General features: G+C 38.7%; 36 protein-coding genes, 4 pseudogenes and 1 other annotated feature. Of the genes and pseudogenes, 27 read left to right on the forward strand and 13 right to left on the reverse strand.

Going from position 1 to position 41900, the window contains the following annotated elements:
• Positions 1 to 127 precede the first annotated feature (127 nt).
• The 3 genes from CDG59_RS12810 to CDG59_RS12820 all read right to left on the reverse strand — a co-directional run bounded on the left by CDG59_RS12810 (position 128) and on the right by CDG59_RS12820 (position 2243).
• Positions 128 to 412 carry a putative quinol monooxygenase gene (locus CDG59_RS12810; protein ID WP_087545641.1) on the reverse strand — a complete coding sequence of 95 codons (285 nt, stop codon included), beginning with the start codon at positions 410 to 412 and terminating at the stop codon, positions 128 to 130.
• 20 nt (positions 413 to 432) lie between these two features.
• The gene (locus CDG59_RS12815; protein WP_087545643.1) at positions 433 to 1431 is read right to left on the reverse strand and encodes a zinc-binding alcohol dehydrogenase family protein; all 999 of its coding nucleotides are present in this window, start codon (positions 1429 to 1431) and stop codon (positions 433 to 435) included.
• A 71-nt stretch (positions 1432 to 1502) separates the two neighbouring features.
• The gene (locus CDG59_RS12820; protein ID WP_004915298.1) at positions 1503 to 2243 is read right to left on the reverse strand and encodes an SDR family oxidoreductase; all 741 of its coding nucleotides are present in this window, start codon (positions 2241 to 2243) and stop codon (positions 1503 to 1505) included.
• A gap of 135 nt (positions 2244 to 2378) precedes the next feature.
• Between CDG59_RS12820 and CDG59_RS12825 the strand changes: the two genes are divergently transcribed.
• Positions 2379 to 3278: a LysR family transcriptional regulator gene (locus CDG59_RS12825; protein WP_087545644.1), complete on the forward strand. Its 900-nt coding sequence runs from the start codon at positions 2379 to 2381 to the stop codon at positions 3276 to 3278.
• A 14-nt stretch (positions 3279 to 3292) separates the two neighbouring features.
• On the opposite strand, the gene CDG59_RS12830 is transcribed toward CDG59_RS12825, so the two are convergent.
• Both CDG59_RS12830 and CDG59_RS12835 read right to left on the reverse strand, forming a co-directional pair.
• Positions 3293 to 4309, reverse strand: coding sequence for a zinc-dependent alcohol dehydrogenase family protein (locus CDG59_RS12830; protein WP_087545645.1), 1017 nt, complete (start codon positions 4307 to 4309; stop codon positions 3293 to 3295).
• A complete protein-coding gene (locus tag CDG59_RS12835; protein ID WP_087545646.1) occupies positions 4299 to 5294 on the reverse strand; it encodes a zinc-dependent alcohol dehydrogenase family protein in 996 nt (331 codons plus the stop codon). The genes CDG59_RS12830 and CDG59_RS12835 overlap by 11 nt, the downstream gene beginning before the upstream one ends.
• 470 nt (positions 5295 to 5764) lie before the next feature.
• On the opposite strand from CDG59_RS12835, the gene CDG59_RS12840 reads away from it, so the two are divergent.
• From CDG59_RS12840 to CDG59_RS12855, 4 genes are all read left to right on the forward strand, one after another.
• Positions 5765 to 6040: a metal/formaldehyde-sensitive transcriptional repressor gene (locus tag CDG59_RS12840; RefSeq protein ID WP_001133624.1), complete on the forward strand. Its 276-nt coding sequence runs from the start codon at positions 5765 to 5767 to the stop codon at positions 6038 to 6040.
• Positions 6041 to 6061: 21 nt separating this feature from the next.
• A complete protein-coding gene (locus CDG59_RS12845; protein WP_087545647.1) occupies positions 6062 to 7174 on the forward strand; it encodes an S-(hydroxymethyl)glutathione dehydrogenase/class III alcohol dehydrogenase in 1113 nt (370 codons plus the stop codon).
• Positions 7175 to 7402: 228 nt separating this feature from the next.
• Entirely contained in the window at positions 7403 to 8233 is an 831-nt protein-coding gene (fghA, locus tag CDG59_RS12850) for an S-formylglutathione hydrolase (RefSeq protein ID WP_087545648.1), read from the forward strand.
• A gap of 240 nt (positions 8234 to 8473) precedes the next feature.
• Complete coding sequence (locus tag CDG59_RS12855; RefSeq protein ID WP_019837862.1) at positions 8474 to 8776, forward strand: putative quinol monooxygenase; 303 nt, start codon at positions 8474 to 8476, stop codon at positions 8774 to 8776.
• An 84-nt stretch (positions 8777 to 8860) separates the two neighbouring features.
• On the opposite strand, the pseudogene CDG59_RS15540 reads toward CDG59_RS12855, so the two are convergent.
• Positions 8861 to 9195: pseudogene (locus CDG59_RS15540) on the reverse strand (IS3 family transposase); the annotation flags it as partial.
• 182 nt (positions 9196 to 9377) lie between these two features.
• Between CDG59_RS15540 and CDG59_RS12865 the strand changes: the two are divergent.
• The 3 genes from CDG59_RS12865 (at position 9378) to CDG59_RS12875 (ending at position 12619) form a co-directional block, all read left to right on the forward strand.
• The gene (locus tag CDG59_RS12865) at positions 9378 to 10535 is read left to right on the forward strand and encodes an iron-containing alcohol dehydrogenase (RefSeq protein ID WP_087545649.1); all 1158 of its coding nucleotides are present in this window, start codon (positions 9378 to 9380) and stop codon (positions 10533 to 10535) included.
• A gap of 75 nt (positions 10536 to 10610) precedes the next feature.
• Entirely contained in the window at positions 10611 to 11288 is a 678-nt protein-coding gene (locus CDG59_RS12870) for a type 1 glutamine amidotransferase domain-containing protein (protein WP_087545651.1), read from the forward strand.
• Positions 11289 to 11491: 203 nt separating this feature from the next.
• Positions 11492 to 12619: an alkene reductase gene (locus CDG59_RS12875; protein ID WP_087545652.1), complete on the forward strand. Its 1128-nt coding sequence runs from the start codon at positions 11492 to 11494 to the stop codon at positions 12617 to 12619.
• Between the two features lie 83 nt (positions 12620 to 12702).
• Here the strand turns inward: CDG59_RS12875 and CDG59_RS12880 are convergent, their stop codons facing one another.
• Both CDG59_RS12880 and CDG59_RS12885 read right to left on the reverse strand, forming a co-directional pair.
• Positions 12703 to 12933, reverse strand: a complete 231-nt coding sequence (locus tag CDG59_RS12880) for a hypothetical protein (protein ID WP_087545653.1) — start codon at positions 12931 to 12933, stop codon at positions 12703 to 12705.
• A 111-nt stretch (positions 12934 to 13044) separates the two neighbouring features.
• On the reverse strand, positions 13045 to 13653 hold the full coding sequence (locus tag CDG59_RS12885) for a TetR/AcrR family transcriptional regulator (RefSeq protein ID WP_005160552.1): 609 nt from the start codon (positions 13651 to 13653) through the stop codon (positions 13045 to 13047).
• 143 nt (positions 13654 to 13796) lie between these two features.
• On the opposite strand from CDG59_RS12885, the gene CDG59_RS12890 reads away from it, so the two are divergent.
• Both CDG59_RS12890 and CDG59_RS12895 read left to right on the forward strand, forming a co-directional pair.
• Positions 13797 to 14816: an NADP-dependent oxidoreductase gene (locus tag CDG59_RS12890; RefSeq protein ID WP_087545654.1), complete on the forward strand. Its 1020-nt coding sequence runs from the start codon at positions 13797 to 13799 to the stop codon at positions 14814 to 14816.
• Between the two features lie 15 nt (positions 14817 to 14831).
• Positions 14832 to 15470, forward strand: a complete 639-nt coding sequence (locus CDG59_RS12895) for a glutathione S-transferase family protein (protein WP_087545655.1) — start codon at positions 14832 to 14834, stop codon at positions 15468 to 15470.
• A gap of 414 nt (positions 15471 to 15884) precedes the next feature.
• On the opposite strand, the gene CDG59_RS12900 is transcribed toward CDG59_RS12895, so the two are convergent.
• Both CDG59_RS12900 and CDG59_RS15790 read right to left on the reverse strand, forming a co-directional pair.
• Positions 15885 to 16316 carry a PPC domain-containing protein gene (locus CDG59_RS12900; protein ID WP_087545657.1) on the reverse strand — a complete coding sequence of 144 codons (432 nt, stop codon included), beginning with the start codon at positions 16314 to 16316 and terminating at the stop codon, positions 15885 to 15887.
• Between the two features lie 96 nt (positions 16317 to 16412).
• Positions 16413 to 16609 (reverse strand): annotated as a pseudogene (locus CDG59_RS15790) (IS3 family transposase); the annotation flags it as partial.
• An 80-nt stretch (positions 16610 to 16689) separates the two neighbouring features.
• Between CDG59_RS15790 and CDG59_RS12905 the strand changes: the two are divergent.
• The 8 genes and pseudogenes from CDG59_RS12905 to CDG59_RS12940 all read left to right on the forward strand — a co-directional run.
• Positions 16690 to 17468 (forward strand): annotated as a pseudogene (locus tag CDG59_RS12905) (IS3 family transposase); the annotation flags it as partial.
• Positions 16812 to 16925 (forward strand) — a sequence feature (AL1L pseudoknot). (Overlaps the previous pseudogene by 114 nt.)
• Before the next feature lie 143 nt (positions 17469 to 17611).
• Positions 17612 to 18418: a HesA/MoeB/ThiF family protein gene (locus tag CDG59_RS12910; protein WP_413772674.1), complete on the forward strand. Its 807-nt coding sequence runs from the start codon at positions 17612 to 17614 to the stop codon at positions 18416 to 18418.
• Between the two features lie 57 nt (positions 18419 to 18475).
• Entirely contained in the window at positions 18476 to 19774 is a 1299-nt protein-coding gene (locus CDG59_RS12915) for an ABC1 kinase family protein (RefSeq protein WP_087545658.1), read from the forward strand.
• Between the two features lie 26 nt (positions 19775 to 19800).
• On the forward strand, positions 19801 to 20181 hold the full coding sequence (gene folB, locus CDG59_RS12920; protein ID WP_087545659.1) for a dihydroneopterin aldolase: 381 nt from the start codon (positions 19801 to 19803) through the stop codon (positions 20179 to 20181).
• Complete coding sequence (locus CDG59_RS12925) at positions 20138 to 20572, forward strand: 2-amino-4-hydroxy-6-hydroxymethyldihydropteridine diphosphokinase (RefSeq protein WP_005160519.1); 435 nt, start codon at positions 20138 to 20140, stop codon at positions 20570 to 20572. The genes folB and CDG59_RS12925 overlap by 44 nt, the downstream gene beginning before the upstream one ends.
• Before the next feature lie 26 nt (positions 20573 to 20598).
• Entirely contained in the window at positions 20599 to 21150 is a 552-nt protein-coding gene (locus CDG59_RS12930; protein ID WP_413772675.1) for a DUF2799 domain-containing protein, read from the forward strand.
• A gap of 69 nt (positions 21151 to 21219) precedes the next feature.
• Positions 21220 to 22689: a caspase family protein gene (locus CDG59_RS12935; RefSeq protein WP_087545660.1), complete on the forward strand. Its 1470-nt coding sequence runs from the start codon at positions 21220 to 21222 to the stop codon at positions 22687 to 22689.
• Between the two features lie 65 nt (positions 22690 to 22754).
• The gene (locus CDG59_RS12940) at positions 22755 to 24689 is read left to right on the forward strand and encodes a caspase family protein (RefSeq protein ID WP_227519127.1); all 1935 of its coding nucleotides are present in this window, start codon (positions 22755 to 22757) and stop codon (positions 24687 to 24689) included.
• Positions 24690 to 24737: 48 nt separating this feature from the next.
• Here CDG59_RS12940 and coq7 read toward each other — a convergent pair whose 3' ends face one another.
• Positions 24738 to 25373 (reverse strand): 2-polyprenyl-3-methyl-6-methoxy-1,4-benzoquinone monooxygenase, encoded by a 636-nt coding sequence (coq7, locus tag CDG59_RS12945; RefSeq protein WP_087545662.1) that lies wholly within the window; start codon positions 25371 to 25373, stop codon positions 24738 to 24740.
• A 3-nt stretch (positions 25374 to 25376) separates the two neighbouring features.
• Complete coding sequence (locus tag CDG59_RS12950) at positions 25377 to 26696, reverse strand: MFS transporter (RefSeq protein WP_087545673.1); 1320 nt, start codon at positions 26694 to 26696, stop codon at positions 25377 to 25379.
• Between the two features lie 162 nt (positions 26697 to 26858).
• Between CDG59_RS12950 and CDG59_RS12955 the strand changes: the two genes are divergently transcribed.
• The 9 genes from CDG59_RS12955 (at position 26859) to CDG59_RS12995 (ending at position 41260) form a co-directional block, all read left to right on the forward strand.
• Entirely contained in the window at positions 26859 to 29585 is a 2727-nt protein-coding gene (locus CDG59_RS12955) for an autotransporter assembly complex protein TamA (RefSeq protein ID WP_087545674.1), read from the forward strand.
• A 48-nt stretch (positions 29586 to 29633) separates the two neighbouring features.
• Positions 29634 to 34139 carry a translocation/assembly module TamB domain-containing protein gene (locus tag CDG59_RS12960; protein ID WP_087545663.1) on the forward strand — a complete coding sequence of 1502 codons (4506 nt, stop codon included), beginning with the start codon at positions 29634 to 29636 and terminating at the stop codon, positions 34137 to 34139.
• Positions 34140 to 34270: 131 nt separating this feature from the next.
• A complete protein-coding gene (locus tag CDG59_RS12965; RefSeq protein ID WP_087545664.1) occupies positions 34271 to 34753 on the forward strand; it encodes a DUF4124 domain-containing protein in 483 nt (160 codons plus the stop codon).
• Between the two features lie 104 nt (positions 34754 to 34857).
• The gene (locus CDG59_RS12970) at positions 34858 to 35217 is read left to right on the forward strand and encodes a hypothetical protein (RefSeq protein WP_087545675.1); all 360 of its coding nucleotides are present in this window, start codon (positions 34858 to 34860) and stop codon (positions 35215 to 35217) included.
• A 258-nt stretch (positions 35218 to 35475) separates the two neighbouring features.
• On the forward strand, positions 35476 to 38115 hold the full coding sequence (locus CDG59_RS12975) for a bifunctional aconitate hydratase 2/2-methylisocitrate dehydratase (RefSeq protein ID WP_087545665.1): 2640 nt from the start codon (positions 35476 to 35478) through the stop codon (positions 38113 to 38115).
• A gap of 116 nt (positions 38116 to 38231) precedes the next feature.
• On the forward strand, positions 38232 to 38813 hold the full coding sequence (locus tag CDG59_RS12980; RefSeq protein ID WP_087536171.1) for a hypothetical protein: 582 nt from the start codon (positions 38232 to 38234) through the stop codon (positions 38811 to 38813).
• A 10-nt stretch (positions 38814 to 38823) separates the two neighbouring features.
• Positions 38824 to 39324, forward strand: coding sequence for a hypothetical protein (locus tag CDG59_RS12985; RefSeq protein ID WP_087545666.1), 501 nt, complete (start codon positions 38824 to 38826; stop codon positions 39322 to 39324).
• 231 nt (positions 39325 to 39555) lie between these two features.
• Complete coding sequence (locus CDG59_RS12990; protein WP_087545668.1) at positions 39556 to 40539, forward strand: ion transporter; 984 nt, start codon at positions 39556 to 39558, stop codon at positions 40537 to 40539.
• Positions 40540 to 40639: 100 nt separating this feature from the next.
• Entirely contained in the window at positions 40640 to 41260 is a 621-nt protein-coding gene (locus tag CDG59_RS12995) for a DUF2238 domain-containing protein (protein ID WP_087545669.1), read from the forward strand.
• A gap of 5 nt (positions 41261 to 41265) precedes the next feature.
• Here CDG59_RS12995 and CDG59_RS13000 read toward each other — a convergent pair.
• A pseudogene (locus CDG59_RS13000) lies at positions 41266 to 41823 on the reverse strand (MFS transporter); the annotation flags it as partial.
• Positions 41824 to 41900 lie beyond the last annotated feature (77 nt).

Genomic DNA, 41900 nt, shown 5'->3' on the forward strand with positions numbered 1-41900 from the left:
AAACCTGAATCCTTGTAGTTGAAGTGTTTGTTCGCACTTATATTTTAACTACTTTGGACTCAGGTTTTTTTATTTAACTCTAACTATGTTACTTTGAAGAATACTTCATCATAACGTCCGAATACAGCTATATTTTTTTGATTTCTACAATAGCACTTGATTCAATGAGCGATTGGATATTACCAAATAAACTTTGAATATAATCAGTGGCTAGATGGATATCTAAATCCTCTCTGCTACGCCATTCTTCTAAGAAGAAATATCTACTCGAGTCATTTTCGCTAATATAAAGCTCATATTTCAAGCATCCTTCTTCTTGAAGCGTAGGCTCTATTACACTTTTTAAAAGCGCTTCTAACGTTTCTTTTTGATCTGATTTTGCCTTAATGTTCGCAATTACTGAAATAGTCATTATTTCACCTTGAGTTTGTTTTAGAAGTTTTCTAGTACAATTTTGCCTTTTGACTTACCTGATTCAAGCAACTTATGCGCCTTCTCCAAGTTTGCAGCGTTAATATTGCCTAGATTTTGGTTGAGGGTACTTCTAATTTTTTGCTGGTCAACTAATTGGGCAACCTGTTGCAATAGATCACCTTGCTTTTCAATATCATCGGTTTCATACATTGAACGGGTGAACATCAACTCCCAATGGATAGAAATAGATTTAGTCTTAAACGGCATAATATCAAATGTTTGTGGATCATCGATCAATCCAAGCTTGCCTTGTGGTGCAATCAGAGAAACTATTTGCTTGGTATATGTTTCTGTATGATTTGTAGAGAATACGTATTTTGGTTTTTCAATACCTAGTGCTTCGATTTGTTCGTTTAAATCTTTGCTATGATCAATGACATGGTCGGCACCCAGTGATTCCACCCAAGATTTCGTTTCTTCACGAGAAGCTGTTGCTATAACGGTCAGATTTGTTTTTGCTTTTAGGAGTTGGATAGCGATTGATCCTACACCACCTGCACCACCAATAATTAAAATACTGCCAACTTCTGTTTCTGAAATTTGAAACCGATCAAACAGCATTTCCCATGCGGTGATAGCAGTTAATGGCAATGCTGCGGCTTCTGCATTAGATACTGTAATGGGTTTAAGGCTGATGATGCGCTCATCGACTGCTTGAAACTCAGCATTACTACCATCTCGGGTTAAATCGCCAGCATACCAAACAGAATCTCCTACTTTAAACGAGGTAACTTTTGAGCCAACTTCAATAATTTCCCCAACGGCATCCCAACCTAAAATACGATTATTTGCTTCAGACGAATTTTTTCTCACTTTGGTATCAACTGGATTCACAGAGATTGCCTGAACTTTTACCAGTACATCACGCTCCTTAAGCGTAGGCTTCGCTTTTTCAATATCTACCAATGAATTTTTAAAATCATCATGGTGATTTATAGCATACGATACGGCTTTCATAGATTTGTCCTTAACTTTAAAAATATAGTAAAAATGGGAGCGAGGTGCTCCCATTTTTTGTTATTCAATTATTAAAACTCTTGGCTCGTTGGGCGTAAAACAATTTCATTAATATCTACATCCGCAGGCTGTTCAATTGCATAAGCAATTGCTCGAGCGACTGAATCAGCTGGTATGGCTTGTTTGTAGAAATCGGTAACAAACTCTGAACTTTCTTTATGAGAAGAACCGAATTTTAGTTCTGACTCAACTGCACCAGGCTCAATAGTCGTCGTTCTAATTGTTCCCCCAACTTCATGACGAAGTCCTTCAGAGATGGCTCTTACAGCAAACTTAGTACCGCTATAAACAGTACCTCCTGGACTAAATACTTTTATCCCTGCAACAGATGCCAGATTAATAAAGTGTCCAAAGTTTTGTTTTTGGAAAACAGGTAGGGTAGCTGCTATACCATAAAGAACACCTTTAATATTGATGTCGATCATACGATCCCATTCATCAACTTTTAGCTCACTTAATGGTGCAATAGACATTAATCCAGCATTGTTTACCAATACATCGATTTGACCAAATGCGCTTAATGCCTTTTCAATAAGTGCTTGTACTTCCTGTGGTTTGGTTATATCCATACCAATAAATTCAGCTTGACCACCTTCAGCACGAATGTCGTGAACAATAGCCTCTAATTTTTCAGTACGTCTAGCACCAAGTACAACTTTTGCACCTTTTTTAGCAAGTAAGCGAGCAGTAGCTTCACCTAAACCACTACTTGCACCAGTGATAACAACAACTTTATTTTCTATATTATTCATACAAGTAACCTTCAACCTATCTGTCAATCATATTTGATGGGTTAAGTATTACAGCCTTGTTAGGTATAATAAATGAATAATATTATCTTTCAGAATTCCTATTTACGGAATAATTGCCATAACACAGGATAGGACATGCATAACAAATTGGAAATGATGCGTATCTTTTGTGTCGCAGCAGAGTCTCGAAATTTTAAAGAGGCAGCAACTCAGCTGGGTATTTCCCCACAGGCAGTGACACGGGCAATAAAAGAGCTAGAAGAGCAGCGCGGAGAGATTCTGTTTTACAGGAGTACTCGACAAATTAAAATTACCGCTGATGGTGAGCGTCTGGCAAAGCAAGCACGTTTTGCGGTGGGATCGATCGATGCTTTGTTTGTAAAAGACACCAAGGAAAAACGAGATGAAATGCGTGGGACTGTCCGTCTTACTGTGTCGTCTGTGTTAGGGCGCAAATTGGTAGTACCTACACTAGCAGAGTTTGCCACACGTTATCCAGATATTGTCGTGGATTGTGTGCTAACAGATTCACACTCGGATGTGATCGATGAGCGGATAGATATCGGGATCAGATTTGGATTTTTGCCGGACAATCGATATGTGGCAAGGGAATTGGCTAAAGTGAACTTTTATTCTGTGGGTACGCCAGAGTTAATTGATAAGGTTGGAATGCCCAAAAAAATTATTGACCTAGATAAATACCCTCTAACAGCACTAGTCGATCATAAAACAGGGCGTTACTGGCCATGGACATTCACTGAAAGTCGAAGCTTTACGCCATCAAAGCCCCGTTTTATTACAGATGATCTTGAAGCTGAATTTCAAGCTATTCTCGCTGGAGTCGGATTCGGACACATGCCTGGATTTCTAGTTTTGCCGTGGCTTAGGAGTGGTAAGCTCATTCAGATACTTCATGAGGAAACCTCTCCTGTTTGGCGCCTGTATTTATATCGTCCACAGCGGGGCCCGACACCTTTGCGAATCCGAGCATTGTTTGATTACTTAGCGGAAGTGCTGGGCCGTATAGAAACCTGAATCAGATAAGACCATCATGTATCTAGAGTAACTACAATTTTTCCTATTTGCTGATTTGATTCAAGATAGCGCTGAGCGTCATGCATGTCCTCAAAGTTAAAGCAACGGTCGATCACTGGACGAAGATATCCTGCACCTATACTGCTAAGAATAAATCGTCTGGCTTGCTCCCTTAGAACAGGGTCATGCAGAACCTCAAGGAACAAAAAACCTCGCATGGTTAAGCTCTTGCGTAATGCAACTTTAAGGGGAAATGGTGTGATCTCCGGGCTAAGCGCACCATGCATAACCATCGTTCCTCCTACAGACATCGCTTTGGCAATCTGTTCAATATGAGGCCCTCCTACAGCATCGAAGGCGACATCAAGATGTTCTCCACCTAAACGTAAAACAAGCGCCTCATACAAATCTGGTTCATCTTCAGTGGCTATAACATTTTTAACACCGAGATCCAGTAAACGTTGCTTTTTCTCTATCGTCTGTGTACTTGCAATGACTTTAGCACCCGCTGCTTCAGCTATCTGTATCGCAGCTAGTCCTACGCTACTTGAAGCTGCTGTGATCAAGATCGTTTTTCCTTTCGATACTCCACCAGCATGGATTACACCACCCCAAGCCGTCAAATACTGCATCCAGATTGAAGAAGCTTCTTCCCAGCTTAAACTATCGGGTTTGTGAACTAAAAAAGTTTCTGGAATCAGAAGCTTGTCCGTATATGTCCCATATTTGGCTAGATTGTCAGTCGGCAGAATCGATACTGCATCTCCTGGAGAAAATTGGCGTACACCTTCACCTATCGCAAGAACTATGCCTGCTCCCTCATATCCCAGACGAGAAGGTAATACTGCCTTTTGAATATAAGTACCACGCCGAAACATTACATCAGCTCGGTTGAGTCCGATCGTTTTCATCTGTATTAGAACTTCTCCTGCTGCTGGTAAAGCCACAGGAAGTGTTTCTAATGTCAGAACATCTGTATCTCCAATACTATTGAAGCGCCAAGTCTTGGCCTGAAGTGCGTTAAATGACATCAATCACGACCTTAATATTGGCAGAGCGATCTTGAACAGCATCATGAGCCTCAATCGCTTGATCTAGAGTAAAATGACGAGGATCAACAATAGGACGCAGTTTACCTTCCTCAACAAGACGAGTCGCGATCTTAAGGATATCACCATGATGAGCACGGCGATTGCCTGTTAACATCGGCATTAGGATGAATACGCCAGACACAGTGGCACACCGTAGAGATGAACTCGCTAAATTATGATTACCAAATGCAGCACAGCTGGTAATGTGGCCATAGTGAGTTGTCATGGAAAGTGAAGCTTCGAGTACTGGACCACCCACAGTGTCGTAAACAATGTTAAAACCTTGACCCTCAGGGCTTGCAGCAATAATGTCATCGGAAGATGCTGTTGTGTAATCGAGAGGTGTTGCACCGAGTTCTGAAATTAGTGATTGATCAGCTGTACGACCAGTCGCCCAAACATTTGCATCAAGTGCTTTTGCAAGCTGAACCACCATATAACCAACGCCACCAGCACCACCCTGAACCAGTAAAGTTTGCCCTGGTTGGACCTTCGCATGATCCACTAAACCTTCCCAAGCGGTGAGGAACGTCAATGGTAGTACTGCTGCCTCGCGCATAGAGATATTGCGTGGCTTTAATGCGATCAAATCAGCATCTGCTACAACATATTCTGCTAAAGATCCTTGAAGACCACGAACGCCACCAATCAGACCGTAAACTTCATCCCCGACGTTGAAGTCGGTGACACCTTCACCAACAGCAGTTACAACCCCAGCCATATCTGTTCCCAACACGGCAGGAAGCTCTGGCATAGCATATGGTGCTTCACCAAGACGAATTTTATAATCAATAGGGTTTACACCACTCGCATGAATACGTACCAGAACTTGCCCAGCCTCAGGGTGAGGTATAGGGAGTTCTACACGTGTAAATTCATGATCACCAAAATTTTCTAGGATAAGAGCATTCATCATCTTATTCATAGTTGTTCCTTATTCTTAACTGGGGGATGATGTGCACAGTATCAAAGTAAAATAATCCAATAAATGATATTTATAGGATTTAATAATTCCTAAATAATGAATAATAAATATCATCCGCTCACTAAAAATATTCTAGTACAGTTTGTAAAGGCAGTTTAATCTAAACTGTCGGTAGTATTTACAAGGCTTGAAACGTTCAAAATATCTACAAAGTGGCTAAAATTTGAAACATAATTCTAAAAGGTCACAGCATTACAAAGAACATGAGACAAAATAAAAAATGGGAGCTAAAAGTCCCATTTTTTTTTGTGACTTTCGCATAAGCTCTATGATGTTAATTTAAAAAAAACTAAAAAACAGGCATAGAAAATTTTCGCTAAAGGTCTTTTTGATTTTCGATTTATAAAAAATATTGCTTTTTTTATACTATGGGGTACTATAGTATAAACACTGACAAATAAGGAGGTCTGATGCCTAATCAGGTTGAAGACAAAAAAAAGATTCTTCTACGCGTCAGAAAGATCAAAGGTCAGACGCAAGCGATTGAAAAAGCGTTAGAAGATAATGTGGAATGTGGTGCAATTCTGCAACAAATATGCTCTGTGCGTGGTGCTATTAATGGTTTAATGAATGAGATGTTAGAGGTTCATTTAAAGGACACTTTAGTATCAGGTGAAACCACAGAACAACAACGAAAAGAAGAATTGGCTGAAATCGCCAAGATTCTAAAATCATATTTAAAATAGATCTGTATAAGGAATTATTCCATGAAGTCACGTGCTGCCGTTGCGTTTGGTCCTGGTCAACCTCTTCAAATTGTTGAAGTTGATGTTGCACCACCGAAGAAAGGTGAAGTATTAATCAAGATTTCCCATACCGGTGTGTGTCATACAGATGCATTTACTTTATCTGGCGATGATCCTGAAGGTGTTTTTCCGGCTATTCTCGGGCATGAAGGTGCTGGTGTTGTTGTTGAGGTTGGTGAAGGCGTGACTAGCGTCAAACCAGGTGATCATGTTATTCCACTTTACACTGCTGAATGTGGCGAGTGCGTATTTTGTAAATCTGGAAAATCGAACTTGTGTATTTCCGTTCGCGAAACTCAAGGTAGAGGCGTAATGCCAGATGGCACCACTCGTTTTTCCTACAATGGTCAACCGATTTACCACTATATGGGCTGCTCAACGTTCAGTGAATACACGGTAGTGGCAGAAGTATCATTGGCTAAAATCAATCCTGAAGCCAATCACGAACATGTCTGCTTACTAGGTTGTGGTGTCACAACGGGTATCGGTGCAGTACACAACACGGCTAAAGTACAAGAAGGTGATAGTGTTGCGGTCTTTGGTTTAGGTGGTATTGGTCTGGCAGTCGTACAAGCCGCACGTCAAGCTAAAGCAGGACGTATTATTGTGGTTGACACGAATCCAGATAAATTTGCGCTGGCAAAAGAGTTTGGTGCAACGGACTTCTTGAACCCTAAAGATTACGATAAACCAATCCAGCAAGTTATTGTCGAAATGACTGGCTGGGGTGTAGATCATTCATTTGAATGTATTGGTAACGTGAATGTGATGCGTGCAGCCCTTGAAAGTGCACACCGTGGCTGGGGTCAATCCGTAATTATTGGTGTAGCTGGCGCAGGTCAAGAAATCTCTACCCGTCCATTCCAGCTTGTTACTGGTCGTAAATGGCTAGGTTCTGCCTTTGGTGGCGTAAAAGGTCGTACGCAACTTCCAGGAATGGTTGAAGATGCCATGAAAGGTAAGATTCAATTAGAACCATTTGTGACACATACGATGGGCTTGGATCAGATCAATGAAGCCTTTGATCTAATGCATGAAGGTAAGTCAATTCGTACTGTAATTCATTACGAATAATTCCGTCAGACCTTATAGCTTTCCATGCATGTGCATCATGAATGACATGCATGGAATCCTCTAAAACGGCACATTATCTGTAAAACAGATCTATCCGTGTAGGCATCGTGAATAGGTTCAACAAACCTGCCTACATTTTAAATCTTAATCACTATTCTCTGTGGAGAATGTCAGACTCTTTGTTTACTCGATTTCTCATGAAGTCTTGCTCAACATAGGTAATTGATTATGGAAATAATTGAGAAACATGCTGCTTTTGGTGGATCGCAAGAAGTGTATCGCCATCAGTCAACAGCATTAAACTGTTCAATGAAATTCTCAATATATCTGCCACCTCATGACAAAGATGAGCGGTTGCCAGTTTTATATTGGTTATCAGGACTGACTTGCAACGAACAGAACTTTATTACTAAAGCCGGAGCACAAAAATATGCGGCTGAACATAAAGTCATTATTGTTGCACCAGATACCAGCCCACGTGGAGAGGATGTACCAGATCATGCAGATTATGATTTAGGCCAAGGCGCAGGATTCTATGTGAATGCAACACAAGCACCCTGGTCACAGCATTTCAAAATGTATGATTATATTGTGGAAGAGCTCAGAAATCTGATTGACCTGAATTTTCCGACCAACCAAGTCCAAAGTATTATGGGTCATAGCATGGGTGGTCATGGTGCATTAGTTATTGGGTTAAAAAACCCTGAGCTGTATAAAAGTATTTCTGCTTTTGCACCAATTGTTGCACCTAGCCAAGTACCTTGGGGAGAAAAGGCTTTTACACACTACCTAGGTGAAAACGAAACTTTATGGAAAAGCTATGATGCGATTGAATTAATCAAAAACGCTGAAGTTCATTTACCTATTTTAGTCGATCAGGGAACAGCTGATGATTTTCTTGAAGAACAGTTAAGGCCTAAGCTTCTTAGTGATATTTGTTTGGAACAAGAATATCCTCTGACACTTAACCTAAGAGAAGGGTATGACCATAGCTATTACTTTATTGCGAGCTTTATAGAGAAACATATAGAGTTTCACAGCAAATTCCTAGCTAAATAACTTTCATAGATATGAGGATGTACATGTTGTTCTTGAATGCTTCTTGAGCAATATTTTTTGATTCAAATGTTAATGATATTAACTTGAATAAATTCATAGCATTATGTCGAAATAAAAAACTAAATTTTGGCTCTGCTATGGAAAATTGTTTTTAACCTTTGTACAACAAAACTTTCTGACATGCATACATTAGTAATGTCAGAATGAGTTTGAATTTTAATCAATTGTGGAGTTTTAGTCATGCTTAAAACAGCTTTATATGTCCGTCTTGAAGCTAAACCAGGTAAAGAAGACGAAGTGGAAGCTTTCCTTAAAGGCGGTTTACCAATCGTAATGGAAGAACCTGCGACAGTTGCGTGGTTCGGCCTACGTCTTGGACCTACAACATTTGGTATTTTTGATGCATTCCCTGATGAGGAAGGTCGCCAAGCACATTTATCTGGCAAGGTTGCAGCTGCGTTGATGGCTCAGGCCGAAGAGCTATTTTCAGAGCCACCGTCTATTGAAAAAGTAGATGTTTTGGCGAGTAAACTACCAGGTTAAACCGACGCTTAAATGTATGAGGGTGCTGCCTGAAATTTTGAATGAAAGGCAGCACTTCAACCCTGTGAGGTATGTCAGAGGCTTTTATTCAAGTTGGGCTACTTTATTTATTGGTTTAATACCATCATTTAAATGGGTCAATATCCAAAACAGGGCAGGGTAAATAAACGAATGCAACTATTTACATGCTTTATATTGAACCAATCTATCTAATTTACTGTCGCATTTGTACATCTGCTAAACCGTGCCAATCTGCTTTTAAAATATTTAATCATTGCTATTTTGTATGAGCCATTCACTGTTTCAGCCAATGCGTTCACGACCATGTCAGTAGTCATACGTGTTGATACCTTCCATCCAACAATCGCTCGTGAAAATACATCAATAATCAAAGTGGTATAGAACAAGCCTGAATGTGTTTAACCATCACTCAAGTCGCAAGCTAAAATAATTTTAAAAAAATAGACGACTGGTCTATTTTTATGTATAGTTAGCACATGGTGCAGTCAAAAGCCGCAGTGTTGTCCAATTTTTTTTAAGTTTATTTGATGAGTAACGGTAGTTTTTCAAATCAATTAGCTGATCATCCTAGGATAAAAATATGCTGAATTTTAACTTTTATAATCCGACCCGCATTATTTTTGGTGGCGATACAATAGCTAAAATCAATGACTATGTGCCTACAGAAGCAAAAGTATTAATGTTGTTTGGTGGTGAAAGTGCACGTAAGAATGGTACTTTAGCTGAGGTGCGTGAAGCATTAGGTGCAAGAGAAATTCATGAATTTGGCGGAATTGAGCCGAATCCGAGTTATGAAACCCTCATGAAAGCTGTAGAGCTGATTCGAGAACAAAAGATAGATTTCTTGATGGCTGTCGGTGGTGGATCGGTAATTGATGGTACTAAATTTATTGCAGCAGCAGTCAATTATACAGGGGATGCATGGGAGATTTTAGAAACCCATGGTACTAAAATTACTCAAGCTTTGCCTTTTGCGAGTGTACTCACCCTTCCGGCAACTGGTTCAGAAATGAATAGCGGTGGGGTAGTCACCAGAAAATCGACCCAAGCCAAATTGTCATTTAGCAGTCCCTATGTTTTTCCACAATTTTCCGTACTCGATCCGAATAAAACTTTTAGCTTGCCGACGCGCCAGTTAGCAAATGGCGTGGTTGATGCATTTATTCATGTCATGGAACAGTACTTAACTTACCCTGTGAATGCACAAGTACAAGATCGTTTTGCCGAAGGTCTATTGCAAACTTTGATTGAGATTGGACCGAAAATCTTGGAAGATTCAGCAGATTATGACACGCGTGCGAATTTGATGTGGGCTGCTAGCATGGCACTGAATGGGCTGATTGGAGCTGGTGTACCACAAGATTGGTCAACCCATTTGATTGGGCATGAGCTCACGGCTTTACATGGTATTGATCATGCTCGTACCTTGGCCATTGTGTTGCCGGCCAATCTACAAGTGCGTCGTCAAGAGAAGCGAGAAAAATTACTACAGTATGCAGCTCAAGTCTGGCAGATTGTAGAAGGTGATGAAGAACAACGTATTGATACTGCTATTGCTCGTACTCGAGCCTTCTTTGAGCAACTTGGATTGCCGACTCGTCTTAGCGATTATGGACTGGGGGAGACAGATATTGAGATCATCATTACGCAACTTAAATCACATAATCTGACACAGCTAGGCGAACATAAAAATGTTTCATTAGAGATCAGTCGCCAAATTCTCGAGATGAGCATCTAAGCTAAATGCGCGTATCTGGCATGCTCTGACCCTGTAACAATGCTCCTCAATCATGAAAATTATCGGAGAAATAACATGAAAATTTTAATCGTTTTAACCTCACACGATCAACTTGGCAATACTGGTAAGAAAACAGGTTTCTGGCTAGAAGAACTTGCTGCACCCTATTACACCTTTATTGACTCTGGTGCTGAAGTTACGCTGGCGTCGCCTCAAGGTGGGCAGCCACCACTAGATCCGAAAAGTAATTTAGCCGATGCTCAAACTGAAACCACTCATCGTTTTGAAGCAGATCCAACTGCAATGCAAGCATTAACACAGACGCATAAACTTAGCGAAATTTCTGTAGCTGATTATGATGCAGTGTTTTATCCAGGCGGGCATGGCCCATTGTGGGATTTAGCAGAAGATCCGATTTCAATTTCTCTGATTGAACAGGCGATTCAGTCTGGCAAACCTGTTGCAGCAGTGTGTCATGCCCCGGGTGTTCTTCGTCATGTGAAAGCGAGTAATGGAGCGCCTTTAGTTAGCGGTAAATTAGTGACTGGTTTCACCAATACTGAGGAGGCCGCTGTAGGTTTGACTGAAATTGTACCATTTTTAGTTGAAGACATGCTTAAAGAAAACGGTGGTCATTATTCTAAAGTAGATGATTGGCAAGTATATGTTCAAGTAGATGGCTTGCTGGTTACTGGACAAAATCCGGCATCTTCTGCTGCAACTGCCTCAGCATTACTTCAATTGTTGAAATAAAGAGTAGCTAGTCTCTGTTGTGGTGCTTAGTAGTGAATAAAACTTCTGACTCTGAGCAACTGGCGCAATAAGCAAAATAACCCTCATTTAATGGTGAGGGGCCTGAGTGAATAGCTTTCCTTCCTTTCTTTTTCTATATACAGGAAGGAAGGTTATTTTTTTAATTTAGATCAATGAAGCCATGATGACTTGGATACAGTGAAATGAAAGACAGTAAACTTTTTCAAAACTTAAGCTTAGGCCCTTATGTTTTGCAAAACCGTATTGTATTGCCACCATTAACGCGGTCGCGTAGTACTCAGCCAGGGAATATTCCAAATGAATTAATGGCAACCTATTATCAACAGCGTGCCGGGGCAGGATTTATGGTCACCGAAGGTACGCAAATCGAGCCACGTGGTCAAGGCTATGCTTGGACTCCTGGTATTCACAGCCCTGAACAGATTGCTGGATGGCGTAAAGTGACGGAAGCAGTGCATGCTAAAGGAGGCATTATTTTTGCACAACTTTGGCATGTTGGGCGTGTTTCACATACATCTTTGCAACCCGATCATGCATCACCAGTCGCGCCTTCGGCTATTAGGGCTGATAGTAATGTTAAAGTCTTTATTGAGACCGGGCCCAGTGCAGGGACCTTGGCTGATCCTTCAATGCCACGTGCTTTAAGCAATGCAGAAGTTAAAGAATTAGTGCAACTCTATGCTCAAGCTGCACGCAATGCCTTGGTTGCTGGTTTTGATGGGGTTGAAATTCATTGTGCAAATGGTTATTTGGTGAATCAATTTATCTCTGCACATAGTAACCACCGTGAAGATGAATATGGTGGATCACTAAACAATCGTTTGCGTTTTTTACGTGAAGTAGTACAGGCAGTTGCTGAGGTGGTTGGTGCAGATCGTTTAGGAGTGCGTTTTGCCCCGCTATTTGAAAGTACAGAGGAAGATCGTGTTTACATAGGGTTGGTTGAAGATGATCCACATGTGACTTATATTGAAGCCATAAAAATACTTGAAGAAGTTGGGATTGCCTATTTATCGATTGCAGAAGCTGATTGGGATAATGCACCAGAACTTCCTCATGATTTTCGTAAAGATGTCAGAGACACTTTCAGTGGTCGGATTATTTATGCAGGTCGATATACGGCAGAAAGAGGGACTCGAATTTTAGAGGCAGGACTGGCCGATTTAATTGCATTTGGACGCCCATTTATTGCGAATCCAGATTTACCCGATCGCATCGCCAATGGCTGGCCATTGAATGGAGTAGATGCAAGCACTATGTATGGTGGGACGGAAAAAGGCTATATTGATTATCCAGCTTACGCAGATTAATCTCGACTAAGTGAGTTATTTTGCCAACCTTTGTAGTTGGCAAAATAAGGACTTAGGATTGCTGTTGCCAGCATAAATTCTTATTAAAACAAATTCTTAAAATTTTTTAGCTGTGTAATGAGCCAACCAGCCAGTGGAAAAGAAATCAGTTGCGTTACTGGCACTAATACTATGACTTCAATCAACACCATCATCGGGAAACTTTGATGCTGAGTAATTGGCTTTAATAAAGTGAGAACCAGTAATAGTGTGGGATATAAGCCTAAATAACCAACTAAAATATGAGTCATGAGGGCTTTAGAAGGAGAATTCATTGTGCGCTATACTCATGGATTGTAAATTGATCTAATAGCAATACATGAATAAGTAATCATTGGGTTGCTATCATAAACCATTAATTATGTTGTTGATATTTAATTCAATTTTTATGAATCTTCACTTTTTAATAGAAATTTAGTTGCTCTCAGAGCTTGATGTAATGGCGTTTTATCTTTTTGCAACTTACTCAGTAATGCTGCACCTAACCACATTTGGTAAAGTACTTGTGCCAAAGTAGAGGCCTCGGTATCTGCTTGGATAGACTGATCCTGTTTTCCCAAATCAATTAAACCAGCAATACGTTGGATTACATCATCAACGCCAGCGGACATAATGGAGCGCATATCTTCCGATAGATCGGCAACTTCTGCGGCAAGTTTCACAATTAAACAGCTATCCGCCCAACCACACTGTGTTTCAGGATCTTCTATCCATAAATTAAAATACTCAATCAGCTTTTGATAAGGTGATTTATCACTACGCCATACATCATTTAAACGGACTTGGTAATTATCCACATAATGCTGTACCAATTCACATCCAAAAGCTTCCTTAGATTGGAAATAATGATAAAACGAGCCTTTAGGGATTTCACAGCTCTGTAAAATTTCCTGTAATCCTACGCCAGTAAAACCTTTATGCAAAATCAGGTCTGAACTGGTGTTAAGAATGTGTAAGCGCTTTGCTTCAGACTTTTTAATAGGAGTAGGCTTCATATTAATTATTTACTCTATTGTAAAAAATAGACCAGTCGTATTGTTTTTTATTATAACTCATCTACAATGGATGTAAAGAAATTTTAATCTTAATTTTTAATTGTGAAGTGAAATACTTCTAAATAAAACATGGAGTTATATGTGTGAAACCAGTTATTAATCAACGCATCGTTTTAGCTAAACGGCCAGTGGGTGAGCCAAAACACAGCGATTTTCGTATTGAACAAGTTGAGCTCAATGAAGTTAAACAAGGCGAGATATTGTTAAAAACCATTTACTTGTCACTCGATCCTTATATGCGTGGTCGCATGAGTGATGCTCCTTCATATGCAGCACCGGTTGAAATTGGCGAAGTGATGGTCGGTGGAACAGTCAGTCAAGTGGTGGCCTCTAAAAACCCAAAATTCAAAGAAGGCGAGTGGGTTCTTTCTGGAAATGGTTGGCAGGGCTACGCAATTTCTGATGGGACTGCCTGTCAAAGCTTAGGTATGCAACCTGAACATCCATCTTGGGCATTGGGTATTTTGGGGATGCCTGGCTTTACTGCTTATATGGGGTTGTTGGACATTGGTCAGCCTAAAGCCGGTGAAACTTTAGTCGTTGCAGCTGCAACGGGACCTGTTGGTGCTACGGTTGGACAGATTGGCAAACTTAAAGGTTGTCGCGTGGTTGGCGTCGCAGGTGGAGCTGAAAAATGCCGTTATGCAGTAGAAGAACTCGGCTTCGATGCTTGTATCAATCATCATGATGAAAATTTTGCAGAACAATTACAACAAGCAGTTCCCAACGGTATTGATATTTATTATGAGAATGTGGGCGGTAAAGTGTTTGATGCGGTATGGCCATTGCTTAACTCTGCGGCACGTGTACCGGTGTGTGGTGTGGTTTCCCAGTATAACGCTACCGAGCAAGCACAAGGCCCAGACCGTTTACCGGGCTTTATTTCCACCCTTTTAAAAAAGCGTATTCGCATGCAAGGCTTTATTATTTTTGATGATTATGGCAGTCAGTATTCGGAATTCTATCAGCAAATGTCTGAATGGTTGAAAGACGGAAAAATCAAATATAAAGAGCATATGGTGCAAGGTTTAGATAACACGATCAATGCTTTCAATGGTATGTTGAAAGGCGAAAACTTTGGCAAAGTCGTTGTAAAAATTTAAAAATTAGGAATTGTCATGATTACACTACATCATTTAGATCAATCACGTTCTTTTCGCATTTTGTGGTTACTTGAAGAAATCAAGCAGCCCTATGAGCTGAAACGCTATTATCGTGACTCACGCACGCATTTGGCCCCTGACTCTTTAAAAACCATCCATCCTTTAGGGAAATCTCCAGTATTGGAATGGGATGGCAAAGTTATTGCAGAGTCAGGCGCAATCGTTGAGTTATTAATTCAGAAACTTGCGCCGCATTTAGCACCAGATATGGATGAACCTACCTATGTCGATTATCTACAGTGGATTCATTTCTCAGAAAGCTCTGCCATGCTGCCATTTTTGTTAAAAACGTTTAATGCGATAGAAACCAAGCAGGGTACGAAGTTGGTATTTCTTGAAAATTATACTCAAGTTGAGTTCGATAAAGTATTTAGCTATTTAAATGAATATTTAAAAGATAAAGAATTTCTAGTCGCAGACCGTTTAACCGGTGCTGACTTTATGATGGGCTTTGGACTACATGCTTTAGTTCATCATATGGGACAAGGTGAAAATTATCCGCATATCCAACGTTATGTAGCAGGTTTAAGCCAACTACCTAGCTGGCAAGCCGCAGTACAAATTGAACAAAATGGTGTGAAAAGTCAAAAATAGCAAGATTGATTTTTTAAAGGCAATTGAGAAAAAGAATCGTGCTTGACAAGTACATCTAGTTAAAAAATAAGCTGACACATATTTAAGTAAACGCCTAATGAATTTCATCGGGCGTTCTCTATTTTAAAGATAAGGAATTACCATTATTTAAGAAAAGTTTCGCCTATTCTTCCCCTGCAAATTCCTATCAAAAGAGTTTGAATATCACGACGGTTACGTTGAAAGATATAATCAACTTTTGAAAGAAAGAAACGTGACTAACGCACAGCAAGATTAAATTATTCCTCGGGGTATTAAACAAGTAAACTGCATCATTTTACTAACATAAACACATATACGTAAAAATCATGCCCCGTTTAACTGGCAATAGTTTTTGAACCCTTGTATAAAAACTTAAACGAATCTAGCAATTCTTTATTTGATGTTAATACTCATCCAGTATTGAGGTTTTTTATCTTTTCTTGCTTGTGATCTAGGTTGAAATACTCTAATTTCATACTCACCTGATGCAGGTAAAATATAAATACCATTATCATCAAGCTCTGGAGAATATTCTCCAAGATTGATAGAGTCTTTTAATTGATTACCCCATAAGTAAGTTTCAACATTTCCTCCAGTCAACGTCACTTTTAACTTTTGCCCTTTTTTTGCATAAAATTTGTAGGAATCATACTTGTATCCATCTATCCTTCCGTAATAATTTGCAGAGTCAGCTTTTTTTGCAAACTTAACTACAACAGTCTTTCGTATATCATTCTTATCATTTGCAAGTACGGCAGGGCTAAGGATAGTTAAAGTTAGGGCCATAAAAGCACCAGCTAGTAATTTCGTATTCGCTATTTTCATAAGGTTACCTTAATTCTTGTATCGCCCCTGACATAGTAACATAAGTAATAAGTAACCATGAATCATGGAACAGAAATGTGAATAGTCACCAAAATTCTAGACACACATAACCATCTTTTGATAGACCCTCTCATAATCTAATGAAGAACGTTGACCGTTGGAACTAGGCCGCGTTTGAACTGCAGAACACCTCAATATATTCAAAGATATTAGACCTGGCTTCAGTTCTTGCTATATATTTTCTTCTTAATTCTTTCTTGTTTTAACAACTGAAAGAAACTATAAGGAACAGCAACAGCAACAGCAACAGCAACAGCAACAGCAACAGTGCTGGATTTGTTGGAAATTAACTGTCCTGATATGAGAGCATTAAAAATACTTAGATCAACAAAATCCAATCAAAGTACAACAATTTTCAGATCAAGAACGTATCAAACAACTGGAAAATGAAAATAAAGAACTGCATCGTGCTAATGACATTCTATGTAAAGCAGCCGCTTTTTTCGGCCAGGCGGAGCTCGACCGCCCACACAAATAGTGATGGATTTTATCCATAATAAGGCGTTATATGGTGTTGAGGCAATTTGTAGAATTTTACCTATCGCAGCTTCAACCTATTACCGAACTCTCGTTCTCTGTGATGAGAAGCATTGCTTCGCAAGGGAACATCAAGCGAAACGAGATTTACATGACTTGCATCCATGCTGAACAAATTAAACGAATTTGGAAGGAAAGTTCAGGTCGATATGGTGTACGTAAAGTTTGGCAAAAACTGAAACATCAAGGCTATGTTGCTGCGCGCTGTACAGTTGCTCGATTGATGCAAAAGCTAGGTATACAAGGTGTTTAGCGTGTTAAGAAAGGGGGCGTTTTTAAATGCCATTAGAGGGTTATTTTTACACTGCAGCTAATACGAACAGTAATTCATACGATAATGCTCTGGCTGAAACGGTGAATGGTTTATACAAAACAGAGGTGATTGAATATTTAAAAGCAGATTGGCAAGGTCTAGCAGATGTACAACTTGCGACATTAAGTTGGGTTGATTGATTCAACAAAAAGCGTGTACACAGTGCACTGGGTTATGTATCGCCTTTTGAGTTCGAAGCAATGTCTTATGATAAGATTAACCCGTTAGGTCAGGTGGCCTAACTTAAATAAAAAGTCTCCGACAAACCCGGTATGGTTCAGTTAAAGAGTAAGAAAAATATTGGGGTAAAATCGCTTTTCGTCAAAAGAAAACAGTGTTCGTTCTAATTTATTACTTTCCTCAGAACTCACATCGACTTAAAATCATGAACACTTTTGATGATCAAGAAGTAAGTCCCGTGTCAGACCATTTGGAAAACGAATTTGAGCTAAGTAATGAGGAAATGCATCTCTATAGTCGTCAGATTTTATTAGATGGTTGGGATATCGAAGCACAAGAAAAACTAAAATTCGCCAATGTGCTAATAATCGGCGCAGGTGGTATCGGTTGTACCTGTGCTGAGCTGTTGGCACGTGCAGGTGTAGGTAAAATTACCATTGTCGATGCCGATACGATTGAAATGAGTAATCTGCAAAGACAAATTGCCTTTACGACAAAAGATTTAGGTCGATACAAAGCCGAAATACTGGCAAAGCATCTAAAAGACATTAATCCGCATATACAAGTTAGCTATCAAAATATACGATTCGATGAAACGAATGCTGATGAACTCGTACAGCATCAAGATGTAGTCTTAGATGGTTGCGATAATTTTACGACTCGTTATCTAGTGAATGCGCTGTGTAGAAAACATCAAGTACCGCTTATCAGTGCGTCAGCGATTGGTTTTGAAGGGCAACTGTTTATGGTGGATGCTGATTCAGCTTGTTATGAATGTCTGTTTCCGAAAGAAGATCATGCCAATAAAGGATTACGTTGTGCGGAGTCGGGTGTATTAGCTACCACTCCTGTAATGATAGCGTCATTACAAGCGCATCACACTTTGTTGTTTTTAGGACTTGGTCTGACACCATTAAAGCAAAAATTGTTGCTTTGGAATGGTTTAAATCTATCGCAACGCATTCTTAAATTTGAAAAAGATGTAAATTGTCCAGTTTGTCAGGCAACTTGATCGGTAAATTGAGCAAAATTTGCTAAACTAAGACCATCTGTAAGGCAATGAAAGATTATGAAAAGAAATATTTTATTCGATGGATTACGTTCTGTTGCACGTATAGGTGAAACAGTTATTGTTGCGGCACAAGCAGGTGTGAAATATGCAACTGAAAAACCAAGTAATGCAAAGCTCATGCGTGAGACCTTTGAGTCGCTTGGTTCAACATATATTAAATTGGGTCAATTTATTGCCAGTACGCCGTCTTTATTCCCTCGTGAATACGTTCAGGAATTCCAAGGCTGTTTAGATCAAACGCCAACCTTACCATTTAGCTATATCCAACAAGTATTAGCTGAAGAATTTGAAGGCCGTAATCTGAATGAAATTTTTAGTTTTATCGATGAAAAGCCACTAGCTTCAGCTTCAATTGCACAAGTCCATGCCGCTCGACTAGTTACGGGTGAAGATGTGGTGTTAAAGGTGCAAAAACCTGGTGTTGAAACCATTTTATACACTGATTTAAATGTGGTGCATTGGGCGACAAAACTTTTAGAAAAAGCCGTTCCAAAAATCAAGTTTGCATCGCTTTCTGAAATTGTTGATGAGATCAAAACACGTATGGTACGTGAAGTTGATTTTATTGAAGAAGCACAGAATCTGGATGACTTTATTCAATATCTGAACATTTCTGGCAATCAGGCTGCCACTGCACCAAAAGTTTATCATCAATTTTCAACGCGTCGTGTACTTACTATGCAGCGCCTGTACGGGGTGTCATTAACTGATTTTGATGTTGTTAAAAAATATGCCAAAGACCCAACACAAGTTCTGATTACTGCAATGAATACTTGGTTTGGTAGTCTCATGTTATGTAAGAGTTTCCATGCTGATTTACATGCTGGAAATCTGATGTTACTTGAAGATGGTCGTATTGGTTTTATTGATTTCGGGATTGTTGGGCAATTGAATCCTGAGGTTTGGACAGCATGTATGACATTTATGGATGCATTACAGCATACCAATTATGTTGCGATGGCTGAGAATATGCTGAAAATGGGCATGACTCATCAGAAAATTGACACTCAAATCTTGGCTGATGATTTAGAGCGTTTATTTAGCGGTGTATTACTGGCAGATCCGCAAGAAATTCTCAGTTCCAATCCAGCAGATTTGAATGACATTATGATGGATATGGTGGCTGTCGGTGAGCGTCATGGTATCAAATTCCCGCGTGACTTCGCTTTGTTATTCAAGCAAATGCTATATTTTGATCGTTTCATGCGTGTTCTCGCACCGTATACCGATATTTATGCTGACCAACGTTTAAAAATGGTTCACAATATTGAACCTGCTTCGTTTTTAAAGCATTAATTTATTTATCGGTTCATTAGGTCATTATGGATGCCATTATAATTGAAGGGTTGAAGGTGGATACTGTGGTTGGCTGTTTCAACTGGGAACGCCAAATTATTCAACCTTTGATGCTAGATCTCATCATTCATAATGATCTATCATACGCTGCATACTCGGATGAGTTGGAAGATACGCTCAACTATGCGCAAATCTGTGAGCTTGCAGCCCAAGTTATACAAGAGGCTAAACCGAAACTGATTGAGCACGCCGCACAATTGGTACTTGAATGTTTATTTACGACTTTCCCCACGATCGAATCGATCAGTATCACCATTCGCAAACCCGCCATCATTGCACAAGCCAATGCAGTAGGAATTCGCCTTGAACGCAACAGAAACAATTTTTGCGCTCGCATTGGCGAGTAACCTCAAACAAAAACAAAATTTCACTTTTGCTTATCAACAGATATTAAGCTTAGGTATAGTGGAATTTTCTTCAATTTATAGAATCCCATGTCGGGATCGTGTTGGTGCCGATTATTGGAATTCAGCTTGTTTATTAAAAAGTCGACTGAATGTTGATGAGATCACTGAAACACTGAAAAACTTAGAAGCACAATCTGGTCGAGTTCGTCCATCACATAATATTAGCTTGGATATTGATGTGATTGCTTGGGGGGAGACTTTAGAAGATATGCAATTTAATCCAAAAAAGTTACCATTAGCCTTAGATGTTAAAATTCCACTTTATGATTTGTGGCAGGTTCCAGATTTAGATTACGATAGGAAAAATTCTTATCCCGTTATTTCTATCTAACACTATAATAATAGGAACAATATTCCATTAATAAAATTTCATTGTTAGTAGGTTTTACAATTTTACTTTCAGGCTGTGCTGCCATGAGTGTTGAACAATCCAAAACTGCAAATTGGTTTAATGTTGGAGAAAAAGATGGTGCAGCAGGACAGGAATCTCGATTAGATAAATATTATTCTTCTTGTCAAAAAGCCAATATTGTGCCGAATCAAAAGCTTTATGAACAAGGTTACCCAAAAGGTTTGGGCTATTACTGCCGACCAGAAACCATTTTTAATGAAGCGTTAGAAGGGCGTGGTGATTTTCGTATTTGTCCGTTAGACAAACGTGAGTCTTTGCGAATATATTATCAAGTTGCAAATGGCTACTACCAAGCAAACGCGGAGTTTGATCGCTCACAAAATGATATTAACTATTATTTAAAAGAGTTAGAGCGTAAAGACTTATCTGTTAAGGATCGTGATGATTATAGAAAACGTCTCTATGATCTACGGTTAAACAGTAGTGGTGTGCAATCCCGTTATCATGGTGCGGTCAAAGACTTAGAGCGTTTTAAATCGGAAAAAGGTTCGAGGTAAATTGTTCTAAAATTTTAACCCTCTTTTGCTTTTCCATCGTTTATATAGGATATCGATGAGGGGAATACGATGCGTTTAATAAAAGTTGCTGTGTTGGCTTTGCTGAGTGTGATGACATATGAGGTTTATGCCAAGCGTGTTGCATTAGTGATTGGCAATGCAGCTTATGAACATGAAAATAAACTAACCAACCCTGTGAATGATGCTGTTTTATTGCAGAGTACATTAAAAAATGATTTACATTTTGATAATGTGAAACTGGTTAAAAATGCTGATTTTCGAACTTTAAATCGTACTATTAATGAATTTAACCAAACAGCACAAGATGCTGATATTGCAGTAATCTATTTTTCTGGTCATGGGCAACAAGGTGCAGATCGACAGAATTATTTATTGGCAACAGATGCACACATTGAAAACTTGGTTGATTTGCGAACAGGAGCTGTCACATCAGATGAACTAATCAATGCGACACAAGGTGCAAAAGCCCGTATTGTGATTTTGGATGCTTGTCGAGATCGTCCTAATAGCGGATTTAAAAGTGCAACCAAAGGTTTAAGTCGAGTACAGGTTACAGGAGATGAATTACTGATTGCCTATGCAACTGATGCAGGAAAAGTGGCACAGGATGGTCAAACAGGAAATAGTCCATATGCGACTGCCTTGGCACAAGTCATGCGGAAAAAAGATAAATCTATTATGGGAATGTTTGATGAAGTAAAAAATCAAGTTCGAACGATGACTAAAGGACAGCAAGTTCCTACTCGTGAAGGAAATTTAAGCATTAATATTTATTTTATTCAACCCACGATTAACCTTCAAGAAAATACCAATTCTGATGCTGAGTTGGTGTTTTGGGACAGTATTAAAAATGAAACAGATGCAGAGAGTTATCAAACCTATTTAAAACAATACCCCAATGGAAGATTTAGCCATTTAGCGAAAGCAAGAATACAGAAATATACTACCAAACCTAATCAATCTGATGCAATTATTACTCAAACTCTAGAAGCAGATAATTCAATATTAATGCAAAAAGGTATGTGGCGTGACCCTAAAACTAATTTAATATGGATGCGTTGTAGTTTAGGGCAAATATGGGATGGAGCAACTTGTTCTGGTAATGCAGAGACTTATAGTTTAGAAAATGCCAAACAAATGATTACAGAAATGAATCAAAAGAATTTTGCTGGATATAATGATTGGCGTTTACCAAATATTGCTGAATTGGCTAATATTCGTTACTGTTCGAAAGGTTTTTCTAAAGTTATGCAAAAACCTTATATGAATAAACGGACAGGAGAAACGAAGCTACTCCCTTTAATGTGTGACGGTTTTAAACATCAAAAACCGACTTTAGATACACAAATTTTCCCTAATACCCCTCAAAAATCAGTGTTAAGTGATTTGAATTATTGGACATCTAGTGTGCAGGTAGATGCCAAAATCATCGGTATTAGTTTTGGCAGTGGTCTCATTATGGCAAACTCTATTGATTCAAAAAATTATGTTCGTATGGTACGTGGAGAGGAACAATAAAATTATTCTTTAGATTAAATAAAAGATATGGAATCAATAAGGGGAGTAGAATGCGTTTGATAAAAATGGTTGTGTTGATATGGATGAGTGTTATAGCACATCATGCTTATGCTAAACGTGTTGCTTTAGTTATTGGTAATGCAGCTTATCAACATGAAAATAAACTGGCTAACCCTATTAATGATGCGGTTTTATTACAAAATACGTTAAAAAGCGAACTCCAATTTGATGATGTCAAATTGATTAAAAATGCAGATTTTCGGACGTTAAATCGTGCAATCAATGACTTTAATCAATCTGCACAAGATGCGGATATTGCATTGATTTATTTTTCAGGGCATGGGCAGCAAGGGGATAATCGGCAGAATTATCTATTAGCAACAGATGCCCAAATTGAACATCTTGTAGATTTGCGAACAGGGGCTGTCACATCAGATGAACTTATCAATGCGACACAAGGTGCAAAAGCTCGTATTGTGATTTTGGATGCCTGTCGAGATCGTCCTAATAGCGGTTTTAAAAGTGCCACCAAAGGTTTAAGCCGAGTACAGGTAACAGGAGATGAATTATTGATTGCCTATGCAACTGATGCGGGCAAAGTAGCACAGGATGGCAACACAGGGAATAGCCCATATGCTACAGCTTTAGCACAAGTAATGCGAAAAAAAGATAAGTCTATTATGGGTATGTTTGATGATGTCAAAGATCAAGTTAGAACTGTAACTAAAGGGCAACAAGTACCTACTCGTGAGGGAAATCTAAGTATAGATGTTTATTTTATTCAACCCACGATTAATATTCAGCAAAATACCAACAGTACTACTGCTGATGCTGAACTGGTGTTTTGGGATAGTATTAAAAATGAAACAGATGCAGAGAGTTATCAAGCTTATTTAAAACAATATCCCAATGGAAGATTTAGCCATTTAGCGCAAGAAAAAATACAAAAATATGTACTTAAAATGAATCAAACTCAGGTTGCATCTGTAAATGATATAGAAAAGACTAAAAAATATATCGAAGAAGCGGATAATATCTTATTAAAAAATCCTATAAATCAGAAGAAAAGGTATAAGGCAGCAGAGCATACATTATCACAAGGAAATCCTTTTGCCGAAATATTTATTAATGCAGCTAATTTCTCAGGTCAAAATTATAAAGATTTAGTTACTTTAGCTGATCAGAATCATGCTGCATCCGCCAATCTTTTGGGCTTTGTTTGGATGGCAAAAGGTTTACCTAATGAAGCGATGAAATGGTTCCATAAATCTGCGGATATTGGTCACCATTTTGCGATGAAAGAACTTGGAGCAGCTTATCTTGCAGGATTAGGTGTACCTAAAAATGAACAAAAAGCAATGGAATGGTTTAAAAAATCTGCCGATTTGGGTAATACAACAGCCATGACTGCAGTAGGTACATTATATCGTAATGCTAAAGGTGTAACTCAAAACTATAATACAATGCTGGAATGGTATAAAAAAGCTGCGGATATTGGTGACACGACAGCAATGATGGCTATAGGTACTTTTTATGCCAAAGGGGAAATTGTAGAGCAAGATGATCAAAAAATGCTGGAATGGTATTACAAAGCAGCGGATGCTGGAGATATGACAGCAATGATGAAGATAGGTAACTTTTATGCTAAAAATGGCGGATTCGGGCAAAATAACCAAAAAGCAATGGAGTGGTATCGTAAAGCTGTGGATTCAGGTGATGAAGAAGTAATAAATTTTATAGGCACTCTTTATTATGATGGAACTGGTGTTATACAAAATTATAATACGGCAATGGAATGGTATCTAAAAGCTGCTAATCTAAAATCTGCAAGTGCAATGTACAATATTGGTATTTTATATGAATATGGACTAGGTATTGAAAAAGATAAAATACAAGCAAAGGAATGGTATTGTAAAGCAGCTAAGTTAAACCATGCAGAAGCAATAACTCGAGTTACTGCTTATGGATGGTCAGGAAATTGGCAGAAACAATGTGTATGATAAGTGCTTTAAACCTCTTTCCAACTTACGAAGAGAGGCTTAGTTTTACTAAAGATAATAACTGGTTTTAGTCATTAATTTTGATATAGCTGTCATGGTAATACGCACAGGTACAGGTAGATCAACACCTCCAGCCTTTAATGCTGTATCACGGTGGTGTAATTCATCTTCATTCATTTGTTCTAAAATTTTACGTGAACGATCATCATGAAATGGAAGTTGTTGAATATGTTCCTGTAGATGTTGGCTGACTTGGCGTTCAGTTTCAGCGACAAACCCTAAGCTATATTTGTCACCTGCAATACCTGCTATTGCACCCATGCCATAAGATAAACCATACCAAATTGGATTGAGTACGCTCGTATGACTGTCTAATTCTTTTAAACGATCTTCACACCAAGCGAGATGATCTTGTTCTTCTATCGCAGCTTGTTGCATTTCTTCTCGAACATGGGGGAGTTTTGCAGTGAGCGCCTGGCCGTGATAAAGCGCTTGTGCACAGACTTCGCCACTATGATTGACACGCATTAAACCTGCTACATGGCGAGCATCGCTAACACATAATTGTGAAGGTTCTGAATTTGCTGGATTAGATCGCTGAGCAGCAGTTGCCCCTGGCACTAAGCTACGAAGCGCCTGATCAAAAGAATTAATAAGTTTATCGATACCTGTAAAATGACGCATATATTAATCCTCTAAAGTATTGGGTGCATTTTCTAACAACGGTTTTAAACGCTTTAATAACCAAAATGAGAAAATTGCACTTAAAACTGCAGTAATCGTAAATAATATTTTAATATCAATTTTTAAAACGCTTAAGATTAAAATTGAGAAAACTGCAGAAGAAACCATAAATACAGCATTTAGAATATTATTTGCGGCCACTACACGCGCACGGTGAGAACGTGGTGAGTAAGCTTGCATCATTGCATATAGCGGCACAATATAAAATCCACCACTAATACCTAATAAAGTCACGGCAAGCATGACATGATAGTACACGGCACCTTGGGTAAAAATATCTTTTAAACTCAGTAAATCGCCAGTTCGCTCAGGAACAAAAGAGAGGCTCGCTGCTAAATACAAAGCAAAGATCGTTAACCCAATCGCACCGTAAGGTACCATTTTAATATTGATCTCTGTACCACCGATACGTCTGCACAGTAATGAACCTACACCAATGCCAACAGAGAAAAAGGTGAGAAGTAAACTGACAACGTTTTCAGAAGCATGCAGGTTTTGTTGGGTCAATTGAGGAATTTGAGTTAAATAGGTTGCGCCATAAAACCAATACCAAGAATTACCGAGCAAAACAATAAATATGATCGGAAGGCTTTTAGCATATTTTAAAGTTTGAAAACTTGTACGAAAAAAATTCCAATCAATTTGTAAATCTGGGGCTGCAACCTTTTGCGGTAAAATAAATCGGCTACATAAATAGCCTAAGCAAGCTATGATGATAACAGTGACACTAATCCACAATAAGTTTCCTTCCGATGATGCAATAACTGCACCTCCAAGAATCATTCCTAATAATATTGCGATCGATGTACCTGATTGGAAAAGTGCATTGCCAGACATCAATTCTTCTTGTTTTAGAATTTCTGGTAAAATTGCATATTTGATTGGACCAAAACAAGTTGAATGCGTCCCCATCAGAAATAATGCAAAAAGTAGTAACCATAAATTTCCAAGCAAGAACCCTGCGGTTCCAATCAACATAATGATAATTTCTAATATTTTTATAAAGCGAATGAGTTGAGATCTTTCATATTTATCAGCAATTTGCCCAGCAGTTGCAGAAAAGAAAAAGTAAGGCAAGATAAATAATAAGGCAGCTAGATTATTGAGTGTACTGACGGGGGCACTTTGTTGCTGGATCCAACCATAAGTGATCACTAAAAGTAGAGCTTGCTTAAAAACATTGTCATTTAAGGCTCCAAAAAACTGAGTGAAAAACATCGGTGCAAACCGACGTGATGTCATTAAGCGCTCATCTTGTTTCATTGTGTGTTCACTTGATTGTGTTTTATAAAAAAATGTGACGTACTGTAAAAATGCTACAAAATGCATGTATGATACTTTGATATTTGATTGGATGAAAATCAAAGATTTGAAGTATTTTCACCAGTCACAAATGATAAATTAAAAATAAGTTTAGAGTTCTACATGTCATCTAAAGCTAATTTTAAACAGTTAACGTTGGTTCATTCTATGCATTTAATATTTAAAATGCAGAGCTTTCCTAAACTTATTTGTAGCACTTTTTTAATTACTTCTTGTATATCAGCTGCTTGTGCGCAAGAACAATTAACAGATACATCAAATAATAAAACCGTAGACCAACAGTCTTTGAATCAAGTTAAATCTGATCAAAGTACTGAGGATACATCAACTGTTTTATCAAGCAGTACAAATCAGTCTCTTGCTAATCAAGCCGAACAAGACAGCTTGTTGGCATTGAAACAGCAAGAGCAGTCTAATAATCAGATTAATGAATTAAAACCGATTCAGCTTGATGATAATTTAGAAAATTTGCCAGTTATCCCTGTTGACCAAACAATGGCGAATGAAATTTTTCGTGAGGCTGAGAATGCAAAAAATGAGGCCCAAGCTTATCGAGAAAGTACGTCAAAAAATCCACCAACAGTTGTTAAAGACATTTCACAGCCTGAACTGATAGAAATTACTAAGGCTCCAGTGGATATTAATCGGCTGATGCAAGATATTCAAACCGACAGTAAGATTGTCGTTGAAGCAAATGAAACAGGTAGAACATTACCAGAGTTTCAAACACAAAGTGAGCAGTCTGAAGAAAAAGTCGGATTCTTTCGAAAAATATGGAACCGTTTTCACCCAGATAACTTGATGGGCGCAGAGAAAATTCCGCGTATTACCGCTGATGTAACTGGCGCACCTGCTGCGTTGGCTGCAAATATAAAAGCCAAACTATCAAGTTTTACTCAAGAATCTTTTGAAGACTTTAACACCGCTTTACCTCAGTTAAGAGTGTTGACCAATCAGGCTGCACAAGCTGTAGGCTATTATAATGCCACGTATAAATTTGAAAGGGTAAGTGATAATAAAGTTAAAGTCATTGTCACACCGAATGAACCCGTCAGTATTAAAGAGCAAAATATTGAATTTTCTGGTGCGGGTGAAAACCTGCCTCACTTCCAAGTTTTACGCTTGATCCCAGAACAAGACAAAGGGGATATCTTTAATCACGGTAAATATGAAACAACAAAAACAAAGATAGTGAATGCCGCATCGGATAACGGTTTTTTTGATAGTTATTGGCGTTTACATGATGTCAAAATTACCCAGCCAGAAAAAGTAGCTGAAATTAATCTAAAATATGAGACGGGCGAGCGATATAAACTTAAACAAGTTGAGTATCGTATGAGTGATCCAACTAAGCCATTGCCTTTAACTCAAAAAGTTTTAGATAGTTTGGCACCTTGGAAAGAGGGTGATGACTATGCATTTTGGCGTGTAAATGCCTTAGCAAATAACTTAACGAATACACGTTACTTTAATTACACATTGGTAGATACGATTAAACCTAATCCAGTTCAGCCTACTTTAGAGTTAGCGCCAGATCTTCAAGCTTTAGTCGATCAACAGAAAATCCAACAATCTCAATTGCTAAATAGTCAACAGAAAGCAGAATTGGCAAGACAAAAAGTAACTTCTGCACAACAAGTGACGCAAAATGTCGTTGATGAAACACAATTCTCTGGAGGTCAACCCCCTCAAGCCTATGCTCTAGCACGCTCTATGCCCTTATCACATGAACATGATGATGAAGAAGATGAACGCCAGAAATTAGAAGAGCAAACGAGAATTGAGAAAAAAATTCCAGTCGTAGTAACGCTTAATGCCGACCGCTTGAATAGTTTAGAAACTGGTATTGGTTACGGTACAGACACGGGTGCTCGTGTGCGTAGTCAATACAGACGAGCAATTGTAAATAAGTATGGTCATGCATTTGATGCCAACATTGAGGTGTCGCAAATTCGTCAATCTATAGATGGGCGATATAGCATTCCTTATAAACATCCGTTAAATGATTATTTTAATGTTGTCGGTGGTTACGAGCGTGAAGAGCGCAATGACATTGGCCCAGATATTAATTTATTGGTTGAGTCCGCTGTTTTAGGTGGTGAACGTGTTATTAAAAATCCTTTGGGTGATTGGCAACACATCATTGGTTTACGTTACCGTTTAGATCGCCTAACTAAAAAAGGTGATATTGATATCAATGAATTACCTGACGCTTTTAAAGTATCAGGGATTGATTCGGAACAAGAATCCTTGTTATTTGGATATGAACTTTCTAAGACCAATAGTAATTCCCTCTTGAATCCAACCAAAGGTTTTAAGCAAACCTACAAGCTTGAATTAGGGACAGAGTCATTATTATCAAATGCAAATATGGCAATTTTGACAGGTGGATGGCGTTTTATTTATTCATTGGGTGAAAATGAAAATCACCAATTTGTAGGTAGAGCTGACACCAGTTATATTTTCACAGATGATTTTAAAAAAGTGCCTTATAATCTCCGTTTCTTTACAGGTGGAGACCAGTCCTTACGCGGTTTCGATTACAAAAGTCTTTCGCCAGAGGAGAACGGTTTTAAAATCGGTGGACAAGCTTTAGGCGTAGGATCTTTAGAGTACAATTATCAGTTTAAAGATGGTTGGCGAGCAGCAATTTTCTCTGATTTTGGTAATTCATATGACAAACAGTTTAGTAACCCAACCGAATATAGTATTGGTGTTGGTATCCGTTGGAGATCACCAATAGGACCAATACGGCTTGATGTGGCATCTGGTATTTCCAATGACAATAACCCGATCCGATTACATTTTTTCATCGGCTCACAGCTTTAATAATTTAAAAACATCCTTTAGAAAAGCTCAAACAATTTTAGGTTGATTATGACGGAAGTAGAACCGCAACTAACGCCACCAGTTGGACCAAGACCAGAACGACGCATCGTGAGAAGTGTTGCTTTAATTTTGTCGGTCATACTTCTGTTATTGGTTAGCTCTTTAATCGTTATGATTTCTACCGACAAAGGCAGTCGTTTTTTATTAGATCGGGTACTGCAAAGCCAAAAAATGATTCGTTATGAATATGAGGGTGGAAATTTACTCAGAGGAATCATCCTTAAGAATGTTTTAGTTCAATTAAAAGCTGTGGATGTTACTTTGGATCGTGCCGATGTTTCTCTTGGTTGGCGCGCAATCTTAAATAAAGAAATACATTTAAGTCATGCTGATGTACGTAATCTGAAAGTGATCAACAAAAAATCGCCTTCAGGTAAACCATTTGCCTTTGATGCAATCAAACTTCCATTCGTATTGCGTGTAGATGAAGCAACTCTTGATCATCTTGAGATTAAAACTCAAACATCGAAAGTTGGTTTTAATGATATTTACTTGAAAGATGCCCTATGGTCTGGAACCAAATTAGAGTTTAAGGATTCTAAAATGGATATGGGATATTTGGCAGTCCAACACGCCACAGGGAAAATGGATTTTAGTGGTAAATATCCAATTAATGCGAAAGCAGATCTAATTATTCCATCGTTAAAAAGTTTAAATATTCATACTATTAAAGTTGTTGCAGCGGGATCTTTAGATACATTAAAAGCAGGTATCGCAACACAGACCCCAGATTTATTAACAGGTTGGGCTGTTATACACCCAGTGCGTGATCACGTACCGATGCAAGGCGAACTGCTTTTTAAAAATTATCATTTACCTTTGTTGCAAGAACAGAAATTATTTGCCAAAGATGGTGTTGCAAGATTTAGCGGCGATATTCGAAAATTGGTTTTAAATCTAGATACCGATTTGACAGGTGAGCAAATCCCCGAAGGTAAATACAATGCTTTAATGGAGACAGATCTAAAGAATCAATTGAATATTCAAGACTTTAATGGTCAGTTAATGGGTGGATCTATTGCGCTCAAAGGTTTAGTCAATTGGCATGAGCATGTTTCATGGGATATTCAAGGTCGTTTGGATCATTTAAACCCTAAAGATAAAACTGTTCCGCAAATTGCAAAGGATTTTTTACCGCCTAATTTAGATGCTCATTTAAGTTCATCTGGGTCTATGGAAAAAGGTTTAGCTTTAAGTGCACAGCTTGCTTTTGATCAATATGAAACTTGGGCTGTTAAACTCAATCAAGCTGCATCGAAAGATCACAAACCACAGCCGATGCTATTAAATGTGGCATGGAAAAATATAGATCGGGCAGTTCCTTATATTGGTTGGTTGACTAGCGAAGACGGTCATACCGACATCGCCTTAAAACAAGGTCAACAAGATATCTATGTTTCTACAACAGTGAAACCTCATGAGAAAGCATTATTACCAACGGGTAAATATGATGCCCGTCTTGATATAAAATCAAATCTACTGAATGTTGAAAACTTTCGTTATCAGGCTGCGAAAGGGAGTTTATCTGGGCGAGCAAAAGTTAAACTACCTACTGAAAAGCAACAGTTAGCCTGGCAGGCTCAGCTTAAAGCCAAGAATTTTAATCCACAAACAGTCGTTGCTACTGCACCTGTTAATTTATTAAATGGCGATATTAAAGCAACTGGTTTTGCAAAACCGAATCGACAGATCATTCAATTTGATCGTATTGATTTAAAAGGTCAAATTGTTCAGTCAGATCGTATAGAAACCGTTGCATTAAAAGGCAAAAGTACAGCCGCTTTAATGTTTAATGATCAGAAGTCTGGTGGAGGTTTTAAAAGTTTTGCAGTTGATTACAACGGTTCATTAAATGCATTAAATCAAGGCAATGGACTGTTGAAAATCAACGTAGCAGGAACACCAGAATATATAAAAATTAATGAGTTAAAACATGATGGCGTGGCAGGTAAGATTTTTGCTACAGGTGCTGTGAACCTAAAAGATAAACTTGGTTGGGATATCAATGCATCTTTAGTACGCTTCAAACCACAGTATTTTGTTTCAACACTTAAAGGTGAACTCTCAGGGCATGTTAAAACACAAGGTGTTTGGTCTGAAAAGCTGAAGCGCATCGATATTCGAGATTTAAACGCGGCAGGTTTTCTGAATAATAAACCTGTTCGTGGTCGTGGTAACCTTACTTTGTTGTTAGACTCCAACCAGAAAGGTTTTTTACCGCAACAGTTTGAAGCCAATAACTTATTTTTTGCCTATGCTCAGAACCAGTTACAAGCCACGGGCAATGCACAAAGTTTAAGAGTGAAACTAAATGCTCCAGCCTTGTATGAGCTTTATCCAGGTTTGCAAGGTCGTGCCTACGGCGTTTTAAACGTTCAATCACAACCACGTTTAAAAGCAACTGCAAATATTGCCGTGGATAATTTCGCATTCAAGGATGTGGCAAGTGTTAAATCACTGCGTATTCAGGGTGAATTGCCGACTTCTGAAGCAACACCTACATTATTAGTTGCCAAAGTTGATCGTTTACGTAGTGGTAATCGTGAAATAGAAAATGCAACGATTAACTTAGGCGGCACGCGCAAAGCACATATATTAAAAGTTGAAAGTAATAATCGCCAATCTAATTTTTATGTACAGCTTGCAGGTGGTTTCAATCAGAACAATGAATGGTTAGGACAATTACAAAAAGGTCACTTTAAATCACGTCGTATTGATTTAGTACAAAATCAAAGTGCAGCGATCATTTATTCTACAGCCCAGTCTGAACTTTATATTGGACAGCATTGTTGGCAAAGTCTGCATAGTCAGGTTTGTTTAGATCAATCGGCACGTATTAGCCAAAATAAAGGTAATTTTTCAGTTGTTACTAAAAATCTAGATTTAAATGATTTTGCGGTATTTATGCCAGAAGGTTTAGCAGTTACTGGTCAACTGAATGGTTATGCTCAAGCTTCGTGGGCTAAAGGTAGTCGCCCAAAACTAGATGCAAGTTTAGTCACTCGTAAAGGAGCATTGGGCCTTGCACCTGATGATCCTCAAGATATTGCGACCACAGTCAGCTATGATGAATTGAGCTTAATCGCGAAAAGTGTCAATGATGGCTTATTATTCCGTGTGGATATGAAAACACCGGACATTGGTACAGGTTACGCTAACGTGATCGTGAATCCATTTCAAAATGGAATGCCAATGCGTGGTGAAGTTGCTTTTGATAATGTACAACTCAAAGTATTCAAGCCATTTATTAAAGATGTGCGTTCAATGGCGGGCACGCTTGCACTGGCTGGAAAAATTAATGGCACACTGACTCAACCACAATTTACAGGTGAAATGCGCTTAAAAAATGGCGCAATTAGTATGATTTCACTGCCTGTAAATCTAAACAACATTCAGCTTTATTCGTCTATTCGACAAGATTCAGCCAGTATTGATGGTGCGTTCAACAGTGGACAAGGGGTTGGGCGATTAAAAGGTAGTTTTGACTGGAAAGAGGAACCCCATCTGGCATTAACCTTAAAAGGTGATAACTTATTGATTCGTCAGGCACCGATGATCACTGCAATTGTCCAGCCTGATTTAAGCCTCGATGTTTATCCATTTGATCAGCGCTTAAGCTTGAAAGGGTCAATTGATGTTCCTCGCGCGCGTATTTCAATGCCAGAGACTACTGCACCAGTTGTAAATATTTCACCAGATGTACGAGTCGTACAGCAAGGACAAGATTTACTTTCGACATTGAAAGCAGCTAAACCGTGGGATATTCGCGCGGATATGACTCTGACATTGGGCAATCAAGTGATCTTCCAAGGTTTTGAAAGTAATATTCCATTGGTTGGTCGCTTGCATTTATCACAACGTGGTTTAGAAACTGCAATGCGAGCAAATGGTGCGATTGGTGTAAGTCAGAAAGTGAAGATTGAAGCTTATGGTCAAAGCTTAGATTTGAACCGCGCAATTGCACGTTTTAACGGTCCACTTGCGAATCCAACACTTGATATTGATGCGAATAAATCAGTCCAAGGTAGTATGGTTGGTTTACGTGTGACTGGGACAGCAACCGTTCCAAATGTTCAAATTTATAATGATGCAGGTTTATCTGAACAAGAAGCATTGAATGCATTGGTCACAGGTCGTATCAATGAAGGAAGTAGCGGCCTAAGTAATACAGAAGGCTTTAAATCTGATGTAAACAATACCATTGCAGCCGCAGGCATCAGTATGGGCTTAGGAGGAACACGGGCGTTAACGAATCAGATTGGTCGGACATTTGGTCTCAGTGGTTTAGCACTTGATGCACAGGGTACAGGTGATGACACCCAAGTGAGTTTAACGGGCTATATCACGCCAGACCTGTTTATTCGTTATGGCATAGGCGTATTTACACCTGTAAATAAATTGACCTTGCGTTATCAAATGAATCGCCGTTTATACTTAGAAGCAAGTCAATCTTTAGAGAGAGCCATTGACGTATTCTATAATTGGCGTTTTTAAAGCTTTTTTAGAAAACCTGTTTTATGAGAATAAAGCAGGTTTTTTTATGCTGGGTATTTTTAAAAATATGCTAAAATAAAAATAAGCTATTGATAAATATATAGATTAATGACATTTTTTGGAGGGAGTGGATGAAACCTGTCACTTTAAGTCAACTTTTGGCAACTATAGGCTTAATATTACTCAGCTTTACATTCCAAGCAAATGCTAAAGAATACTATAAGTGGGTTGACGCACGTGGTGTAACAACATATTCAGCAACACCACCTCCAACTCAGAAACAGGAACCTCAACTTGATCCAACTAAAAAAAATGTAAATGCAACAGTGACAACTCCCAGTGAAATAAATGTTTCCGTGCCCAATAACAAAGAACAAAAAAATGTTCCAACGGTAACAACCCAAACAGTGAAATCAACAGGTACAACTACTGCAACCTCAAATGCAACCATTACAGCTGCTAGCGAAGCACTGATCCCTGTGAAGAATTGCAATGGTGTAAGATGTTGGGATACGAAAGGTAAACCTTATAATTTAGTTGCTGGCACAACCTATCTTTCTTCTACAGGCGGTAAATGTCAGAAAATGGGTAATAGCATGCGTTGCAGTAAATGATTTGTATTATTTTATTGCAGCTCATACGGATTTAAACGCTTCTTTTTTTGCAAAATGAACAACTTTCAGTATGATGTGTGCATCAAATTAATCGCAGTACGATGATGAAAAAAGTTTTTTTGATTGCAATAGGTTTGGTGCTAGTTGGTTGTGCAGATAAAAAGCAATTAACTCCAGCAGAACAGTGGCATGGTTATTGTGTCAGTGTGGGCAATGCAGCGCGTTCAATTACTTTGGACCGTCAAAATGGCATTGAACAAAAGCAAGCAAAAGAACATGCAGATAAAATTGAAGATGAAACAACACGTAAATTTATCTTTGAAATTATTGAAACGGTATATGCAATGCCAATCGACCAACTGAAGGCGAATCCTGATGCAGAACGTGAACAGTTGAAACAGAAATTTACTGAACAATGCTTGGCTACACCACATGACCAGCTACCAAACTATAAATCATTTTAATAGGTTCATTTGAAAGACACATCAGTTGTCGTTTTTTATGCATGTAATTTGTTGTTTTATTAAGCTTTGATCTAAGACCAAAGCGGTATTCAAAAGAGATGAACATTTCGCTATAAAATAATGGGCATCACGTAGAAATACGGTAGTTGCATTAACTTTTAACGCGAAGTCTAGTAAAATTTTGCTGTCCATATTACTTGTAAAGCTTGTAGCAAGCTGGAACTTACAAGTAATTTTTTAAAAAAGAGGAATAACACTGTGCTAGAAGCTTACCGCCAACACGTTGAAGAACGTGCCGCACTCGGAGTCCCACCGAAGCCGCTTGATGATGCTCAAACTGCTGAACTTGTAACTTTATTAAAAAATCCACCAGCAGGCGAAGAAGCATTTTTAGTAGATTTGCTTGAAAACCGTGTTCCAGCAGGTGTTGACCAAGCTGCATATGTTAAAGCTGCTTTCTTGGCTGCTCTAGCAAAAGGCGAAGCAACTTCTCCACTTGTAACTAAAGAGCGTGCAGTTTACTTACTAGGTACGATGCTTGGTGGTTATAACGTAGCTCCTTTAGTTGAACTTCTTGACAATGCTGAGCTTGCTGAATTAGCTGCAGAAGCATTGAAGAAAACTCTTCTAGTATTTGATGCATTCCATGACGTAGCAGACAAAGCAAAAGCAGGCAATGCTGCGGCTAAAGCTGTTTTACAATCTTGGGCTGAAGCAGAATGGTTCACAAGCCGTGCTGACGTTCCAGAAGAAATCAAAATCACTGTGTTTAAAGTAACAGGTGAGACAAATACTGATGACTTGTCTCCAGCTCAAGACGCTTGGAGCCGTCCAGATATCCCATTACACGCAAATGCAATGTTGAAAAACGAGCGTGACGGTATCAACCCTGAAAAACCAGGTGAAGTTGGTCCATTAAACCAAATCAAAGAATTAATCGCGAAAGGCAACCAAGTTGCTTACGTTGGTGACGTTGTTGGTACGGGTTCAAGCCGTAAATCTGCAACTAACTCTGTACTTTGGTTCTTCGGTAACGAACTTCCGCACATTCCAAACAAAAAAGATGGTGGTGTGTGCTTAGGTTCTAAAATCGCTCCAATTTTCTTCAATACAATGGAAGATGCAGGTGCATTACCTGTAGAAATCGACGTTGCGAACATGAACATGGGCGACGAAGTTGTATTGAAAATTGATCATACTGCTGCAAAAGTTACTGCATTCAAAGACGGTGCACAAATTGCAGAAGCTGAGCTTAAAACGCCTGTACTTTTAGACGAAGTACGTGCTGGTGGTCGTATTAACTTGATCATTGGTCGTGGTTTAACTGCGAAAGCACGTGAAGAATTAGGTCTTGCACCTTCTACTTTATTCCGTACTCCAGTACAACCTGCTGACACTGGTAAAGGCTTTACACAAGCTCAGAAGATGGTTGGTCGTGCATGTGGTCTTCCTGAAGGTCAAGGTATCCGTCCAGGTACTTACTGTGAACCTAAGATGACAACTGTTGGTTCTCAAGATACAACTGGTCCTATGACTCGTGACGAGTTAAAAGATTTAGCGTGCTTGGGCTTCTCAGCTGACTTAGTGATGCAGTCTTTCTGTCACACTGCTGCTTATCCAAAACCAGTTGACGTAACAACTCACCATACATTACCTGACTTCATCATGAACCGTGGTGGTGTATCTTTACGTCCTGGTGACGGTATTATCCACTCTTGGTTAAACCGTATGTTACTTCCAGATACAGTAGGTACTGGTGGTGACTCACATACTCGTTTCCCAATCGGTATTTCATTCCCAGCGGGTTCTGGTCTTGTTGCGTTCGCAGCTGCAACTGGTGTTATGCCACTTGACATGCCTGAGTCTGTACTTGTTAAGTTCAAAGGTAAAATGCAGCCTGGTATCACTTTACGTGACCTTGTACATGCGATTCCTTACTACGCGATCAAAGCTGGTGACTTAACTGTAGAGAAGAAAGGTAAGAAAAACATCTTCTCTGGTCGTATCCTTGAGATCGACTTAACAGAAATGGAAAATGACTTGACTGTTGAGCAAGCATTCGAACTTTCTGATGCATCTGCTGAACGTTCTGCTGCTGGCTGTTCAATCACGCTTTCTGAAGAGAAAGTTGCTGAATACCTACGTTCTAACATCACGATGTTGAAGTGGATGATCGCAGAAGGTTATGGCGATGCACGTACACTTGCTCGTCGTGCTGAAAACATGCAGAAGTGGTTAGACAACCCAAGCTTGTTAAAAGCTGATGCTGATGCTGAATACTTAAAAGTTTACGAAATCGATCTAGCTGACATCAAAGAACCAATTCTTTGCTGCCCGAACGATCCAGATGACGCAAAACTTCTTTCTGACGTTCAAGGCGACAAGATTGATGAAGTATTCATTGGTTCTTGTATGACCAACATCGGTCATTTCCGTGCAGCTGGTCAGTTACTTGACAAGGTACCTGGTGGTTCATTATCTACTCGTTTATGGTTGGCTCCACCAACACGTATGGATGAGCACCAGTTGATGGAAGAAGGCTTGTACAACATCTATGGTCGTGCTGGTGCGCGTACTGAGATGCCAGGCTGTTCATTGTGTATGGGTAACCAGGCACGTGTAGCACCGAACACGACATGTGTATCGACATCTACTCGTAACTTCCCGAACCGTTTAGGTCAAGGTGCAAACGTTTACTTAGCTTCTGCTGAGCTTGCATCTGTCGCTGCTGTTCTTGGTAAATTACCAAGCCCAGAAGAATATCAACAGTACGCGTCACAAATTGACAGCGCTTCTGCTGACATCTACAAATACTTGAACTTCGACAAGATGAGTGAATATACAAAAGAAGCTGATCAAGTTGACACCAAGAAAATCCAAGCTGCTCAATTGACTTAATGAGCTAGGATCAAGAAAAGCCGAAAGGCTTTTCCCTAGCGCAAGAACAAAGCTATGCTTTGTTTGAGCAAAAAGCTAAAATAAGGGCTGAGTAATCAGCCCTTATTTTTTATAAAATGAAAAGTATTTTGACGATAAGAGATAATATTTCTGAACTAGTTAACATTATCCATAAAAATCAGAAGGTTGAGGATCTAGAAATAGCAATTAAAGATTTAGTTTCTTTAATGTTAAAGGATTATCCTTATTTAAAACCGCCAAAATTTTCAATTATTCCGACAAAAACTTTAGCATTTTCTGTTTGGTATGAGGAACCAAATGCAATTACAGAGACATTACTGATTGAGCAAAATGGTTTTACTGCTTATTTATGGAGGTGTGATGACCAAAAATGGTATTTGGATGATTTAGATTCTGAACCTCATGAAATTGCTCGCAAATTAATAGAAAATATACCCGTATTTCACTCTATTCCTGAAAATCCTAAAGAGATTAAGCATTTACTTGAAATTGGATTAATATATTTTAATCCGACTTTATTTCCTTGTTTTTCAAACAAAAATTTAGAAGACTGTAGAGAAGTACTGACATGGGACGATCGCTTTTTATTAGTAGGTACTCAACTGAAGAATCTTAAGCTTTATAGCCATGAAGAGTGGAAAGCTTTGACTGATAGAGAAAACTACCATTTAAACTGAGGTTCTATTTATGCCACTACTACATGATTTTGTTTTATTGAATAAAAATGAATTCTCTTATGATGATTGCTGCGAGCTAGTCGGTAAGGTTTCTTATGATATTTCAATCCATGATGATCTTATTGTTTATTTTAATGATTTTTTAAAATGGATACCTACCTATAATCCAAGTTTAAAAGTTAGGCATACTGGGTTAAATTATTATGGTGTAACAGTGATTGATGGAGATGGGGCTAAAGAAGCATTTCAATTGTTTTCTAGTCTAGTTAATGTTTTAAAGTTATCACCAAAAGTTTTAACGTTAACAGGCGCATATACTTTTGTTCATGCATATGATGATGTGATTGACCCAAATAAAAATGTTGATCGTATTTTACGAGAAACAGCAGGTTATGAAAAAATCATTATGCAAAAGAGTGACGTGATAGGACAATTTAAAATATTGGCAGAACTTATGCAGAAGATCATTCATTCTAATAATAGTTTGTATGTTCTACATTTGGGTATTTAAATTTAGAGGAACATTTCTATTCGTACAGAATGTTCCTTATATTTAATCACCAATAGCCCAACACTTTCCACCACAGTCCGCCAATCACCACAAGGATGATGATATTGACTCATCACAAAGCCACTTTCCTATTATTCATAAAGTGTGAGGTGGCCTGAAATAGAAATGACTTATCAAACGCTCAGGCAACATGATACATTTTAGCTTGATTTATATAACGATAAATATGGTATGGCTCAATTTTCATGGCAACGCCTAAGACGGTTTGTTTATAACAATCTGCATGATGATGACTATAAAAGTAAAGTAAGTACCTGTGTAAACTATGTACTGATTTCCCTGATCATTGCCAACGTTGCAGCGGTGCTACTGGAGTCAGTAAATGACTTGTATAAGCTGTATCAGTCTTATTTCGATATTTTTGAAAATCTCTCAATTCTTATTTTTAGTGGAGAGTATTTATTAAGGCTATGGAGCATCGTTGAGAAAAATCCACAGGAATCAGCATGGAAACAACGGTTTCGCTGGATGAAAAGTGGTGGGGCGATTATTGACCTAATGGCGATTTTACCTGCGTACTTGAACTTCTTTGTGCATATCGATTTGCGTTTTCTACGGGTCTTACGACTATTCCGATTACTCAAACTAACCCGTTATTTTGTGTCATTGCAGATATTATTAAGGGTAATTCAACGAGAAAAAGGTTCTTTCCAAGCAGTTATTTTCATTTTGGTCATTATGATTGTGATGACGGCATCCGCAATTTATGTGGTGGAAAATAAAGCTCAGCCTGAAGCATTTAGCTCAATTCCAAAAGCAATGTGGTGGGCGGTTGTTACATTGACAACAGTGGGTTATGGTGATGTAACACCTGTAACCAATTTGGGTCGAATACTAGGTGCGTTTATTACTATTCTAGGTGTTGGTATTGCAGCTTTGCCTGCAGGTATTTTGGCTTCAGGTCTTGCAAATGAATTAAACCAGCGCAATCAAAGACTGGAACAGGAGTTTCGTGAAGCCTTGCAAGCCGATGAGCTGGACTTGTTGCATGACCAAGTTGAAATTGAACGAATTCGGAAAAAAGTGGGTTTGCCAAAAGAGCAGACCCATGAAATTATCATCCAGTTGGTTAGGGAGAAGCTGCTTGAAGATCAGCAACAGGAAAAAAAGAAATATCATTACTGTCCGCATTGTGGTGAAAAATTATCCGAATAAACCTCAAGTATATTGTCAAGTTTAATGAAAAATAGAGTTGAGGATCAATTTTAAGAATCGAGTCATGTTAAGACAAAATAATAAAATTAGAGGAGATTATATGAGTCAAAAACTGATGTTGTGTTGTGCGGCATTTATTCTTATGTTGATTTTAATCATTTCAGGTATTCATCCATTTGACCGTGGTACGTGGTTGATGGAGGTTTTGCCTGTCTTAATTATTGTTCCATTATTGATTTACACCTATAAAACATTTCCCCTCACCAATCTTTTGTATAGCTTAATTTTCTTGCACGCCATTGTTTTAATTGTAGGTGGAGCATATACCTATGCACGGGTACCTTTGGGTTTTGAGATCGCTCAATGGTTCAGTTTAGATCGAAATCCTTATGACAAGATTGGACATTTTATGCAGGGTTTTGTGCCTGCCATAGCCGCACGGGAAATTTTGATTCGACATCAGATTTTAGCCAAAGGGAAAATGCTTAGTTTTATTGTGATCTGTATTGTACTAGCCATTAGTGCGACTTATGAGTTGATTGAATGGGCAGCTGCATTAGCGCTTGGACAAGGTGCGCAAGAGTTTCTTGGTACACAAGGATATGAATGGGACACTCAATCTGATATGTTTTTTGCCTTAATTGGAGCGATCGCAGCCTTGTTATTCTTATCTAAATGGCATAACCAACAACTCAATAAATTGATCAGTTCATATCGATAAACTGATCAATCTGTCATTAAAACGACAGATTCATTTTTCTGTGAGTATTTTGCATACGCCAGTGCAATGAGCAGAATTGCCAAACCACCCCGGCTTAAAACAAAACCCACCCAGATCGGTGCTAACCAACCCATATTATGGCTAAGTACCCATCCTCCAAGAAATGCGCCTAAGGCATTGGCTAAATTAAATGCGGAATGATTTAATGATGCCGCTAATGTTTGTGCATCGCCTGCGATGTCCATTAAATGTGTTTGTAATGCGCCACCTAATCCAATCACAGTGAAACCAATCAGAAATAAGGCTGTAATCGCAGTATAGAGATTAGACATCATAAAACTTGCAAGTACAAAGGCGAGTGCAGAACTCACCAAAATTCCAATCATCGTTCTAAATAGGCTTTTATCTGCTAGCCAGCCTGAAACGAGACCTCCAATCACCATACCAACACCCCAAATGGCTAGCGCAATCGGGACGATACGAATATCGGCGTGTGTATATTCAGTTAAAATTGGAGATACATAACTATAAACAGAGAACATGCCGCCAAAACCAACTGCACCGGTAATCCTCCCATAAATAACTGAATTTAAAAGTAGAGGTTAAGCAGCCATCAAAGGTGGTTTGCCTCCGTTAGCTT

The sequence above is a fragment of the Acinetobacter sp. WCHA29 genome (assembly GCF_002165335.1).
In the GTDB taxonomy this organism is placed as follows: Bacteria; Pseudomonadota; Gammaproteobacteria; order Pseudomonadales; family Moraxellaceae; genus Acinetobacter.

Excerpts from the sequence above, each read along its gene's own strand:
- CDG59_RS12840 (WP_001133624.1), top strand. The coding sequence starts at position 5,765 with ATGCCTAATCAGGTTGAAGACAAAAAAAAGATTCTTCTACGCGTCAGA.
- CDG59_RS12835 (WP_087545646.1), bottom strand. The coding sequence starts at position 5,294 with ATGAATAAGATGATGAATGCTCTTATCCTAGAAAATTTTGGTGATCAT.
- CDG59_RS12875 (WP_087545652.1), top strand. The coding sequence starts at position 11,492 with ATGAAAGACAGTAAACTTTTTCAAAACTTAAGCTTAGGCCCTTATGTT.
- CDG59_RS12935 (WP_087545660.1), top strand. The coding sequence starts at position 21,220 with ATGCGTTTAATAAAAGTTGCTGTGTTGGCTTTGCTGAGTGTGATGACA.
- CDG59_RS12910 (WP_413772674.1), top strand. The coding sequence starts at position 17,612 with ATGAACACTTTTGATGATCAAGAAGTAAGTCCCGTGTCAGACCATTTG.
- CDG59_RS12870 (WP_087545651.1), top strand. The coding sequence starts at position 10,611 with ATGAAAATTTTAATCGTTTTAACCTCACACGATCAACTTGGCAATACT.
- CDG59_RS12940 (WP_227519127.1), top strand. The coding sequence starts at position 22,755 with ATGGTTGTGTTGATATGGATGAGTGTTATAGCACATCATGCTTATGCT.
- CDG59_RS12955 (WP_087545674.1), top strand. The coding sequence starts at position 26,859 with ATGTCATCTAAAGCTAATTTTAAACAGTTAACGTTGGTTCATTCTATG.
- CDG59_RS12900 (WP_087545657.1), bottom strand. The coding sequence starts at position 16,316 with ATGAAAATAGCGAATACGAAATTACTAGCTGGTGCTTTTATGGCCCTA.
- CDG59_RS12820 (WP_004915298.1), bottom strand. The coding sequence starts at position 2,243 with ATGAATAATATAGAAAATAAAGTTGTTGTTATCACTGGTGCAAGTAGT.
- CDG59_RS12825 (WP_087545644.1), top strand. The coding sequence starts at position 2,379 with ATGCATAACAAATTGGAAATGATGCGTATCTTTTGTGTCGCAGCAGAG.
- CDG59_RS12895 (WP_087545655.1), top strand. The coding sequence starts at position 14,832 with ATGATTACACTACATCATTTAGATCAATCACGTTCTTTTCGCATTTTG.
- CDG59_RS12915 (WP_087545658.1), top strand. The coding sequence starts at position 18,476 with ATGAAAAGAAATATTTTATTCGATGGATTACGTTCTGTTGCACGTATA.
- CDG59_RS12830 (WP_087545645.1), bottom strand. The coding sequence starts at position 4,309 with ATGTCATTTAACGCACTTCAGGCCAAGACTTGGCGCTTCAATAGTATT.
- folB (WP_087545659.1), top strand. The coding sequence starts at position 19,801 with ATGGATGCCATTATAATTGAAGGGTTGAAGGTGGATACTGTGGTTGGC.
- coq7 (WP_087545662.1), bottom strand. The coding sequence starts at position 25,373 with ATGCGTCATTTTACAGGTATCGATAAACTTATTAATTCTTTTGATCAG.
- CDG59_RS12880 (WP_087545653.1), bottom strand. The coding sequence starts at position 12,933 with ATGAATTCTCCTTCTAAAGCCCTCATGACTCATATTTTAGTTGGTTAT.
- fghA (WP_087545648.1), top strand. The coding sequence starts at position 7,403 with ATGGAAATAATTGAGAAACATGCTGCTTTTGGTGGATCGCAAGAAGTG.
- CDG59_RS12810 (WP_087545641.1), bottom strand. The coding sequence starts at position 412 with ATGACTATTTCAGTAATTGCGAACATTAAGGCAAAATCAGATCAAAAA.
- CDG59_RS12845 (WP_087545647.1), top strand. The coding sequence starts at position 6,062 with ATGAAGTCACGTGCTGCCGTTGCGTTTGGTCCTGGTCAACCTCTTCAA.
- CDG59_RS12865 (WP_087545649.1), top strand. The coding sequence starts at position 9,378 with ATGCTGAATTTTAACTTTTATAATCCGACCCGCATTATTTTTGGTGGC.
- CDG59_RS12855 (WP_019837862.1), top strand. The coding sequence starts at position 8,474 with ATGCTTAAAACAGCTTTATATGTCCGTCTTGAAGCTAAACCAGGTAAA.
- CDG59_RS12990 (WP_087545668.1), top strand. The coding sequence starts at position 39,556 with ATGGCTCAATTTTCATGGCAACGCCTAAGACGGTTTGTTTATAACAAT.
- CDG59_RS12950 (WP_087545673.1), bottom strand. The coding sequence starts at position 26,696 with ATGAAACAAGATGAGCGCTTAATGACATCACGTCGGTTTGCACCGATG.
- CDG59_RS12815 (WP_087545643.1), bottom strand. The coding sequence starts at position 1,431 with ATGAAAGCCGTATCGTATGCTATAAATCACCATGATGATTTTAAAAAT.
- CDG59_RS12960 (WP_087545663.1), top strand. The coding sequence starts at position 29,634 with ATGACGGAAGTAGAACCGCAACTAACGCCACCAGTTGGACCAAGACCA.
- CDG59_RS12985 (WP_087545666.1), top strand. The coding sequence starts at position 38,824 with ATGCCACTACTACATGATTTTGTTTTATTGAATAAAAATGAATTCTCT.
- CDG59_RS12980 (WP_087536171.1), top strand. The coding sequence starts at position 38,232 with ATGAAAAGTATTTTGACGATAAGAGATAATATTTCTGAACTAGTTAAC.
- CDG59_RS12885 (WP_005160552.1), bottom strand. The coding sequence starts at position 13,653 with ATGAAGCCTACTCCTATTAAAAAGTCTGAAGCAAAGCGCTTACACATT.
- CDG59_RS12995 (WP_087545669.1), top strand. The coding sequence starts at position 40,640 with ATGAGTCAAAAACTGATGTTGTGTTGTGCGGCATTTATTCTTATGTTG.
- CDG59_RS12970 (WP_087545675.1), top strand. The coding sequence starts at position 34,858 with ATGAAAAAAGTTTTTTTGATTGCAATAGGTTTGGTGCTAGTTGGTTGT.
- CDG59_RS12965 (WP_087545664.1), top strand. The coding sequence starts at position 34,271 with ATGAAACCTGTCACTTTAAGTCAACTTTTGGCAACTATAGGCTTAATA.